Annotated in this window: 52 protein-coding genes (1 of these 52 running past the window's edge); 18 read left to right on the top strand and 34 right to left on the bottom strand. The window is 67.7% G+C overall.

What is annotated here, in order from left to right:
• From LQD00_RS17375 to LQD00_RS17360, 4 genes are all read right to left on the bottom strand, one after another.
• Positions 1 to 70 carry the beginning of a glycerophosphodiester phosphodiesterase gene (locus LQD00_RS17375; protein ID WP_006868046.1) on the bottom strand. The gene continues 740 nt to the left of window position 1, outside the view, so only the first 70 of its 810 coding nucleotides appear in the window; its start codon is at positions 68 to 70; its stop codon lies off the left edge, out of view.
• Positions 67 to 951, bottom strand: a complete 885-nt coding sequence (locus tag LQD00_RS17370) for a DUF4328 domain-containing protein (protein ID WP_232718372.1) — start codon at positions 949 to 951, stop codon at positions 67 to 69. Before LQD00_RS17370 ends, LQD00_RS17375 begins: the two co-directional genes overlap by 4 nt.
• A gap of 110 nt (positions 952 to 1,061) precedes the next feature.
• Positions 1,062 to 1,424, bottom strand: coding sequence for a rhodanese-like domain-containing protein (locus LQD00_RS17365; RefSeq protein WP_232718371.1), 363 nt, complete (start codon positions 1,422 to 1,424; stop codon positions 1,062 to 1,064).
• Positions 1,425 to 1,814: 390 nt separating this feature from the next.
• On the bottom strand, positions 1,815 to 2,678 hold the full coding sequence (locus LQD00_RS17360) for a S49 family peptidase (protein WP_232718370.1): 864 nt from the start codon (positions 2,676 to 2,678) through the stop codon (positions 1,815 to 1,817).
• 99 nt (positions 2,679 to 2,777) lie between these two features.
• Here LQD00_RS17360 and LQD00_RS17355 point away from each other — a divergent pair, with 99 nt between their 5' ends.
• The gene (locus LQD00_RS17355) at positions 2,778 to 3,545 is read left to right on the top strand and encodes a VOC family protein (protein ID WP_232718369.1); all 768 of its coding nucleotides are present in this window, start codon (positions 2,778 to 2,780) and stop codon (positions 3,543 to 3,545) included.
• Here LQD00_RS17355 and LQD00_RS17350 read toward each other — a convergent pair.
• Positions 3,514 to 4,605, bottom strand: coding sequence for a winged helix DNA-binding domain-containing protein (locus LQD00_RS17350; protein ID WP_232718368.1), 1,092 nt, complete (start codon positions 4,603 to 4,605; stop codon positions 3,514 to 3,516). The genes LQD00_RS17355 and LQD00_RS17350 overlap by 32 nt on opposite strands.
• Position 4,606: 1 nt before the next feature.
• Positions 4,607 to 5,320 (bottom strand): peptide-methionine (S)-S-oxide reductase MsrA, encoded by a 714-nt coding sequence (gene msrA / locus LQD00_RS17345; RefSeq protein ID WP_232718367.1) that lies wholly within the window; start codon positions 5,318 to 5,320, stop codon positions 4,607 to 4,609.
• A 483-nt stretch (positions 5,321 to 5,803) separates the two neighbouring features.
• Between msrA and LQD00_RS17340 the strand changes: the two genes are divergently transcribed.
• A complete protein-coding gene (locus tag LQD00_RS17340; RefSeq protein ID WP_232718366.1) occupies positions 5,804 to 6,433 on the top strand; it encodes a superoxide dismutase in 630 nt (209 codons plus the stop codon).
• A 58-nt stretch (positions 6,434 to 6,491) separates the two neighbouring features.
• On the opposite strand, the gene LQD00_RS17335 is transcribed toward LQD00_RS17340, so the two are convergent.
• Positions 6,492 to 7,244: an energy-coupling factor transporter transmembrane component T family protein gene (locus LQD00_RS17335; protein WP_232718365.1), complete on the bottom strand. Its 753-nt coding sequence runs from the start codon at positions 7,242 to 7,244 to the stop codon at positions 6,492 to 6,494.
• Positions 7,241 to 9,361, bottom strand: coding sequence for an ABC transporter ATP-binding protein (locus tag LQD00_RS17330; protein WP_232718364.1), 2,121 nt, complete (start codon positions 9,359 to 9,361; stop codon positions 7,241 to 7,243). Before LQD00_RS17330 ends, LQD00_RS17335 begins: the two co-directional genes overlap by 4 nt.
• Positions 9,362 to 9,539: 178 nt before the next feature.
• Between LQD00_RS17330 and LQD00_RS17325 the strand changes: the two genes are divergently transcribed.
• The 3 genes from LQD00_RS17325 to LQD00_RS17315 all read left to right on the top strand — a co-directional run bounded on the left by LQD00_RS17325 (position 9,540) and on the right by LQD00_RS17315 (position 11,814).
• Complete coding sequence (locus tag LQD00_RS17325) at positions 9,540 to 10,061, top strand: hypothetical protein (protein WP_006868036.1); 522 nt, start codon at positions 9,540 to 9,542, stop codon at positions 10,059 to 10,061.
• Between the two features lie 150 nt (positions 10,062 to 10,211).
• The gene (locus tag LQD00_RS17320) at positions 10,212 to 10,934 is read left to right on the top strand and encodes a TMEM165/GDT1 family protein (protein WP_232718363.1); all 723 of its coding nucleotides are present in this window, start codon (positions 10,212 to 10,214) and stop codon (positions 10,932 to 10,934) included.
• A gap of 118 nt (positions 10,935 to 11,052) precedes the next feature.
• Positions 11,053 to 11,814 carry an SDR family NAD(P)-dependent oxidoreductase gene (locus LQD00_RS17315; protein WP_006358859.1) on the top strand — a complete coding sequence of 254 codons (762 nt, stop codon included), beginning with the start codon at positions 11,053 to 11,055 and terminating at the stop codon, positions 11,812 to 11,814.
• On the opposite strand, the gene LQD00_RS17310 is transcribed toward LQD00_RS17315, so the two are convergent.
• The 3 genes from LQD00_RS17310 to LQD00_RS17300 form a co-directional block, all read right to left on the bottom strand.
• Positions 11,811 to 13,031: an MAB_1171c family putative transporter gene (locus LQD00_RS17310; protein WP_232718362.1), complete on the bottom strand. Its 1,221-nt coding sequence runs from the start codon at positions 13,029 to 13,031 to the stop codon at positions 11,811 to 11,813. The two genes, LQD00_RS17315 and LQD00_RS17310, sit on opposite strands and share 4 nt — an antisense overlap.
• Entirely contained in the window at positions 13,022 to 13,534 is a 513-nt protein-coding gene (locus tag LQD00_RS17305) for a hypothetical protein (protein ID WP_232718361.1), read from the bottom strand. The genes LQD00_RS17310 and LQD00_RS17305 overlap by 10 nt, the downstream gene beginning before the upstream one ends.
• A 183-nt stretch (positions 13,535 to 13,717) precedes the next feature.
• Positions 13,718 to 14,293: an XRE family transcriptional regulator gene (locus tag LQD00_RS17300; protein WP_232718360.1), complete on the bottom strand. Its 576-nt coding sequence runs from the start codon at positions 14,291 to 14,293 to the stop codon at positions 13,718 to 13,720.
• A gap of 346 nt (positions 14,294 to 14,639) precedes the next feature.
• Here LQD00_RS17300 and LQD00_RS22770 point away from each other — a divergent pair, with 346 nt between their 5' ends.
• Positions 14,640 to 15,593 (top strand): hypothetical protein, encoded by a 954-nt coding sequence (locus tag LQD00_RS22770; protein WP_269785141.1) that lies wholly within the window; start codon positions 14,640 to 14,642, stop codon positions 15,591 to 15,593.
• Positions 15,594 to 15,626: 33 nt separating this feature from the next.
• On the opposite strand, the gene LQD00_RS17290 is transcribed toward LQD00_RS22770, so the two are convergent.
• Entirely contained in the window at positions 15,627 to 17,273 is a 1,647-nt protein-coding gene (locus tag LQD00_RS17290) for a TM0106 family RecB-like putative nuclease (protein WP_232718359.1), read from the bottom strand.
• A gap of 116 nt (positions 17,274 to 17,389) precedes the next feature.
• On the opposite strand from LQD00_RS17290, the gene LQD00_RS17285 reads away from it, so the two are divergent.
• A complete protein-coding gene (locus LQD00_RS17285) occupies positions 17,390 to 18,082 on the top strand; it encodes a DUF6474 family protein (protein WP_232718358.1) in 693 nt (230 codons plus the stop codon).
• 98 nt (positions 18,083 to 18,180) lie between these two features.
• Entirely contained in the window at positions 18,181 to 18,771 is a 591-nt protein-coding gene (locus LQD00_RS17280) for a hypothetical protein (protein WP_232718357.1), read from the top strand.
• On the opposite strand, the gene LQD00_RS17275 is transcribed toward LQD00_RS17280, so the two are convergent.
• The 9 genes from LQD00_RS17275 to lysX all read right to left on the bottom strand — a co-directional run bounded on the left by LQD00_RS17275 (position 18,772) and on the right by lysX (position 31,078).
• A complete protein-coding gene (locus tag LQD00_RS17275) occupies positions 18,772 to 20,172 on the bottom strand; it encodes a fatty acid desaturase family protein (protein WP_232718356.1) in 1,401 nt (466 codons plus the stop codon).
• Positions 20,173 to 20,230: 58 nt separating this feature from the next.
• Positions 20,231 to 21,328, bottom strand: a complete 1,098-nt coding sequence (locus tag LQD00_RS17270; RefSeq protein ID WP_232718355.1) for a ferredoxin reductase — start codon at positions 21,326 to 21,328, stop codon at positions 20,231 to 20,233.
• Positions 21,329 to 21,574: 246 nt separating this feature from the next.
• On the bottom strand, positions 21,575 to 22,426 hold the full coding sequence (locus LQD00_RS17265; RefSeq protein ID WP_232718354.1) for an alpha/beta fold hydrolase: 852 nt from the start codon (positions 22,424 to 22,426) through the stop codon (positions 21,575 to 21,577).
• A gap of 19 nt (positions 22,427 to 22,445) precedes the next feature.
• Positions 22,446 to 23,264, bottom strand: a complete 819-nt coding sequence (locus LQD00_RS17260; protein WP_232718353.1) for a cyclase family protein — start codon at positions 23,262 to 23,264, stop codon at positions 22,446 to 22,448.
• A 2-nt stretch (positions 23,265 to 23,266) separates the two neighbouring features.
• Positions 23,267 to 24,478 carry a PQQ-dependent sugar dehydrogenase gene (locus tag LQD00_RS17255; protein ID WP_232718352.1) on the bottom strand — a complete coding sequence of 404 codons (1,212 nt, stop codon included), beginning with the start codon at positions 24,476 to 24,478 and terminating at the stop codon, positions 23,267 to 23,269.
• 58 nt (positions 24,479 to 24,536) lie between these two features.
• The gene (locus LQD00_RS17250; RefSeq protein WP_232718351.1) at positions 24,537 to 26,090 is read right to left on the bottom strand and encodes a succinic semialdehyde dehydrogenase; all 1,554 of its coding nucleotides are present in this window, start codon (positions 26,088 to 26,090) and stop codon (positions 24,537 to 24,539) included.
• A gap of 58 nt (positions 26,091 to 26,148) precedes the next feature.
• Positions 26,149 to 26,637 (bottom strand): ribonuclease E activity regulator RraA, encoded by a 489-nt coding sequence (gene rraA, locus LQD00_RS17245; RefSeq protein ID WP_232718350.1) that lies wholly within the window; start codon positions 26,635 to 26,637, stop codon positions 26,149 to 26,151.
• A 34-nt stretch (positions 26,638 to 26,671) separates the two neighbouring features.
• Positions 26,672 to 27,661 (bottom strand): alpha/beta fold hydrolase, encoded by a 990-nt coding sequence (locus LQD00_RS17240; protein WP_232718349.1) that lies wholly within the window; start codon positions 27,659 to 27,661, stop codon positions 26,672 to 26,674.
• Positions 27,662 to 27,664: 3 nt separating this feature from the next.
• On the bottom strand, positions 27,665 to 31,078 hold the full coding sequence (gene lysX / locus LQD00_RS17235) for a bifunctional lysylphosphatidylglycerol synthetase/lysine--tRNA ligase LysX (RefSeq protein WP_232718348.1): 3,414 nt from the start codon (positions 31,076 to 31,078) through the stop codon (positions 27,665 to 27,667).
• Positions 31,079 to 31,205: 127 nt separating this feature from the next.
• Between lysX and LQD00_RS17230 the strand changes: the two genes are divergently transcribed.
• Positions 31,206 to 31,436, top strand: coding sequence for an RNA-binding S4 domain-containing protein (locus tag LQD00_RS17230; RefSeq protein ID WP_232718347.1), 231 nt, complete (start codon positions 31,206 to 31,208; stop codon positions 31,434 to 31,436).
• Between the two features lie 625 nt (positions 31,437 to 32,061).
• Entirely contained in the window at positions 32,062 to 32,673 is a 612-nt protein-coding gene (locus tag LQD00_RS17225) for a DUF937 domain-containing protein (protein WP_232718346.1), read from the top strand.
• Between the two features lies 1 nt (position 32,674).
• Here LQD00_RS17225 and LQD00_RS17220 read toward each other — a convergent pair whose 3' ends face one another.
• The 3 genes from LQD00_RS17220 to gltB form a co-directional block, all read right to left on the bottom strand.
• Positions 32,675 to 33,562 (bottom strand): cutinase family protein, encoded by an 888-nt coding sequence (locus LQD00_RS17220; protein ID WP_232718345.1) that lies wholly within the window; start codon positions 33,560 to 33,562, stop codon positions 32,675 to 32,677.
• 133 nt (positions 33,563 to 33,695) lie between these two features.
• On the bottom strand, positions 33,696 to 35,150 hold the full coding sequence (locus LQD00_RS17215; RefSeq protein WP_232718344.1) for a glutamate synthase subunit beta: 1,455 nt from the start codon (positions 35,148 to 35,150) through the stop codon (positions 33,696 to 33,698).
• Positions 35,143 to 39,726 (bottom strand): glutamate synthase large subunit, encoded by a 4,584-nt coding sequence (gene gltB / locus LQD00_RS17210; RefSeq protein ID WP_232718343.1) that lies wholly within the window; start codon positions 39,724 to 39,726, stop codon positions 35,143 to 35,145. Before gltB ends, LQD00_RS17215 begins: the two co-directional genes overlap by 8 nt.
• A 563-nt stretch (positions 39,727 to 40,289) precedes the next feature.
• On the opposite strand from gltB, the gene LQD00_RS17205 reads away from it, so the two are divergent.
• The gene (locus tag LQD00_RS17205; protein WP_232718342.1) at positions 40,290 to 41,351 is read left to right on the top strand and encodes an alpha/beta hydrolase; all 1,062 of its coding nucleotides are present in this window, start codon (positions 40,290 to 40,292) and stop codon (positions 41,349 to 41,351) included.
• A 231-nt stretch (positions 41,352 to 41,582) separates the two neighbouring features.
• On the opposite strand, the gene LQD00_RS17200 is transcribed toward LQD00_RS17205, so the two are convergent.
• Genes LQD00_RS17200 through LQD00_RS17180 form a run of 5 tightly spaced genes read right to left on the bottom strand, consistent with a single transcriptional unit; the run spans position 41,583 to position 46,821 of the window.
• Entirely contained in the window at positions 41,583 to 42,245 is a 663-nt protein-coding gene (locus LQD00_RS17200) for an isochorismatase family protein (RefSeq protein WP_232718341.1), read from the bottom strand.
• The gene (locus LQD00_RS17195; protein WP_232718340.1) at positions 42,242 to 43,816 is read right to left on the bottom strand and encodes a sugar ABC transporter ATP-binding protein; all 1,575 of its coding nucleotides are present in this window, start codon (positions 43,814 to 43,816) and stop codon (positions 42,242 to 42,244) included. Before LQD00_RS17195 ends, LQD00_RS17200 begins: the two co-directional genes overlap by 4 nt.
• Positions 43,816 to 44,853 (bottom strand): ABC transporter permease, encoded by a 1,038-nt coding sequence (locus LQD00_RS17190; protein ID WP_006868010.1) that lies wholly within the window; start codon positions 44,851 to 44,853, stop codon positions 43,816 to 43,818. The genes LQD00_RS17195 and LQD00_RS17190 overlap by 1 nt, the downstream gene beginning before the upstream one ends.
• Before the next feature lie 46 nt (positions 44,854 to 44,899).
• Positions 44,900 to 46,027, bottom strand: coding sequence for a substrate-binding domain-containing protein (locus LQD00_RS17185; RefSeq protein WP_269785140.1), 1,128 nt, complete (start codon positions 46,025 to 46,027; stop codon positions 44,900 to 44,902).
• A gap of 50 nt (positions 46,028 to 46,077) precedes the next feature.
• On the bottom strand, positions 46,078 to 46,821 hold the full coding sequence (locus LQD00_RS17180; protein WP_006868008.1) for a maleate cis-trans isomerase family protein: 744 nt from the start codon (positions 46,819 to 46,821) through the stop codon (positions 46,078 to 46,080).
• Positions 46,822 to 47,175: 354 nt separating this feature from the next.
• Between LQD00_RS17180 and LQD00_RS17175 the strand changes: the two genes are divergently transcribed.
• Positions 47,176 to 47,592, top strand: coding sequence for a GlcG/HbpS family heme-binding protein (locus LQD00_RS17175; protein ID WP_232718339.1), 417 nt, complete (start codon positions 47,176 to 47,178; stop codon positions 47,590 to 47,592).
• A gap of 52 nt (positions 47,593 to 47,644) precedes the next feature.
• Positions 47,645 to 48,481, top strand: a complete 837-nt coding sequence (locus tag LQD00_RS17170) for a mycofactocin-coupled SDR family oxidoreductase (protein WP_232718338.1) — start codon at positions 47,645 to 47,647, stop codon at positions 48,479 to 48,481.
• Positions 48,482 to 48,695: 214 nt separating this feature from the next.
• On the opposite strand, the gene LQD00_RS17165 is transcribed toward LQD00_RS17170, so the two are convergent.
• The 4 genes from LQD00_RS17165 to LQD00_RS17150 form a co-directional block, all read right to left on the bottom strand.
• Positions 48,696 to 49,133 carry a cupin domain-containing protein gene (locus tag LQD00_RS17165; RefSeq protein WP_005200781.1) on the bottom strand — a complete coding sequence of 146 codons (438 nt, stop codon included), beginning with the start codon at positions 49,131 to 49,133 and terminating at the stop codon, positions 48,696 to 48,698.
• 71 nt (positions 49,134 to 49,204) lie between these two features.
• Positions 49,205 to 49,987 carry a 2OG-Fe(II)-dependent halogenase WelO5 family protein gene (locus tag LQD00_RS17160; protein ID WP_232718337.1) on the bottom strand — a complete coding sequence of 261 codons (783 nt, stop codon included), beginning with the start codon at positions 49,985 to 49,987 and terminating at the stop codon, positions 49,205 to 49,207.
• Positions 49,988 to 50,117: 130 nt separating this feature from the next.
• Positions 50,118 to 51,350: a CaiB/BaiF CoA transferase family protein gene (locus LQD00_RS17155; protein WP_232718336.1), complete on the bottom strand. Its 1,233-nt coding sequence runs from the start codon at positions 51,348 to 51,350 to the stop codon at positions 50,118 to 50,120.
• 224 nt (positions 51,351 to 51,574) lie between these two features.
• On the bottom strand, positions 51,575 to 52,270 hold the full coding sequence (locus tag LQD00_RS17150) for a GntR family transcriptional regulator (protein WP_006868002.1): 696 nt from the start codon (positions 52,268 to 52,270) through the stop codon (positions 51,575 to 51,577).
• Positions 52,271 to 52,453: 183 nt separating this feature from the next.
• Here LQD00_RS17150 and LQD00_RS17145 point away from each other — a divergent pair, with 183 nt between their 5' ends.
• The 5 genes from LQD00_RS17145 (at position 52,454) to LQD00_RS17125 (ending at position 56,505) form a co-directional block, all read left to right on the top strand.
• On the top strand, positions 52,454 to 53,404 hold the full coding sequence (locus tag LQD00_RS17145) for a hydroxymethylglutaryl-CoA lyase (protein ID WP_232718376.1): 951 nt from the start codon (positions 52,454 to 52,456) through the stop codon (positions 53,402 to 53,404).
• 31 nt (positions 53,405 to 53,435) lie between these two features.
• A complete protein-coding gene (locus LQD00_RS17140; protein WP_232718335.1) occupies positions 53,436 to 53,756 on the top strand; it encodes a DUF4286 family protein in 321 nt (106 codons plus the stop codon).
• A gap of 57 nt (positions 53,757 to 53,813) precedes the next feature.
• Positions 53,814 to 54,452, top strand: coding sequence for a response regulator (locus tag LQD00_RS17135; protein ID WP_232718334.1), 639 nt, complete (start codon positions 53,814 to 53,816; stop codon positions 54,450 to 54,452).
• Between the two features lie 10 nt (positions 54,453 to 54,462).
• Positions 54,463 to 55,752 (top strand): sensor histidine kinase, encoded by a 1,290-nt coding sequence (locus LQD00_RS17130; RefSeq protein ID WP_232718375.1) that lies wholly within the window; start codon positions 54,463 to 54,465, stop codon positions 55,750 to 55,752.
• 288 nt (positions 55,753 to 56,040) lie between these two features.
• The gene (locus tag LQD00_RS17125; RefSeq protein WP_232718333.1) at positions 56,041 to 56,505 is read left to right on the top strand and encodes a hypothetical protein; all 465 of its coding nucleotides are present in this window, start codon (positions 56,041 to 56,043) and stop codon (positions 56,503 to 56,505) included.
• A gap of 285 nt (positions 56,506 to 56,790) precedes the next feature.
• On the opposite strand, the gene LQD00_RS17120 is transcribed toward LQD00_RS17125, so the two are convergent.
• The gene (locus tag LQD00_RS17120; RefSeq protein WP_232718332.1) at positions 56,791 to 57,486 is read right to left on the bottom strand and encodes a hypothetical protein; all 696 of its coding nucleotides are present in this window, start codon (positions 57,484 to 57,486) and stop codon (positions 56,791 to 56,793) included.
• Positions 57,487 to 57,671: the final 185 nt, after the last annotated feature.

Raw genomic sequence — 57,671 nt, 5'->3', positions numbered from 1 at the left:
GCGCGACCACCGCGGGCTTACCCGAACGCGACACCTTCTCGGCCGCGCCCACGTTCACACCTGAGTTCATCCGACCGCCACCCACCTTCTCTTCGGGACCGGGACCGCCGTGGCGGCGTCGAACAGCACCGGCACGCGGCGTGCCATCCAGAAGGCGAAGGCGGCCGAGACGGCCGCACTGAGGATCACCATGGCGAGCGCGTTGGCCCCGGTCTGCACCGAGTCCGACCCCCACGCGACGGCGCGGGCGATCAGCGCCAGCAGAGCTGTGACGGTGACGACCACCCACGCGACCCACAGCCGGCGGACGCGGCGGCCGACACGTTCGGCGTCGAGGGACGGATCGTGGGCCACGCGCAGGGCCACGACCTCGCCGAGCACGAGCGGTGCACCGACCAGGTTCACCAGCGGAACCCCCACCAGCAACCCCACCCACAGCGGACGCCTCGGGTCGAGGAGTCGGGCTTCCTCATAGGTACCGGCCCGCAGGTCCATCACCCAGCGGACGAAGGCGAGGGTCGCCCAGACGTAGGCCAGGAAGGCGGCCACACCCGCGAACACGATCAACCAGTCCGAGACCACGATCAGCGGGTCCGGGAGCGGCTGGGTGCGGTTGACGGCCAGCAGGATGTAGCGGACCAGATGGATGACCGCAGACGCCGCGAGCGCCGTGCCGGCCACGACGAGCGCGAACAGCAGGCGTGCCCGCGAGGAGTCGATCCGGTCGTGCGTCGCGTCGGCGGTCACCGGTTCGTCGTGCAGTCCCCAGGTCGGGATGTAGACGTAGCGCGGGATGAGACGCGGGCCGCGCGGGCCCGACGGTCCACGGCGACTGGGGATGGCCTCGGGAGGCCGCCGCGCGATCCAACGGACGTTGCGACCCCGGTACAGCCGGCCGGTCGGCGCCGTCCGGGGCGGTGCGGGGGTCACGGGGCGCGCGGGTGCGGACATCGCCCGAGCGGCATCGTCGACGACGCTCAGCGGGCCGCCACAGCGAGGGCAGTGCTCGCGCCCGGGGCGGTGCGGCGCCTGGATGCGGCACCGCGGACAGAGGTCGATCATCAGTGGGCGTCGCCCCCGCCGTCCCCGGTGCCGGTCTCGACGGGCTTGCCGTGCTCCTGCCACGCGAGCATTCCGCCGCGCACGCAGATCCCGTCGTACCCGACCTGCGCGAGATACTGCAGCACCCGCATCGAGCGTCCGCTCGAATGACACACCACATAGAGGTCGGCGTCGGGGTCGAGTTCGCCGAGTCGTCCCGGTATCTCGGCCATCGGGATGTGGACGGCGCCGCGGATGTGCCCGTTCGCCCATTCGTCGTCCTCACGGACGTCGAGCATCACCGCGTCGGCCGTCTGAGTGAAGTCGTCCGGCAAATCGGTCACCGGCACCTGCGTGATGTCGCCCATGGTCACGATTTCCATGGTGGCACAGTCGGGGCGCCGTCGGCGTCACGTCACCTCCACGGCCATTTCCGGCAGTGTTGTGAAGCTCACATTCGGAATCGTACAGACCGCCCAACGCGACCTATGCTGATCGTCATAGTTTTATCCACATGCCCCGGGCGGACAACTGTCCACAATCCACACCTCACCGTCAACCTGGGGATGAGGCTGTGGAAACTGTGGAAAAACCCTGGCCAAAGGCCTCGTCGATGTGACTGCGATCACTCGTTTGGACCAATGTGCGCGTAGGAAATTCACCAAACTGCAGTGGTCGCCCGGTGGTGCATTTTCTTTCCAGTGCACACACCTGTGGATAACGTGGGGACAAACCCTTGGGGAAACCCCCCGAACTGGGTCTGGTACTACCCGTCAGTCACGGTGTAAAAACCCGGTCCGCACCGCGGGGGCGCGGTCGATCGCGGCGATCACGCCCGACGTGAGGCTCTCGGCCAGACCGGAGACCGTCATCTGATTGCCCACCAGACGCGCGAGCAACGGTTTGGGTGCCTCGATGACCGTGATCTCTGCGTCGGGATACCGCTCGGCGACCACCGAACGCATGACGCCGATGCCGTCGACCAGGCCGAGTTCGGCCGCCCGACGCCCGACCCAGACGTCGCCGTTGAACAGCTCCTCGTCGGATGCCGTCAGCTTCTTGCCCCGACGCTGCCGGACCCATGCGATGAATGCCTCGTGCAGCTGCCCCTGGAGACCCTTGAGCCATTCGACGTCCTCGGCCACCTCGGGCGAGAAGGTGTCGAGCCGGGCCTTGTTCTCCCCGGTGGCGTACAGACGACGCTGCACGCCGAACCGGTCGAGCAGGGCCGAGAAGCCGAACCCCGAGGACACCACTCCGATGGAACCGACGATCGACGTGTGGGCGGCGAAGATCTCGTCCGCCGCGCACGCGACCCAGTAGCCGCCGGACGCCGCTACGTCCTCACAGAACGCCAGGACCGGTACGCCCTTCTCCGCGGACAGCTGCCGGATGCGCTCGGCGATGTACTCCGACTGCGCCGGCGAACCACCTGGTGAGTTGATCACGACGACGACGGCCTTGAGCCGGTCGGTGGCGAACGCCCGCTTCAGCACCGGCTCGACCGTGTCGGTGGTCAGCCCGTGCTTGCCCATGCCGGCTGCGCCGATCGGGCCGTCGAGTCGGACCACCGCGACGTGCTCGGCACGCGACTTCGCGAACTTCTTGCCCACCGCCGCCAGCGGTCCTGCAGTCATCTGCCCGAGTCTAATGGCGGCCAACCGCTTCCTGTTTCACGTGGGGCACCTGCGCATTCCGCAGCGCACCGGGTGCACTGGCACCGTAGACTCTCCCGCGTGCAGGTCAGGTGGCTCAGCGCATTCCTCGATTTCCCAGCCGACGAGTTCGGTGCCGAAGTGACCTTCTGGCGCGCGATCGCGGGTAGCACTGTGTCGCCGCCCCGCGGCGAACACCGCGAGTTCGCCTCCCTCGAACCGTTCCACGGCGACCCCCACCTCCGGGTGCAACGGGTCGACGACGGTCCGGGCGGCGTCCACCTCGACATCCACACCGACGACCCGCACGCCGCAGCCGAGGAAGCCGTGGGACTGGGCGCGACGCTGAGCAACGACGCCGGCACCCACCTCGTCCTCCGATCCCCCGCCGGTTTCGTGTTCTGCCTTGTTCCGTGGGAGGGCGAGTCCACACGGTCGCGGCCCATCAGGTGGCCCGGCGACGCGATCAGCATCATCGACCAGTTGTGCATCGACATCCCCGCAGCCGACTTCGACGCCGAGGTCGCGTTCTGGACGGCGCTGACCGGATGGCCGCTCAAACCGCCCGGCTCCCGACCCGAACTCGTGGCCCTGCGCCGCGACCCGGCGATCACCATCGGAATCCTGTTGCAGCGCAGGCAATCCGATTCAGACGGCACGATGCCCGACGAGTCGTCACCGGCGACCGGGCACCTCGACCTCGCGACCAACTCGGTCCCCGACGAGGTGGCGCGCCATGAGGGCTGGGGCGCCCGCGCGATCGAGCACCATCCGCACTGGACGACGATGGTCGACCCGGTGGGACGCCCGTACTGCATCACCTCGCGTAATCCGCGGACGGGCGACTGAGAAACTCGCGCAGCCTTTCGACCTCGGCGTCGATCTCCCGCTCCTCGGCTTTCGAGACCTCACGCAGCATCTCGATGCGTACCCCGGCGTCGGCATCGAGATGCCATGTGCCGGCGAGGAATCCGTCGGCGAAGACGAAGCCGGGCGAGCGACCGTTGGGTGTCACGGTCCGCCGGAACAGCTCCGGGTCGGCGACCCGGGCGCGGTCGGCCGAGACGCCGATGACGTGGTCGAACGGCGCCACGAGCCTGGCCGGCGCGGGAGCGTCGGCGTCGGCGAGGCCAAGTCCGTCGAGGTCGTAGAGGATCTCGCCGTTCGGACCGGTCAGCCGGACCAGTTCCCAGTCGGCCTCCATTTTCTCGACGAGCGCCTTGAGTCCGGTCATGCCCGCCCACGTCTGGATGGCCTTGACGGTGGCAGGGCCGAAGCCGCGCAGGTACAGGCGGATCAGGTCTGCTCGCGCATCCTCGCCCTCGACCGCCGGTTCGCCCGGACCGGCCCATTCGTCGAACAACCGGTAGGTGGGCGCCCCGCGGCCCCGCCAGAGTCCGCGCGGCGGCACCTGGACGAGCGGGAGTCCGCAGCGGGCGATCCCGGTGAGCGTCGACGGGTTCTCTGCCGGATGCTGCAGCGCCAGTTGCTTTCCCAGGTCGGCGCCGGAGAGTTCGCGGCCGGCCAGGAGTTCGGCGGCGTCGGCGATCACCCGCGAGGGATCGGCGTCGACCAGCCTCGGGACGTGCGCTTCGGCGATCTCACGCCGGAGGATCGGCTCGGCGAGCGGCCGTATCCACCGGGCGTCCTCGGCGTCGATGAGGAACACCGTGGAACGCAGCAACGCGATCCGCACGACCTCGCGCTCGGTGAGGAGTTCGTCGAGTTCGGCCGGGTCGAATCCTTCGATACGCGACCACAATCCGAAGAACGCCGCACGCGGGTCCTGGGATTGCAGCCCGACACACCGGTCCAGCACCTCGATCGCGTCCTCGTCGACGCGTTCCAACAGGTGCTGGCGGGACAGCAGGGTGCGATTCCACTGCCGCAGGGTGATCGGCTCGGACACCTCAGGCGGGGTAGCTGATCCCGGTCGCCGCGTGGCAGCGGTAACCGTGCGGGTTCTTCGCCAGGTACTGCTGGTGGAGATCCTCGGCGTAGTAGAAGTGTCCGTCACCCGCAGCGGCGAGCGGCTTGATCTCGGTGGCGATCGACCCGACGCCGGCGGCATCGAGCGCGGTCTGGAATTTCGCCGCCGACTCCTCGACGATCGTGGCGTCGTCGTCGGAGAGGGTGTAGACCGCCGACCGGTACTGGGTACCGATGTCGTTGCCCTGACGCATCTCCTGAGTCGGATCGTGCGACTCCCAGAAGATCCTGAGGATTCCCTCGAGGTCGATGACCGCCGGGTCGAAGACGACGAGCGTCGACTCGGTGTGGCCGGTGCGCGCGGTGCAGGTCTCCTCGTAAGTCGGGTTGGGCGTGTGGCCGCCCGCGTAACCGACCGCCGTCGTGTACACACCCGGGACCTGCCAGAAGATCTCCTCGATCCCCCAGAAGCAGCCACCCGCCAGGATCACCGCGGACAGGCCGTCGTCGAAGGTGCCGATTCCGCCGTTGGCGTAGGAGCCGTCGGCCTCCGGCCGTCCACGCATGGGCGTCTCCAGAACCAGATGGACTCCGGGGACCGTGATCTCGGTGTCGCGTCCGGGTAGTGCGGAATCGGCCGCGATGAGTTCCTGCTTGTGCGAACTGGCGGCGAAGAGCTGCTCGAGCCAAGACATGCGCCGAGTCTACGCGCGCCGCCTGGACGTCTCCTGAGTTCCCGAGTTGAGTCAGCCGTCCCAGTCTGTTTATGATGGCGGTCACATCCTGGCATGTGACACCCGTCACGTCCGCCGCCGGCCCTCGGGCCGACGATGCCGGGGTGCCGAGCCGATCCGCTGATGAAAGGCGACAATGGCGACGCACGCGACCGGAGACTATCGAGGTTCCCTCCGGACTCCTCGCGGCGCACCGCGCGCGAACTACGACGTCGCGAGAAGCTGCCGCACCATCGCGTTGAGCATCGTCGCCCTGTTGGCCGTCATCGTCGCGCTCGCATTCATCTAAGCCTGTGATCTTCAACCGCACTTGATATTTCTTCGGGCCTGTTTGTTGCAATCACCCATGGTGTGGGGAAGGCTGGAAACATCCGCGTGGCGCCGACACAATCGGCGGACCCACGTGTGAACAGGGAATACGAAAGCACCTCAGAGAGGAACATCGTGGCTGAATACACCTTGCCGGATCTGGATTACGACTACGCGGCACTGGAGCCGCACATCTCCGGCAGGATCATGGAGCTCCACCACAGCAAGCACCACGCGACCTACGTCAAGGGCGCCAACGACACCCTGGAGAAGCTGGCCGCGGCCCGCGAGGACGAGAGCATCGCCGGAAAGGTCTACGGACTGTCGGCGACCCTGTCCTTCCACCTGGGCGGCCACACCAACCACTCGATCTTCTGGAAGAACCTGTCGCCCAACGGCGGTGGCGAGCCCGAGGGTGATCTCGCGGCAGCGATCACCGAGCAGTTCGGTGGCTTCGACAAGTTCAAGGCCCACTTCACCGCCGCTGCCACCACCCTGCAGGGTTCGGGCTGGGCGATCCTGGGCTACGACACCATCGGTGGCAAGCTGGTCATCCTGCAGCTGACCGACCAGAGCGGCAACATCCCCGCCGCGATCATCCCGGTCGTCATGCTCGACATGTGGGAGCACGCCTTCTACCTCGACTACCAGAACGTCAAGCCGGACTACGTCAAGGCTTGGTGGAACGTGGTCGACTGGGCCGACGCCGGTGAGCGTTACGGTCGCGCGAAGACCCAGGGCAGCGGCCTCATCGTGCCTGCCTGATCTTCCCTTCGCCAGACACCAACGGCGCCGGTCACCTTCGGGTGGCCGGCGCCGTTTGTCAGAAGATCAGCGTCACCGCGACGGCCACACCACAGGCGACGGCGATGGCGATGAGCGCCAGCAGATCTGCGCGTCCCGGCCGGGCCGGATGAGCGGTGAGACGACCGGTGCCGCCGCGGGCGGTGATCGCCTCGGCCATCTCCGCGCTACGACGCAGCGCCGATGACATGGCGGCCGTGATGAGATCCATGATCCCCATCTCCGCCGACGGATGATCGCTGCGCCCCTTTGCCGTCGGCCGCAGCTTGTGCGCGGCGCGCAGCATGCGCAGCTCCTCGATCAGCAGCGGAAGTCCCCTCAGGCACAACGCGATTGCGACGGCCCATTCATCGACGGGCAGACGCAGCCGCCGGAGGGGTCGCATCAACCGTGCGATCGCCGGCGCGACGTCGGCCATCGGGGTGGTCCAGATGACGAGGATCGAACTCGCCACGAGGACGAGCGCGAGGGTCACCGCCCGGAGGAACACCAGTCCGCCGTGCAGACCGGCGAACGAGACGTTGAAGGCGACGCCGATACCGATCAACCCCCAGAACCACCACGGTGGACGGGGGATGGCGCCCAACGGGATCCCGGCGATCAGCGCGGTGACGATGACGATCGCGGCCACCATCCCCAATGCCGGCCACGACGGCAGCACCCAGGTCATGATGCCGAGGATCAGCACGATCACCAGCTTGGTTCCCGCCCACAACCGGTGGACGAAGGAATCGCCGGGGACCTGCCGCAACGGAACCGTGCGCATGGTCATAGGGCTCCTCCGTCCCAGCCGGACGGCTGATCGACGTTCTGATGGGTGTCGGGCAGCAACTGCCCGTCGACGAGCCGGACGCGGCGGGTGCACACCGAGTCCAGCGACTCGAAGTCGTGCGAGATGATCACGATGGTCATGCCCTCGGCACGCAGGCGTGCGAGCAGCGCGACGATCTCCTCTCGGGCCAACGGGTCGAGACCGGCGAGCGGCTCGTCGAGCACCAGCATGTCGGGGTTGCGGGCGATGAGGCCGGCGAGCACGACGCGACGCATCTGGCCGCCCGACAGGGAATCGACCTTGCCGGCCGCCATCTGCCGGGGCAGACCGACCAGTTCGAGAACGCGGGCGACCTCGGCGGTCCCGACCTTCTCGCCGCCGGCCGCCATGATCTCGTCGGCGACGGTGACCTTCTGCAGCTGCAGGCGCGCGTGCTGGAAACCCAGACCGACCGCGCCGACATGCTCGGTGACCGGCTCCCCGGCGTCGTAACCGGCTGCGGGAGTGAACTTTCCGGCGGTGTCGAGTAGGTGACACGTTCCGGTGCGCGGCGACAGGAGGCCCGCCATGATCCAGGCGAGGGTCGTCTTGCCCGACCCGTTGCCGCCGACGATGAGCAACCCCTCGCCGCGATACACGGTGAGCGTGACGTCGGTGAGGGCCACGACCTCCCAGGGCGACCCGGGTAGGTGCGCATATCCCACGTGGTCGAGCACCAGCAGCGGCCCGCCGATGTGCGGCCCCGGTGCCGCGAGGGACGTCGACGATCCGGTCGGCGAAGCATGGTCGAGGTCGAGGTGGGGATCCGGCATCCAGTGCGGCGGATGCGGAACCACCCGGCCGGCCTCGAGGTGGATGACGCGGTCGGCGGCCGCGGCCTCGCTGCCGCGATGGGTGATCAGCACGACCGCGATCCCGCGTCGGGCCGGTAGCGTCGCCAGCAGATGCAGGAGCTGCCCGCGGCCCTCCGGGTCGACCATCGAGGTGACCTCGTCGGCGATGAGGAGCTGTGGATCGCGGGCGAGGGCCGCAGCGACCGCCAAGCGCTGCTGCTGCCCGCCGGACAGATCGGTGGTCTCGCGGTCGCCGAGACCGGTCAGGCCGACCTCGGCGAGGAGCGCCTCCACGTCGACGTCGGCATCCGGCGGCAGACCCCACACCACGTCGTCGGCGACGCGGGAACCGAGCATCTGGATCTCCGGGCGCTGCAGGACGAGCGCGGTGCCGCCGTGTACGCCGAGCCCGGCGAGACCCGGGCGGTGTACGACGCCGGTGGTCGGGGCACGGCCGGCCAGGATCTTCGCGAGTGTCGACTTACCCGAACCGTTGGCGCCGACGACCGCCACGAACTCACCGGGCTCGATGCGCAGATCGATGTCGTGGAGAACCGGTTTCGCGTCCGGGTTGTAGGCAAAGCCGACACGTTCGGCGACGATCGGCAGCGGCGCGACTTCGGTTGCGGTGGACGCCGGCCCGTCGGAGGTGAGTGTGTCCTCGCTGGGCACGTCGCGCAGTCGCGCGATCACACCGCCGAGAATCCACCAGGCGGCGAGCAGCGAGATCGCGGTGCCGACCGTTCCGGAGATCCAGATCCACGCCCACCAGTGGCCGGCGATGCTGCGGCTCATCGAGTCGAGTGCGTCGGCCACGGCATCGGTGGGCCCCCACCCGCGCAGCCACTTCGCGACGCCGTGGAGGGAGTTCGTCATCGCCTCGATGGTCAGCTCACGCAGGGGCACCAGGACCCAGAGGATCAGGACGGAGACCCCACCGAGGAGCGGCGAGGCCACCAGCGTGGCCAGTCCGAGCGCCCCGAGCCCGCGGCGGCGGCGCTTGAGGTCGCCGACGATCCCGCCGATCAGCGCCGAACCGAGCACGGTGGCCATGGCGCCGGTCCCCGCCATCGCGAACGCGACCGCCGTGGTCGCCACCGTGGCGGTGAGCAGTGCACGCGGCCGCGTACGGGCCGCGATGAGGGCAAGAGGAACCGGGGCGAGTAGCCCGGCCGCCTGCGCCAGCGGGATGACCGAGGCGATGACCACCGCGGCGACGGTCAGGCCGCCGAAGATCGCGACGGACGCGAACTCCATCGGACGCAACGGGGGCGAGTTCTTCACCGGTCCAGTGTGCCTGGGTCCCGGAGCCGTCGGTTGATCGCATGTAAACGAACCGTCACAAGAACGTGGTTCGGCTTGTCCGTTTCGTCCCTGCGGTGGATTCTTTTCACACGGGTGATCTTCGGCGGTCCTGGGTCCCAATGACCAGGTCTCCCACCCGGATTGGAGGTAGGACACGATGCAGTCGATTCCGATCGGACTCACCCCGTTCCAGCATGAGGGCACGCTGAACGGAATCCTCATCTCGGGCCGCTGGCCGGAGTCCACTCTCGAGTGGACGCAGACCCTCGTCGGTTCGGTGCGGATCGCGTGCCGGCCCGGCTTCCTCCCGACCACGACGATCTTCGGCGTCGTCGAGCAACGTCCGCCGCACGGCGGCGAGGACACGGTCGGGATGATGGTCGCGATCGGAAACGTCGTCGACGACAGCTTCGTCGAGGCCGGCAAGTTCCTGAACAATCCCCCGGCGCTCGTCATGCTGCATCCGCCGTCGCAGACCCGTCCGTCGCTGCCGGAGTGTTCCGAGGTCGCGTCGGGATGTGTGTTGCTGCCGGGGCTCCCCGAGCTCGGGCTCGAGCACCGGGCCGGCTGGGCCGAGGCGGAGGCCGACGGGACAGTGGTGAACCTCCGCAACGAGGTGGGCATCGACCCCAACGCCGACCCGGACACCGCGGTGCTCGCCATGCTTCTCGCAGCTTAGGGCCCCGAGGTCTCGGCGAAGGCGTTCTCCAGGGTCGCCCACACGTCTGGATCAGGGTCGCCGAACTTTAGGTTTTGTGCCCCCGACCTGCACAGATACGGGTTACTGACGAGTTGCATTCGCCAGTTAGGGCTCACTAACCTGGCGTTCGTGATTGCTGCCCTGCTCCTGAGTTTCGGCGTGATCTTCGTCGCCGAACTGGGCGACAAGTCACAGCTGATGGCGATGACCTACGCCCTGCGGTACCGCTGGTGGGTCGTCCTCCTCGCCATCACCGTCGCCACCACCGCGGTCCACGCCGCCTCGGTGTTCTTCGGTCATTTCCTCGGGATGTCGCTACCGGCCGATCTCATGTCGGTCCTGGCCGGCCTCGCCATGCTCGTCTTCGGCCTGTGGACGATCTACGGCGACCGCCTCGACGACGAGGACCAGAACCGCGCGACGCGAGTCGGCGCCTCGGTGTTCCTCGCCGTGATGTCGGCCTTCTTCCTCGCCGAACTCGGGGACAAGACCATGCTCGCCACCATCACCCTGGCCACCGACCACGACTGGCTCGGCGTGTGGATCGGTTCCACCGTGGGCATGGTGGCCGCCGACGCCCTGGCCATCGGCGTGGGCGTCCTGCTCGGCAAGCACCTTCCCGAGCGTGTCATCGCGATCGGTGCGGCCGTCCTGTTCTTCGGTTTCGCGATGTGGCTCACCGCGACCGGCCTGGCCGGGGCGTCGACCCCGATGATCGCCGCGACCATCACCGCGGCCGTCGTCATCATCGGCGTGGGCACGTTCCTCATCCGTCGCGACCGGCGACTCCGCGCCGACTCCGACTCCGAAGCAGCCGTTCCCGAGCGTTCGCTCGGTGTACACGAGGGCTGAACGCGGACACCCCGCAACAGCTGACTATCGTGAACGTGCACCCCGCGCCGGTGCACGTCGTCCACTACCGGGACACGGGTCCGGCGGCAATCGGTACCGCGAAAGGACTACTTCACCCATGGACGTTTCAGGCGCTTCCGTTCTGGTCACCGGCGGGGCATCGGGCCTCGGCGCAGCCACCGCCCGTCGCTTCGCCGCCGCAGGCGCACAGGTCTTCGGCCTCGACCTGCAGGCCTCGATTGACAAGGCAGCACCCACCGACGGCGTCACCCTGATCGCCGCCGACGTCACCGACGAAGCGCAGGTCCAGGGCGCCATCGACACGATCGCCGAGTCCGGCGCACCGCTGCGTGTCGCCGTCAACTGCGCCGGCGTCGGCTGGGCCGCACGCATCCTCGGCAAGAACGGCCCCCACGAACTCGACCTCTTCCGCAAGGTCATCGACATCAACCTGGTCGGCACCTTCAACGTGATGCGGCTGGCCGCCAACCGCATGTCGGAGGAGTCCACCATCGACGGTGACGGCCAGCGCGGCGTCATCATCAACACCGCTTCGGTGGCCGCATTCGAGGGCCAGATCGGTCAGATCGCGTACGCCGCGTCGAAGGGTGGCGTCCACGCGATGACCATCTCGGCGGCCCGCGACCTCGCCCGGATCGGTGTGCGCGTCTGCACCATCGCCCCCGGCACCATCAGCACCCCGATGCTCGCGGGCGTCACCCCTGAGTTCCAGAAGACCCTGGCCGAGGCCATCCCGTTCCCGCAGCGTCTCGGCGAGCCCGACGAGTACGCACAGCTGGCCGAGTTCATCGTCGAGCACAACTACCTCAACGGCGAGACCATCCGCATGGACGGCGCGATCCGGATGGCACCGCGCTAGAGTCCCGGATCCCGGTCCTCGGCTGAGCGACCGACGGACGCCACCTCGGCACCCTCGGTCGCCAGCAGCTCCTCGGACAACCTGATCAGCGGTGCGGCATCCGCTTCCAGACCCTCGCCGTCGGCGGGGGCGAGGTCGCGGACCGCGCCGCTGATCTTGTCTCCGGACCCGTCGGCCGCCGCCCTCATCTCCGACACCGCGGTGCGCAGCAACCGAACCTGCACGTCGGCCTGGGCGTACTCGAACACCGGCGGCAGATACGGGCTGATCTGGGTCAACGCGTCACGTGTCTCGACCACCCGGCGGTGGAGCTGCGTCGTCGGCGACAGCTGCCCCGTGTCAGGCAGGACGACCTCCGGTACCGCGCCGGTCACCAGGCGCCACAGCGGCAGGAGTTCGGTGTCGAGTCGACGGCGTCGCCGGTTCGCCACGAGGGTCTGAACCCTGGAGTAGACCATCGGATAGCTGATGCCCAGCAGGAACGACACGACGCCGATGATCGCCAGGACCCGGTTGGTGGTCACGAGCCACGGGGACCTCGCGACATTCGTCGCACTGACCGCGACGAACACGATCTGCGCGATCGCGCCGAGCGCCAGGAACCCGAGTCCGGCCATCAGCAGCCCCAGCGACACCCGCAGGTATCCGTCGGCCGTCGCATAGAACTTCCGGACACTGTTGACGCAGGCCAGGAAGCCGTACGTGAGGTAGCCGCTCGCGACCAGCATGAAGAGCGCGAAACCCCAGTTCTGGACGGTCCACTCGCTGATGGTCTCGGTCCGGATCTCCTCGGGGATCACCAGCATGGTGATCTGGAGGCCGATGAGCGACACGACGAGCGGCAGCGCCTCCCAGCCGGCGCGCCGTTCACGGGACACCCGGTCGGGGAAGAAGAACACCACGACCAGCGCGGCCACCCCGATCGCGAGGAGCGCGTAGAACGCCACCCTCGACAGTCCTTCGAATCCCCAGGTGTTGAGCGTGGACGCCACCGCCTCGTTGACCACCACGAAGGCGACGGTCAGCGAGGCGACCGCGACCATCATCGCCAGCGGTTGGAGTCCCCAGCCGGTCCGGCGGATCTGGTCCAGTCGCCAGCAGAACGCGAGCGCGAAGACCACGCCCGCGAGCGCATTGACGATGCCGACCCCCGCCTCGACACCCTGGGCGAGGACGAGGACCGTGGCGGCGTCGCCGGCCGCCCCGGTCACAGCCATCCGCGGTGCCCACCCAGCAATCGCTGGAGGCCCCGTAGCTCGTCGTGCGCGACTGTACTGCCGACGCCGGTGCTGGCGTCTTCGGCCCAGGCGAGGATCATCGACGCCAGCATCTCGGCCTCCCACTCACGGTCATCCGAGTAGCAGGTACGACGTAGTGCCGCGTCGGACGAATCCTGGGTGAGCGCGGCCAGCCCCTCGACGGACACCTCGCCGAGCATCTGATGCCCGGCGATGAGGTGCCCGAACTCGTGGATGACGATCTGGTCGCGATGCAACGGCGAGGTGTTCGCCTGATAGAAGAAGTAGTCCGCGTCGGCGGCCGCCAACCAGATCCCGTTGGGCACACCCGCGGGCAACGGATGGGCCAGCAACCGGATCGGACGACCCCGTCGCTCGCCGTAGCGGTCACACAACTGCGTGACGTCCAGCGGGAGATCGAGATCGAGTCCACGCAACGTGGTGCGACACAGCACCCGCAGAGCACGCTCGGATCGACGCATGTGCACAATCGAACCACGACGCCGCAAGGGCACGCGATTTGTGTCCACCGGGCGCGGAAGAGAACGCCACGAGGCGGTCACCGGTTCGGACTGGTGTTGGGCCGACACCCCACGGCCCATCCTCGTGTCCGACGCCCGGCGACCGGTGCGACGCGGTTCTCGACCGTCAGGCCGAGAACCGGGTCAGCCCTCGCTCGTCTCCCCGACCACACGCAGACGCGAATCAGCCGACGGCTTCTCGTCGCTGAGTCCCGCCGCGATGACGTCCGGCGGATCCTTCGGCAGCCCCTGCTGCTCGCGCAGTACCTTGATCAGTTCGTTCACCACGGTGACCGAATCGCTCGAGAGTCCCGCAAGGCGGAATGCCGCCAACTGCACGTTGGTGTCCGCCTGCAACCGCATCAGATCGATCTCGTCGCGGGTGCGCTGCGCGGCCCGATCCTCGAGGAAGTAATGCACGTCGACCCCGAATGCGGCCGCGATTCCCTCGACGGTTCGGAACGACGGGGACTTGGCTTTCCCCGATCGCAACTGGCTCAGATACGACTCACCCAGACGGAACCCCCGCTCCGTCGACCGCGCCGCAATCGCCTTGGCACTGTATGCCCTCCCGTTCGGACCGGGAACGGTCCGAAAAAGCTCCTCGAGTCGCCGGGCGAACAACCCCGGATCGAGTGCATCCGATTCCTTCGTTCTCGAACGATCGGAGTCGGTGCGTCCGGTGTCGCCCATGGGCTTCTCCGCCCCTTCTGAAGTCATGACCATCTTCTCCGAAATGCGAAACTTGAATTTGCAAACATTAAAGCCCGCTGCACTCGGCCGTTGCAACGACCGGTACGGTCAGAACGTACCGGACCGTCGCACGCCATGCGTATCACCTGTGGTGATGATGTAACGAACGTTAGTGTGGCGTTCTTCACATTTCGGGGGGTAACACGTTGTCGGACTGCTTACGACACATGGTCTGGGGACCTCACTGCGACGCCCGGAGGGCGTCGAGATCCCGTCCCGCCCCCTTGGACCTCACACACAACTGTACGCCCGGAGCCGATCGATGACCCACCGCATTCCGGCGCCTCGCCACAGCCGCCGGCGGCGTCGATCCGTGGCATCTTTCTGTGCCGCCCTGGCGATGATCGCGTTCCTCGCTCTTGCTCCCGGCATCGCCTCGACGGCCCCGATCGGTTCCGGCGACTCCGGACCGGGGAACAGCGGGTCGGGCAATTCCGACTCGGGCGGTTACGGCGCACACAGTGCCGACGACGACTCCGACAATGCTGACGACAGCGACGATGCTGACGACTCCGACGACGACTTCGGGGTCTCCCCGCCGACCGGCACCGGAAACCCGGGGAGCTCCTGGCACCACGGGCACGGGCACGGACACGGACACCACGGGCCCGGCACCCCGTCGGGCCCCGGGACACCGTCGGGAACCACCACGACGAGCAGCCCGGGAACCGGGAGCTCGACGCCGGAATCCTCCGCATCGGAGAGCTCGGGCACTTCGGCGACGTCAGAGACCTCGGCAACCGGGTCGTCGACGGAGCCCTCGACGACCGGGATCGTGATCCCCCCGCCGCCGGTGAACGTCCGGCCGAACCTGCCGTCGGCTCCGCTGCCCCCGAGCGCCGCCACCCCGCCGCGGGACGGAGAGGGAAAGCCTCCGGCCCCTGACGCCGTCCCGACCGTCGCCGCCCCCAGCGGTCCGCCCGCCCCAGCGGCACCGCCGGCAGCACCCGCCGCAAGAGCATCCGCAGGCGCCGGAGCACCCGCAGGCGCCGGAGCATCGGCACCCCGCGTCGGCGAGACCCCGAATGCCGGATCGCCGGAGGGGGATTCGCCCGACTCCGACGAGTCCGCCGCGCCGGTGCCGAACCCCCGAGGACCGTCGGACGGTCCAGCTCAGGCATTGCCGGATTCGTCCCCCGACACGATCCTGACCGGGGTCAAGAAGTTCCTGGTCGGGGTGGCCCCAGGTGGCCTGATGCTGCTCGGCGCCGTCGCCCTGTTCGGCAGCGGATCGTTCCTGGACTCCCTGCGCACCCTGCGTTCCTGACGTCCCCCGGACTCGTCCCACCGACCCGGCAGATCAGTAGTCGGTCCGGGCCAGCAGATCGCGTTCGTGGGGGACGTCGTCGACGGCGCTCCCGGAGATCCACTCCCGCAACACCTTTGTGGCCCGCACGTCGTCCTCGTTGTACTCCAGCAGGCGCTCGCGCTGACCGAGATCGGGGCGTCCACCGCCCAGCGCGACCGCGGCGCGGTACCACTCCATCGACGCCTCGCCGCTCGCGTCGTCATCGCGCCAGGCGAACCCGGCGACCGGCGCGACCCGCTTCAGACCCTTGCCGCGGGGGCAGATGAAGTTCTCGCCGACGGCCTCGTAGATGTCGACCCACTCGTCGGAGGCGATGAACGCCTCCACCTCGCGGCGCGTCGGGATACCGGGTTCGCCGGCGAACCGGTCGGCCGAACCCAGCAGCCAACGGTTCTCGGCCTGTTGTGAGTAGCAGTACGCCGCGAAGGTCTTCCCGCTCTGCCGGGCGGCGAGCCGTTCGGCCGTCAGCCAGGCCCAGAACTCGGCGAACGACCTCGCCTCGTCGCGCGTGGGCAACGGGTCCCAGGTGACGAACGGCCGGTACACGACCGGCTCGTCGGGCGCGGTGGTGTCGGTGCGCAGCGTGCCCCACAGGTAGGCACCGTGCTCGCCGTAGCTCTCCATGTCGACGTCGACCTCGACGTCGGCGCGGTACACCCGCGGGGTGTCCAGGCGCCGGACGAGTTCGGTTCCGGTCAGCCAGGCGATCGCACCGATCACCGCATCGTCGAATCGCGCACTGCCCGGCCAGTTCTCCGGCGGATCCCCGCGGTGCGCGGCGAGCTGGTCGATCGTCGTGATGCCCGCCTCGATGAGTGCGGTGCCCTGGTTCCCGGTGGCGACGAGCGACACGTCGCGGACGGCCTCCAGTTCCGGGCCGCACTTCACCCACCACGGGCACGACCGGCATTCGGCGACGCGCCGCGGTTCGGTCGGCACCTGCTGGCTTGCGATCGCCCGGCGCCGGTCCAGGACCTCGTTGTAGTCGTCGAGCATGGCGCCGGTGTCGTGCACCACGATGCAATCGGCGTCGACGCCGATCACGCCGCCGCGCAGGTCACCGCTCTCCGACGACGGGGCGCGACCGATCTCGACCAGCATCGCGGTGAGCTGGGCGAGGCGTAGGGCGTCGCGCCGGTTGGGCCGGGCGGTGCGATACGGGTCGGGCGTGGGCGCCCAACCCCAGAGCGGGCTGGTGACCAGCGTCGGCGGACGGCTCGGATCCGGGGCGGTCTTCGCGGGTTGGGTTATCCGGTGATTGACGACGATGACCGGGACGTAACCGTCGCCCACCCTCACCAGGAGTTCGGCGTGGCCGCGACGCCCGTGCTCGACATCGGTGGGCAGCGCCGCATTCCAGATCCACGCGACACCCTCGTCGCAGGCCTTCATGGTGGCGGCGACCCGGTCCACGGCCCGGGACTCCGGATCGATGGCGACGAACGCACCCGGCTGATCGCTGTGGATACCGCGGAGCAGATCACGGACCGCGGCCCGATGGTCGGCCGCGGCCTCCTTGCGTCGCTGGACGCCGGGCGGGTCGGGTTCGGTACCGGGACGCCCCTCGTGACCGAAGTCGAGAGCGACCCGGTGCTCGCAACCCGCCAGATCGCGCGGCGACAACACCACAGAGGCCACGCCATCCCTTTCTCGGCTCGAGCAGTCGGACGCGTGGCCCCACCGGGCCACGTGTCATGCTTGTACTTGTTACCACGCCCGCAGCGGTCCACTCGGCAGCAGCGAAAGGTCATTCGATGGGTTTGTTGTCCTCCGACGGTAGGTCTCGCGCTCAGCGCCGCGCAGAGGCCAAGGCTCTCAAGACGAAAGCCAAGCTCGAGGCGAAGTTCGACGCCAAGCACCGGCGGAAGGAACAGAAGGCTCGTCGCAAGACCGAGCACAAGTACCTCCAGAAGGATCTGAAGGCCGAGCGCAAGACCGCCAAGCAGCTGGCGAAGGCCCAGGAGAAGGTGGTCAAGGCCGAGACCAAGAAGGTCGGTGCCGAGGCGAAGGCGGCCGCCGACGCCAAGGTGTTCAGCCCGGCCAGCGTCAAGCGCTACCTCACCGTCGCCCGCCTCGTGGCTCCCATCGCCGTCCCGATCGCCTACCGGGCCGCGGTCGCCGGTCGCGCTCAGCTCTCGGCACTGCAGGCCAGTCGTGCAGGTGTGTCGCCAGAAGTGTTGCGCCAGTTCAGCGGCCACGGTGCCGCCCTGTCCGCGCGGATCGCCACGACGCGCACCGCCCTGGACAAGGTCGTCGCGCAGGACACCAGCGCCGACGCCAAGGACTTCGTCGCGGCGATGACCCAGCGTCTGGACAATCTCGACGTCGCGGTCGGCGCGGCCGAGACCATGTCCGCCGCACAGCGCCGGACGGCTCACCAGTCGATCGACGACGAACTCGTCGCCATCGACGCCGACATTCTCGCGAGGCTCGGCGTCCGATCCTGAACCTCTAAGATGGGTTCCACGCGTCGCGTCGGGGGTCTCCCCTGCGCGCACACCCCGGAGACACACGCACGACCGGGACACACGCAAGGGAGCGCCGTATGACCGAGCAGGAGCCGAACGTCACGCCGTCCGACGGCGGTGCGGACAACGACGAACCGACCCTGTTCCCCATCACTCCCCCGGAGTCGGCTGCGGCCGATCCCGCGCCGGCTCCCGATCAGCCTGCACCGAAAAAGACCCCGGCCAAGAAGGCGCCTACCAAGAAGGCCGCGGCGGAATCCGGCGGCGACAAGTTGCCGGCCAAGAAGGCCGCGAAGAAGGCACCCGCGAAAAAGGCCGCCCAGAAGAAGGCGCCGGCGAAGAAGGCCGCGAGCGCTGCGCCCGCCAAGAAGGCCCCCGCGAAGAAGGCGCCGCCGAAGTCGGCGCCTCCCGTCACCGAGGCCCCCGCCGCCGAGACTCCCACTCCCGCGCCCGCGGCCCCGGCGCCGGCGACTCCCACGCCGACACCGACGCATCCGCCGGTTGACGTCGTCGCCGAATCCGATGCCGCGCGAGCCACTTTCGCGCAGTTGCGGTCCGGCGCACCCACCGAACCGCCGACGACCAACCTCACCCCCGCTTACGCGGGGCTGGCGGCGGTCGTGGCGATGCTGGTGTTCGTGGTGCTGCGGCGCATCCTGCGCCGGTAACTACCGCGGCGGGGGTGAGACCTCGACGCCGCCCGACTCGTGTTCGGGTCCGGCGTTCGGGTGTTCGGCGGGTAGCCGTCCACGGAAACGTGCGGCTTCGCTCGGACCCGGTTCCTCGCCCCGCGAGTGCGGCGGCCGGTGGTACGGTCCCGGCTTCGGGCGGGCCTTGCCGCCGGGGAATGCCAGGCGTGCGATGGTGCGGTGGACCTGTCCCCACTGCTGTCCGAAAGGCCCGGTGTTGTAGGGCAATCCGTAGCGCTCGCAGATGTCCTTCACCTTGGGTGCGACCTCCGAGTACCGGGTGCTGGGCATGTCGGGATACAGGTGGTGCTCCACCTGGTAGCCGAGGTTGCCGCTGATGATGTGGAACAGCGGGCTGCCCTCGATGTTCGCCGCACCCACGAGCTGGCGGACGTACCAGCCGCCGCGGGTCTCGTTCTCGGTCTCTTCCTTGCTGAATGTGTATGTCTGGTCTGGGAAATGGCCGCAGAAGATGATGGCGTGCGCCCAGACGTTCCGGATGATGTTGGCGGTGAAGTTCGCGGTCAGCGTGCGGAGGAAGGTGCTCTCCGCACCGGGCAGGACCTGATCGGCGAACTTCGCCGCGGCCTTCCCCCGTCGCCCGCCGCGTCGTCGGATCGCGTTGCCGATCCGCGAGGTCGACGGCTGACGGATCGCACCGCCGGTCGCGGCCTGGCTCAACAGGAATGCGCCCGCACTGATCGCCGGCCAGCCGATGTAGTCCTTCACGACCTGGCGACGCATCTTGCCCGCGATGCCCTTGAGATCCCTGGTCAGCTCCGAGATCGGCTTCTCGCCGCGTCGGATCGCCTCGAGGTCGAGATCGTGTAGCGCGACACCCCATTCGAAGAACGCGGTGAGCAGGACGTTGTAGAACGGCTGGAGCAGGTAGACCGGATGCCACTTCTGGTTCGGGTCGATCCGCATGATCTCGTAGCCGAGATCCTTGTCCTTACCGCGGATGTTGGTGAACGTGTGATGGATGTAGTTGTGGGAGTGCTTCCACGCCTCGGCGGTGGAGGCGGTGTCCCAGTCCCACACCGAGGAATGGATGTAGGGATCGTTCATCCAATCCCACTGTCCATGCATCACGTTGTGGCCGATCTCCATGTTCTCCAGGATCTTGGCCATACCGAGGCACGCCGTACCGGCGACCCAGGCTCCCCGCGAACGCGAGTTGAGCAACACGATGCGCCCCAGCGCGGCGAGTTGCCGCTGGGTGGCGATGACGGTCTTGATGTAGCGCCGGTCGCGGTCGCCGAGGTCCCCGTAGACCTCATCGTGGATCGCGTCGAACTCCTCGGCGAGCTTGTCGATCGTCTCCTGATCGAGGTGCGCCAACGGATTGGTCACGCGCTGTCCGGAATCGGTGGTTGTCATGTTCTGGTCCTTCCGGTCGTGTCCGACCTTCGGTCGGTGGTCTCGGTCTGACCCTGGGTCAGAGTTCGACGTCGACGTCTCCCTCTGCGGTGTTCACACAGATGCGGATGCTCGATCCCTCCGGCGAGCTGACCTCGCCGGTCCGCAGATCCCGGATGCTCCCCTGCTTGAGAACCCCGGTGCAGGTGTGGCAGATACCGATGCGGCAGCCGAACTTCAGCTGCATGCCGTTCTCCTCGCCTGCGACGAGGATCGGCTGGCCCGGCTCGCAGGTCACCTCGGTGTCACTGCGCGTGAACCGGACGGTGCCCCCCTCTCCCTCACCCGCGTTCCCGCCGATGATCGGCTGGAAACGTTCGAGATGGATCCGGTCGCCGACGCCTTCGGACTCGAAATGCTCGACGAGACTGTCGAGGAGTTCACGGGGTCCGGAACACATGACCTGCCGTTCACGCCAGTCCGGACACAGTTCGTCGAGGTCGGTCGCCTTGATCCGGCCGTCCCGGCCTGTGATGCGCAACGTCAGATCGAATCCGCCGTGCCGCTCGTCCATCGACTCGAGATCGGACTTGAACATCACCTGCTCGTCGCTGTGCGCCGAGTGGATCGCGACCACGTCATCGACCCGATCGCGATGGTCGAGGTCGCGGAGCATGCTCATGATCGGGGTGATGCCGCTGCCCGCACTGATGAACAGCATCTTCTCCGGCAGCGGATCGGGCAGCGTGAACACGCCTTCGATCTCACCGAGCCGCACGATCTCCCCCGGGCGGATGCCGCGGACGAGGTAGGGCGAGACCTTGCCTTCCTCCACCAGCTTCGGCGTCACGCTGATCAGACCGTCACGAGGGTGGGGGTCGGAGGTCAACGAGTAAGCGCGCCAATGGAACACCCCGTCGATGACCACTCCGAGACGCACATATTGTCCCGGTTGGTGGCCCGGCCACTCGTAGCCCGGTTGGATCCACACCGTTGCCGCATCCGCACCCTCGGGTCGTACTTCGACGACCCGCCCGCGCAGCTCCCGAGTGGTCCAGAGCGGGTTGATCAGCTCCAGGTAGTCGTCGGGGTGCAGGGGGTTGAACAGGTGCCGGATCGCGCCGAGGAAACCTCGACGCAGCGGGGAGACCTTGGGTGTTGCGCCGCGTTCAGCCACGGAAAAGCCTTTGTTGCAATTCGATTCGTGTCACGAGACCTCGCAAGCGGTCGTCGGTTGCCTCTTCGTTCCCACGAGCTGCTCCATGGGTACCCTCCGAGCGATCTGGGTCCGACCCTACGACCTCAGGGGCCTCGGGGTGGGTCACTCGATCAGATCGGTTCACATCGGCCGGATTACCTACGCGATCAGGATCTAAACGCTGGTCGAGGCATCAATCCGGCTACGTTCTCCGACAAGTGGGACCTATCGGACAGCCGACGACTCGATGCGCCTGTAGATCGCCGCCGCCACCTCGTCAGGCCGGGATTCCGGGAGCCAGTGATCGGCACCCGGCAGGACGACGAAGTCGTAGGGTGCGTCGACCCACCCCGACGACAGTTGTGCACCGACCCGGCCGAGGGCGATGTCGCGGTCGCCCCAGAGGTATGACGTGGGCACCTTCACCCGGGCCGGCGTCGACCGCTTGTCGGGGATGGGCATCGCCCGGTACCAGGCGAGCGCTCCGGGCAGCGCCCCGTACTCGGCGATGTCGGGAACCACGCGGGAGGCGAACGGTTCCGGAAGCCCCATCCGCACACCGAAATCCGGTCGAGTGCTCATCAGCCGCCCGAGCAACTTCTCGGGCAGCGCGGGGATCTGGAACACGAGCATGTACCAGGACCGGACGAACTGTCCACGGGGCATCGCCTGCAGGAACGCACCGGGGTGCGGAACCGACAGTGCGGTCAACGTCCGCACCCGGTCGGAGTGATGGGCCGCGAGTGTCCACGCCACCGCCGCACCCCAGTCGTGTCCGACGACGTGCGCATCGTCGACCCCCGCGGCGTCGAGCAGCGCCAGCACGTCCGCCACCAACTCTCCCTGGACATAGTCCCGGCGTCGGGTGGGTCGCGCCCCGGGCGAGTAGCCGCGCTGGTCCGGGGCGATCGTGCGGAACCCCTTGTCGTGCAGCAGAGGAACGACGAGATCCCACGAGCTCGCCCGCTGCGGGAATCCGTGCAACAACACGATCGGTTCCCCGTCGCGCGGACCGGCGTCGAGCACGTCGAAGGTGTACGGACCGCGTCGGAATGTGGTCAGCGTTTCGGGCGTCACCGGTCTCCCGCCATCGCCGTCACACCATGGCCAGGACGCGGGCGGGGCCTCCGGTCCCGTTGGCGAACTTCGGCGCCCCGACCATCACCGTGGCGCCGAGGGGTGGGACGGCCTCGAGCTCGGCCATGGCCTCGACCGCATATCTTCCGGCCCCGAGAATCGCGGTGTGGGCTGCGGTCTCGTCGAAGATGTCGATGCTGAGGGTGTCGGTTCCGATGGCCACGATCTGGCGCTCGGCGACGAGCATGTCGACCACGTCACCGGAGAAACCGGCCGCATGCGCGCCACCCGTTCGCGGCTCCCAGCCGGTGTGCAAGGCGACCAGCGCACCCCGCGGAATCCGGCCGTGGCTCTTCTCCCAGTCCGCGACGTCACGTTCGCTCAGTCTCGCGCGCGGGTTCCTGCGCGCGTGCCCCGCGATGCTGATGACCGCAAGCGGCGCCACCAGGTTGCGCGGGTCGATCCGGTCGACGGTGATGCCGTTCCCGATCTTGTGCGCGGGCGCATCGACGTGGGTGCCGCTGTGCTCGGCGAAGGACATCCAGTTGGTGGCGAACCCCGAATTGCCCGGGCCGACCCGGGAGGTCGGAACCGTCACGACGGGCGGCTCGCCGGGCCACAGCGGGAACGACGAGGACAGCGTGTGGGTCAGGTCGACGACCCGACGACCTGCCCCCGTACCGGGCGCCGCATGGGCCATGGCCGTCACCCCGACCCCGGCGGCCACCGCCGCCGCCGACACACCCGTCGCCACGCCCGCGGCGACCCGGATCGCCTTGCGCCGCGACATCCGCTGGGCCTCCTCGTGTGCGTGACGCACGATCGTCTCGTCGCACACGGTCAGTCCTCCCAGCGCACCCGCAGGATGCGATCGGTTCTGTCACCATCGCTTGTGGTCAGCACCAGCGATCCGTCAGGTGCCACGGCGGCACTCCGCAGACGGCCGTGCTTCTGTTCGAGGGCCTCGGTCTTCGACACGACGCGGCGCCCGTCGTCGGAGAGCTTCAGGAAGACCAGTCGCTTCCCCTTCAGTGCGGTCAGCACGAGTCCTCCGCTGTAGGGTCCCCACCCGGTGTCGGGCAGGAAGGCGATGCCCGGCGTCGCGATCGTGGAGTTCCCCGACGACCACACCGGCCCGATCGCGCCCGGCACCCGCTGGGTGTCGGTCATCGGTACCGACTCGTCGTAGATCAGCGGGGCGCGGTCCGGCTTGTAACCGTAGTTGCCGCCGGCAACGATCAGGTTCAGCTCGTCGTCGCGGCTCGTGCCCTGTTCGGCCACGTACACGCGGCCGGAGCCGGGGGCGACGGCGACTCCCTGGATGTTGCGATGGCCGAGGCTGTACACCGGGCTGCGCGAGTCCGGATTGCCCGGCGCCGGGGTGCCATCGAGGCGAATGTGCAACACCTTGCCGCCCAGCGACTTCCGGTCCTGGGGAACCGACGGGGTGGCGGAGTCACCGGTGCCGACCCAGATACTGTCGGCGGTGGCGGCCAGACCGCATCCGGCGTGTCGGCCGGCGGAGGTGACCGGGATGCCGCTGAGCAGAGTGCGTTCCCGGGCCATCTGGGTCCAGTCCGCGTTGACCCGCCAGGACACCACCTTGATGGTCTGGCCGGTCTGCGGCGCCGGGATCGGGAGGTCGGCGACCGATCCGGGCAGCGTGAACGCTCCCGGCACGGTGTATTCCGCCTGACACGAATACACCCGTCGGGTGTCGGAGAAGCGCGGGTCGATGGCGAGACCCATCAGCCCGGCTTCCTTGACCGCGAAGATCTTCGACAGGTCTGCCGCGACGTTCACCCGTTTCCCGTCGGGGCGCACGGCGAGGAACTTCCCCGAGCGTTCCCCGGTCAACACCGTGCCGTCCGGTGCGACGACGACGCCCCACGGGATGGTCAGCCCACCCGCGACCGTCGAGACCTGCAGTGGCTCCTGAGCCTGAGCCACCGGGGCGACGACGAACATCCCGGCGATGGCAGCCGTGAAGGCCGCGAGCCCGCGAGCCGTCGAGCGGATGCGCTTCCTGCGTTCACGAGGTGTCGGGGTCACAGAAGTCACGGTAGCCAGGCCGTGCTACCCAGTTGGGGCGAAATGGCGAGATCGAGATCTAGCGGCCGGGCAGGTACTTCAGTGCGCGAACCGCGGTCGGCGTGATGGCCCGGTAGACGCTCTTGGGGACCAGCGGGGCCCGGTCGATGCCGATGAAGCGCTGCTCGGCGATGGTCTGTGCCTCGGTGTACTTGAGGAGGCCCTCTTCGCCGTGGCGTCGGCCCACACCGGAGATACCCATGCCGCCCATCGGCGCGGCGGTCGACGCCCACGCGGCGGCGTATCCCTCGTTGATGTTCACGGTGCCGGCCCGCAGCCGCTCGGCGACAGCCTGTGCCTCGGCGCTGCTGCCGGCGAAAACGCTTGCGTTGAGCCCGTATTCGGTGTCGTTGGCGAGCTTGATGGCCTCATCCGTCGAGTCGACCGGGTAGATCGAGACGACCGGCCCGAAGGTCTCGTTGCCGTAGCAGACCATGTCGTCGGTGACGTCCGTCAGCACCGTCGGCTCGAAGAAGAACGGGCCGAGGTCGGGACGCCGCTTGCCGCCGGCGAGGACCTTGGCGCCCTTGGCGACCGCATCCTGGACGTGTGCCTCCGCGGTGTCGATCTGCGCGGCCGACGCCAGCGAACCCATGTCGGCGGTGAAATCGTATGTGCCCGAAAGCTTCATCATCGAGACAAAAGCCGCGAAACGCTCGGCGAACTCATCGGCGATCCGCTTGTCGACGTAGATCCGCTCGATCGAGATGCACAGCTGACCGGAGTTGGAGAACGCGGCGCGCGCAGCACCCTGCACGGCGTTGGCGATGTCGGCGTTCGCGGTGACGACCATCGGGTTCTTGCCGCCCAGCTCGGCCGAGAAACCGATGAGCCGACGACCCGCCTGCTCGGCGAGGGTGGCACCGGTTTCCGACGAGCCGGTGAACATCACGTAGTCGGTCGAGGCCATGATCGCCTGACCCACGACGCCACCCGGTCCCGGGACCACGGCGTAGAGCTCACGCGGGAGGCCGGCCTCGTAGAGCAGCTCCGCGAGAGCGAGAGCGCAGTACGGGGTCTGGCTGTCGGGCTTGGTCACCACGCCGTTGCCGGCGACGAGCGCGGCGACAGCATCGGACACGGCCAGCGTCAGCGGATAGTTCCACGGGCTGATGACGCCGATGACGCCCTTGGGCAGGTGACGCACCCGGACACTGGTCGCGCCGGGCAGCATGCCCTTGACCTTGCGGTCGGCGAGCAGCTTGGGTCCGGCGGTCGCATAGTGACGCGCGGTGATCGCGACGTCGATGACCTCTTCCTGCGCGTAGATCCGGGCCTTGCCGGTCTCGGCCTGCGCGATGTCCATCAACGACTCGGCGTTGCGGAAGACGAGGTCGGAGAACTTGTCGATGACCTGGGCGCGTTCGGCCGGGGTCCGGGCGGCCCACCCCTGCTGTGCCTGCCGCGCGCGGGCGACCGCGGTCTCGAGGTCCTCGGCCGTCGCGACCGGGATGGTGGCCATCTCGGTGCCGCTGAAGGCCTCGAGCACCGACCGGGTGGGACGGCTCGCGGCGTCGTCGATTGCGACGAGGGCCCCGAGACGGGCGAAATATTCGGAGGTGGGCTTCGGCATTTCGGGTCTCCTCAGTGCAGGCTCGGGGCGTTGCGATGGACGGTCGAAGACCGGGCGATCAGCTCTCGGGACTGACGAGCACGATGCCGTCGTCGTCGGAGTAGACGATGTCGCCCGGGTTGAAGGTCTCGCCACCGATCGTCAGCGGCACGTCGCGGTCGCCGGCGCCGGTCTTGGTGGACTTGCGCGGGTTGGTGCCCAGCGCCTTGACGCCGATCGTCATCCCGCCGATGGCCTTGGCGTCGCGGATGGCGCCGTTGACGATGATCCCCACCCAGCCGTTGGACCGGCCGAGTTCGGCGATGATGTCGCCGACCAGCGCGGTGTGCACCGAGGCGTCGCCGTCGATGACCAGCACGCCGCCGGGGTTGGACTCGCTCAGGATGGACTTCAGCAGCGCGTTGTCCTGGAAGCACTTGACCGTGGTCACGCGGCCGACGAACTCGCGGTTCCCGCCGTACTGGTTGAACTGGGTGTCGCAACTACGGACGTCGGCCCCGATCTCGTCGACGAGATCAGCCGTCGGGGTGAAGGTCAGGTCACTCATGCGGACCAGTTTAGGTGTTACCGCAAGTTCCGGGTTACTCCCGGGTAGGTTCGGGCTGCCGTTCTCCAACGAGACCGTCGATGATCCCCGCGACCTCGTCGGGCCGCTCGGAGACCAGGAAGTGCTTGGCCTGCGGAAGGACCACGATCTCATCGGCGCCGAGGATGTCCGAATAGCGCCGTTGCTTCCACTCCCAGAACACCCGCCATCCGCGCAGCGTCGACGAGGCGACCACCACGACGACCGGTACTCGGGGCATCGGGGCGGTGCGACGCAGGCCGCGCAGGGTCTTGTTCATCGCACCGAAGGCGGCGTTCTCGACGAGCATCGCCAGCAGGAACGGCGGCTGCCCGAAGATGCGGGCTCCCCAACGGCGTTGTTGTTCACCGCGGCCCTCGGGAGGCGCCGGTACGACCCGCTTCCACACCTGCAGGCTCGGCCACCGCTGGATGCCGACGCGACTCGTCACCGCACGGGCCACACCCATGAGCCGGTGTGCGTTCCCGACCCGGAACGACAGCGGCACCAGGCGCCACGGCACGAGCACATAGGAGCCGTCGAGCACGACCACGCCCGCCGTCCGGCCGGGGTACTGCCGGGCGAAGGCCTCCACATAGAGCGAGGCCAGCGAATGTCCGACCACGACGACGGGTTCGGTCACACCGCGGGCCTCGAGGACCGCGACCATCCGTTCGACCTCGCCGAGCAGGGTCGGGAGGTGCTGCCGCCCGACCGGGCTCGACAACCCGTACCCCGGACGGTCGTAGCGGATCACCCGCCACGACGTCGACAGCCGGGCCACCAGCGGATCGAGGTCGAACCAGTTGCTTCCCAACGCCGCCATCAGCAGCAGCGGCGGACCCGAACCCTCGTCGAGCACGTGCAGCCGGTGCTCCCCGACGGTGACGAAGTCACCCGGCGCCGATTCGTGACCGACAGTGACGAAGTCACCCGGCGCCGATTCGTGACCGACGGTGACGAAGTCGCCCGGCGCTGCGGGTCCGTCGCCGTCGGTGGGAGCCATGCGTCAGGCGTCCTGCGGTTTGGCCAGCGGGAACGCCAGCGATTCGCGGATCGACTGACCGGTGATGAGCATGACCACTCGGTCGACGCCCACACCCAGACCACCCGTGGGTGGCATCGCGTACTCGAGTGCCTGCAGGAAGTCCTCGTCGAGCTCCATCGCCTCCGGGTCGCCGCCGGCGGCCAGGATCGACTGCTCGGTCAGACGCTTGCGCTGCTCCACCGGGTCGGTGAGCTCGGTGTAGGCGGTACCGAGCTCCACACCCCACGCCACGAGGTCCCAGCGCTCGGCGACGCCGGGCTTGCTGCGATGCGCGCGGGTCAGCGGCGACGTCGACGTCGGGAAGTCGGTGTAGAACGTCGGGAAGGTCGTGCGGTCCTCGCCGAGGTGTTCGTAGAGTTCCAGCACGATCTGGCCGGCATCCCAGTCCGGGCGGTGGTTGATCTCGAGACGATCGCAGACCGCGCGGAGCTGCTCGACGGAGGTCTCGGGGGTGATCTCCTCCCCCGCACCCTCGGACACCACCTCGTGGACGGTCTTGACCGGCCACTCGCCCGAGATGTCCACGCGCACTTCGTTTCCGTCGGCGTCGGTCCGGATGATCACCGGTTCGCCGTAGGCCGCTGTCGCCGCGTGCTGGATCATCTCGCGGGTGAGGTCCAGCATCTTGAGGTAATCGCTGTGCGCCTCATAGGCTTCCAGGCTCGTGAACTCCGGGTTGTGACTGAAGTCGACACCCTCGTTGCGGAAGTTGCGGCCGATCTCGAAGACCTTCTCCACGCCGCCGACGCACAGGCGCTTCAGGTAGAGCTCCGGCGCGATCCGCAGGTAGAGGTCGAGGTTGTAGGCGTTGATGTGCGTCTGGAACGGTGTCGCGTTGGCGCCGCCGTGGATCTGCTGCAGGATCGGAGTCTCGACCTCCAGGAAGCCGCGCGCGGCGAGGAAGTCGCGCAACGACTTCACCACCAGGCTGCGGATCGCGAGGTTCTTCCGGCTCTCCTCGTTGATCGCGAGGTCGACGTAGCGCTGGCGCACCCGGGCCTCGGGATCGGTGAGGCCCGCCCACTTGTCCGGCAGGGGGCGCAGGCACTTGCCGTTGATCCGCCAGGCGTCGATCAGGATCGACAGTTCACCCTTGCGGCTGGTGCCGACGACACCGCGCGCCTGGATGAGGTCGCCGAGGTCGACGTCGGTACCGAAGTCGGGAGTGCCCGGGATGACCCGCGAGTCCTCGACGAGGATCTGCACCTCACCCGACCAGTCGTGCATGTCGGCGAACACCACCTTGCCGAAGTCACGCAGACGCGTGACGCGGCCGGCGACGGTGACGACGGTGCCCTCCGGTTCGGACCGTGCCTGCGCGATGGTGTGGGTCGGCTGGTCGGCGGGCGGATACGGATCGAAGCCACGCTCGACGAGCCGGTCCATCTTGTCCAGACGGACTCGCACCTGCTCGGGACGGTGCACGACGGCCACCTCGGGAGTCGCTGCCTCCGCTTCGAGTTCGGCGATCAGCGCCGGCGCGTCGACGCCGGCCGGGATCGACGGCTGGCCCTCGGAGTAGTGCCTGGCCCGCCCGAACGTGGGCAGGGTGATGAACCCTTCGGTGACGATCGCGGCAAGGCCGACGCGCGGCAGGATGCGGTTGTCCTCGAAGCACAGGTAGCGCGACTGCCAGTCCGGCAGGTACTTCGCGTTCGACTTGTACAGCGACTCCATCTGGAAGAACCGCGAGCCGAACATCAGGACGGAGTAGCCGGCGCGCATGACCGGGCCGGCACCGATCTGCGGCCCCTGCTCGAAGAAGGCGCGGAAGGCGGCGAAGTTGAGGGAGACCTCGGTGATGCCGAACTGTTCGGAGTTGCGGCACAATTCGGCGACCATCGTCTCGACGACGCCGTTCGGGCCCTGGCGATCGCGTCGCATCAGGTCCAGGGAGGCGCCGCGACGGCCCCACGGGACGAAGGAGAGCATGCCGACGACCTTCTCGTCGGGGGTGCCCTCGCCGACGACGGCCTCGACCAGCAGGCAGTCGTCGTCGGCGCGATCGCCGATGCGCGACAACGCCATCGCGAAACCGCGTTCCTCGTCGGTGTCGCGCCAGTCGTCGGCGCGCGCGACGACCTTGGCCATCTCGGCGTCACCGATCTCCCGATGACGCCGGATACGCACTGTCACACCGGCTCGTCGGGTGCGGGTGACGGCCTGGCGCACGGCCTTCATCGCCGGGCCGCTGAGGCTGAACTCACGGGTGTGCAGGATGGCCTCGTCGCCGATGTTCAGCGAGATGAAACCGGCGGCGTCGTAGGCCGCGGCGCCGCGTGCGCTCGACCCGATCGAGGCCGGGTGCCAGCCGTACTTCTCACAGAGCGTGAGGAATTCGGCGATCGCGTCGGGCCAGGATTCCGGATCGCCGATGGGGTCACCGCCGGCCATGCCGACGCCGACCTCGACCCGGTAGGTGATGGCGGCGCGGCCGTCCGGCGAGAACACGACCGCCTTGTCCCGGCGGGTGGAGAAGTAGGCGAGCGAATCGTCGTCGTTGAAGCGGGTGATGAGCGCGCGGATCAGCGACTCGTCCTCCGCGGTGATCAGCCAGCGCAGGCGCTGCGACCGGAACAGCACGACCGCCGCGGCGATCAGCGCCAGCGCGCCGAACAGACCGAGCAGACCGTTGACGAAGACGTGCGTGTGGCGGCCGTCGAAGGAGGCGTCCTGGTCGATCGCGCCGAAGGCGACCACGCGGTTGAACGCGTACGGCAACCGATCTGCGCGGGTCAGCGTGTGGGGGAAGGCCCAGACGAGCGCCCAGCCGAGCAGCGTCGCGATGCCGAGACCGACGACGAGAGTGGCGAACGACGCGGGGATCGCCCCGCGCCGGACCCGGGTGTGGAACTGCCGATAGGTGGCCAGCAGGAAGATCAGCGCGGCGAGGTCGATGACCAGGCCGATGTAGATGTTGGTGCGGTCCCAGGCCGTGACGTCGAGGTCGTCCTCGAGCGACGGGATCAGGTACAGCACGTTGCCGACCATGAACAGCACGAGGTAGATCACGCTGATCCACCAGGCGATCCGCTTGCGTGCCGACAGCGCGACGGCGATCAGCGCCAGGACGAACGCCCACGCGAAGCTCGTGTCGGGCAGGGTGATGATGTAGTCGTCGACGTAGCGCCGCGGGTCGTGGATCAGCCGCCGGAATGCCGGGATGAGGCTGGACAGCAACGCGATCGTCGCCAGGACGCCGACGACGGTGCCCGCGACGTGCGGGGCGTTGCGACCGAATCCGGTAGGGCGCCTGATCTTGTCGAGGAGGACGAGCGAGCGTCGATCAGCCGCGGTGGGAGTCCGCCGGAGTGCCTCGGGATGTTCGTCGGGGCTGGACGGGTCGACCGGCGCAAGGGGTGTGTCGGTGGCCATGCGTCGACGGTAGTCGTCCGCGGAGGCGCGCTCCGGCACTCCACGCTGATTCGAGCATGCGGCGGCACATATCTGCGTCGATACCGGTGCGCTCGTGCCGGTGTGGCCGACTCCGCGGACACGGGGCATGATCGGGACCGTGTACGACGTGACGATCCGCGACGACTCCATCCGCCTCGGCCAGTTCTTGAAACTGGCCAACCTCATCGAATCCGGCGCCGAGGCCAAAGAGGTCATCGCCGACGGTCTGGTGACAGTCAACGGTGAGGTCGAGACCAGGCGGGGTCGTCAGCTCACGCTCGGCGATGTGGTCGAGGTGGGCGGAATGAGTGTGCGGGTCGCCCGCGAAGAGGCGTGAGCCCCCCGGACACCCGAAACCCCCGGTGTTGATCCCCCGTGTTTGATCCCCCCGGATCAGGAACGGACGCCGAGTCGCCTGAGTTCGGCGGGCGTGATGAGGCGTTCTGCTTCCGCGGGGAACGGCGATGAACTGATTCGACGGACGCCGAGTCGCCCCCCGGTGAGCGAATTCAGCAATGAGCCCCGGCGGGGCGAGTGAAATGTGTCAGCCAACTTCATGACCAATCACTTCCTGGTGCATTCACATTCGTTACAACGGACTCTGACTTTGACCTACTGTAGCGACACTACTCATCGCTGTCTCCAGGAATTTTCGTGGTTTGCACCACTCACCCCGAGCCCCGTCGACATGTGAGATCCACGTCCCCCGGTGTCCCGGAATCGTGGCTGTCGCATCTGCCGACTAGATCGATCATGGCATGCAGAGCGTTACGGTCCGGGTAGCGACGCGGCATCTACCAGCACCAATGCTACGCAGCGAACCCGGCGGCGTATGCCATCCATCCGGACGAATTCGCCCATCGCGTCGGGACCCGCCGGGGACATCGGGCTCTGGTGGGTGGAAGCCGGATCCAGTAGGTTCACGTGGACCTTCACTGTTCTTGACCGAAAGTAGCGCCGACATGTCCGATATCGACGACCTCCTGTCCCGCCTCCCCTACGACTCACTGGCCCAACAGCTCGGCGTCGACGAGGACTCCGCTCGCGCTGCTGCCGGACAGGCGATCCCTGCTCTGCTCGCCGGTCTGCAGGCGCAGACCGCGAACGAGGCGTCGGCACAAAAACTCGTCGGCGCGCTCGCACAACACGACAACGACCTCGCGGCCGGGGAGATCCGCGTCGACGACGTCGACACCGCCGACGGCTCGAAGATCGTCGCCCACATCTTCGGCGACAAGACCCCGGAAGTCGCGGGCGCCGTCAGCAACCAGGTACCGGCCGCCGCCGTCGACCAGGGCCTGGTCCAGAAACTGCTCCCGATCCTCGCCCCGATCGTGTTGAGCTACATCACCAAGAAGGTGCTGGGCGGAGGTGGCGGTGCCCAGGCCGGCACCGGTGGCCTGGGCGATCTGATCGGCAGTGTGCTCGGTGGCGGCAACAGCGGCGGTGCTGCCGGAGGACTCGGCGACCTGCTCGGCGGGATGCTCGGTGGCGCAGCCGGCGGCAGTGCCAAGCAGGGCGGCGGCGATCTCCTCGGCGGCATCCTCGGATCGATCCTGGGCGGCCGGAAGTAGATCAGGCCAGGCCGGCGAGGAACCGGTTGGCCCAGGTGACGGCGCTGACGCCGGGCTTGACCTGGAAGTCGCCGTAGGTGCCGTGCGATCCCGACTGCAGGAACCGGTTGAACGAGATGATCTGCTCGCGCGCCCGCTTGTTGCCGAGTTCCTGAACGATCGCGCCGGGGCCACCGAGCGTCAACAGCTCGCGCACGATCACCGCCGCCTCCGCCTGGTACTGGAGGATCTGGCTCGGCGTCGGGTCGCTGGTCTCGGCCAGGTAGCCGGCGATGCGGGTGATGTAGAAGTCGCGCGGCGTGTTGCAGTACATGTCCGACGGCTCGCAGAGAGTGAACGCGCGGGGCAGGACCCAGCCCATGCCGTCGAGGCGGGGCCCGCCGCTGCCCTCACCGCGCAGGGCCGGGCCCACGACGTTGTCCTTGCGGGAGCGTCGGGGATCGGAGATCAGCACGACGCCGGCGACCTGACCGGGGCGGATCATGGCGCGGCCGGTGCCGATCTCCGACGCGAGGTCGCCCGCGGCGTCGGCGCCCTGGCTGTACCCGACCAGAGCGATCCGGGTGCCCGGGCATCGCGCCAGCATCTGCAGGGCGAGGCCGCGGGTGTTGGCGACGGCCTGCGCCTTCGACTTCCCGTAGATCGCCTTCTCCCACGGGAACGCGGTCGCGTCGTAGCCGACGTACTGGACCTTGGTCTCCGGCCCCAGACCGGAGGTGACCGCACCCAGGACGCCCGGGCTGACGCCGTTGGACCAGGTTCCCGGAACGGCGAGGACGTAGATCTTCGGGCAACCGGCCGGCGCCGCGTCCGCACGCGGCGTGCTCAACCCGAACCCTCCCAAGACCGCACACAGCAGAGTGCACATGATGGCGAGGATTCGACGCATGGGCTGCCCCTTCGATGGATGGATTGCGATAGCCCGAGTGTATGGCCGCGCCCCCCGGGCGTGTAGCCGAGAGAACGAAACTCCCGCCCACCTTTTCGGTGAGCGGGAGTTCTCGTTCGTGGTGGCCGTCAGGTCAGCGCTGGGCGACCTGGGTCGGCACGATCGGGGCCGGCAGATCCGACGCACCGGTGAGGTACGCGTCGGCGGCCGCGGCGGCCGAACGACCCTCGGCGATCGCCCAGACGATCAGCGACTGGCCACGACCGGCGTCACCGGCGACGAACACGCCCGGCTGGCCGACTGCGGCGAAGTTGTTGTCGCGCTTGACGTTGCCGCGGGCGTCGTAGTCGACACCCATCTTGTCGAGGAGATCCTCGCGCTCCGGGCCGACGAAGCCCATCGCCAGCAGGACCAGATCGGCCTCGAGCTCGAAGTCCGAGCCCTCGACCTTCTCGAAGCGTCCGTCACGCATGACGACCTCGTGGGCCTTCAGGCCGGTGACCTTGCCGTTCTCACCGAGGAACTGCTCGGTGTTGACCGAGAAGACGCGCTCGCCGCCCTCTTCGTGCGCCGACGACACGCGGTACATCAGCGGGTAGGTCGGCCACGGGGTCGACTCGGCCCGCTCGATCGGCGGCTTCGGCATGATCTCGAACTGGTGGACGATCTCGGCGCCCTGACGCAGCGAGGTGCCCAGGCAGTCGGCGCCGGTGTCGCCACCGCCGATGATGATGACCTTCTTGCCCTTGGCCGTGATCTGGCCCTCGACGGTGTCGCCGAGCTGAACCCGGTTGGCCTGGGGCAGGAACTCCATCGCCTGGTGGATGCCGTCGAGCTCGCGGCCCGGGATCGGCAGGTCGCGACCGATGGTCGAACCGTTGGCGAGGATGACCGCGTCGAAGTCGGCACGCAGCTGCTCGACGGTGATGTCGACGCCCACGTTGACGCCGGTGCGGAAGACGGTGCCCTCGGCCTCCATCTGCGCCAGACGGCGGTCGATGTGGCGCTTCTCCATCTTGAACTCGGGGATGCCGTAGCGCAGCAGACCGCCGATGCGGTCGGCCCGCTCGAACAGCGTCACGTCGTGTCCGGCACGCGTGAGCTGCTGTGCGGCAGCGAGTCCGGCCGGGCCCGAGCCGACGACGGCCACCGACTTGCCGGTCTTCTCCGACGGCAGGACCGGGGTGACCCAGCCGTTGTCGAAGGCGTTGTCGATGATCTCGACCTCGACCTGCTTGATGGTCACCGGCGGCTGGTTGATGCCGAGCACGCACGACGCCTCACAGGGTGCCGGGCACAGGCGACCGGTGAACTCCGGGAAGTTGTTGGTCGCGTGCAGACGCTCGATGCCGTCGCGCCACTGGTCCTTGTAGACCAGGTCGTTCCACTCGGGGATCAGGTTCCCCAGCGGGCAACCGTTGTGGCAGAACGGGATACCGCAGTCCATGCAGCGGCTCGCCTGCGTCTTCAGGTGATCCTTGTCGAAGTCGGTGTAGACCTCTTTCCAGTCGAGCAGTCGCAGCTCGACCGGACGACGGTCGGGCAGCTCCCGCTCGGGGTGCTTGAGGAATCCTCTGGGGTCAGCCACGTGCGGCCTCCATGATCGCTTCGTTCACGTCTCGCCCGGTCTTCTCCGCTTCGGAGATGGCCAGCAGCACGCGCTTGTAGTCCCGCGGCATGACCTTGGCGAACTTGGTCTGGGCAGTGTCCCAATCGGCGAGCAGCGCTGCGGCGACCGGGGATTCGGTCTCGGCGCGGTGTTCGTCGATGATGGCGGCGAGGAACTCGATGTCCTCGGCCTCGAGCGGCTCGAGGTCGACGAGCTCGGTGTTGAGGTTGTCGGCCAGCTTGGCGTCCGGGTCGTAGACGAACGCCATACCGCCCGACATACCCGCCGCGAAGTTGCGGCCGGTCTCGCCGAGCACCACGACGCGTCCACCGGTCATGTACTCACAGCCGTGGTCGCCCACACCCTCGACGACCGCTGTCGCACCCGAGTTACGGACGCAGAAGCGCTCGCCGACGATGCCGCGCAGGAAGATCTTGCCCGCGGTGGCACCGAAGCCGATCACGTTGCCGGCGATGATGTTGTCCTCGGCGACGAAGTCGGCCGGCGCGTTGCGCGCCGGACGGACCACCAGGCGGCCGCCCGAGAGGCCCTTGCCGACGAAGTCGTTGGCGTCGCCCTCGAGGCGCAGCGTGATGCCCTTGGGGACGAAGGCACCGAAGCTGTTGCCCGCGGAACCGGTGAAGTCGACGATGATCGTGCCGTCCGGCAGACCCTGTGCACCATAGGTCTTGGTGACCTCGTGGCCCAGCATGGTGCCGACGGTGCGGTTCACGTTGGTGATCTTCGACGTGAACGACACGCGGGTGCCGTGGTCGATCGCGTCGCGGCTCTGCGCGATGAGCTGCTGGTCGAGCGCCTTCTCCAGCGAATGATCCTGGACGCCTGAGCAGTACAGGTCCTGGTTCATGAACGGCGATTCCGGCATGGTCAGGATCGACGTCAGGTCGAGCTTGCCCGCCTTCTCCGACTTCCAGTGCGCCAGCGCCTTGGTGGTGTCGAGGGCCTCGACGTGACCCACGGCCTCCTGGAGGGTACGGAAGCCGAGGCGTGCCAGCAGCTCCCGGACCTCTTCGGCGATGAACAGGAAGAAGTTCTCGACGAACTCCGGCTTGCCGGCGAAACGCTCACGCAGAAGTGGGTTCTGGGTGGCGATGCCGACCGGGCAGGTGTCGAGGTGGCAGACGCGCATCATGACGCAGCCCGAGACGACGAGCGGTGCGGTCGCGAAACCGAACTCCTCGCCACCGAGCAGCGCGGCGATCACGACGTCGCGGCCGGTCTTCATCTGACCGTCGACCTGGACCACGATGCGGTCGCGAAGACCGTTGAGCAGCAGGGTCTGCTGGGTCTCGGCGAGACCGATCTCCCACGGCGCACCGGCGTGCTTGAGCGACGTCAGCGGCGACGCACCGGTACCACCGTCGTGACCCGAGATGAGCACGACGTCCGCGTGTGCCTTCGACACACCGGCGGCGACGGTGCCCACGCCGACCTCGCTGACGAGCTTCACGTGGATGCGCGCCTTGGGGTTGGCGTTCTTCAGGTCGTGGATCAGCTGGGCGAGATCCTCGATCGAGTAGATGTCGTGGTGCGGCGGCGGCGAGATGAGGCCGACGCCGGGCGTCGAACCACGGACCTCGGCGACCCACGGGTACACCTTGTGCGGCGGGAGCTGGCCGCCCTCACCGGGCTTGGCGCCCTGCGCCATCTTGATCTGGATGTCGGTGCAGTTCGACAGGTAGTGCGAGGTGACGCCGAAACGTCCCGACGCGACCTGCTTGATCGCACTGCGGCGCCAGTCGCCGTTCTCGTCGTGATGGAAACGACGCGGATCCTCGCCGCCCTCACCGGAGTTCGAGCGACCGCCGAGACGGTTCATGGCGATGGCCAGGGTCTCGTGGGCCTCGGCCGAGATCGAGCCGAAGCTCATCGCGCCGGTCGAGAACCGCTTGACGATCTCGCTGGCCGGCTCGACCTTCTCGATCGGGATCGGATCGCGGTCACCGAAGTTGAAGTCGAAGAGGCCGCGCAGCGTGCCCAGACGGGTCGACTGGTCGTCGACCATCTTCGTGTACTCCTTGAACACCCCGTACTGGCCGGTGCGCGTGGAGTGCTGCAGCTTGAACACCGTGTCCGGGTTGAACAGGTGGTACTCGCCCTCACGGCGCCACTGGTACTCACCGCCGACCTCGAGCTCGCGGTGCGCGCGCTCCGAGGGCCGGTCGCTGAACGCCAGTGCGTGGCGGGCGGCGACGTCGGCGGCGATCTCGTCGAGACCGATGCCGTCGAGCTGGCTGATGAGTCCGGTGAAGAACTCGTCGACCGTCGCCTGCGATAGGCCGATGACCTGGAAGAGCTGTGCGCCGGTGTACGAGGCGATGGTCGAGATGCCCATCTTGCTCATCACCTTGAGCACGCCCTTGCTCGCGGCCTTGATGTAGTTCTTCTTCGCGGTGGCGAAGTCGACGTCGCCGAGCACGCCGCGCTCGACCATGTCCTCGATGGACTCGAAGGCCATGTACGGGTTGACCGCTGCCGCACCGAAGCCGATGAGCGTGGCCACGTGGTGGACCTCGCGGCAGTCACCGGACTCGACGATGAGGCCGGCGCGGGTGCGCTTGCGCTCGCGCACCAGGTGGTGGTGCACCGCGGCGGTCAGCAGCAGCGACGGGATCGGCGCGAGGTTCTCGTCGGACTCGCGGTCGGACAGCACGATCAGGTTGGCGCCGTCCTCGATGGCGGCGCTGGCCTTCGCGCGGATCTCGTCGAGTGCCTTGCGGAGCCCGGCACCACCCTCGGCCACCGGGTAGAGGCCGTGGATGTGGACGCTGCGGAAGTCCGGCAGCGACTCGTTGTCGTTGATCTGCACCAGCTTCGCCAGTGTGTCGTTGTCGATGACCGGCTGCGGCAGCTCGATCTGGCGGCACGACACGGGGCTCGGGTTGAGCAGGTCGGCCTCGGAGCCGATGGTCGAACCGACGCTGGTGACGACCTCCTCGCGGATGGCGTCGAGCGGCGGGTTGGTGACCTGCGCGAACATCTGCTGGAAGTAGTCGAACAGCATGCGCGGGCGCTTGGACAGCACGGCGATGGGCGTGTCGGTGCCCATCGAACCGAGTGCCTCGGCGCCGGTCTTGGCCATCGGCGCGACGAGGAGGTTCAGCTCCTCGCTGGTGTAACCGAAGACCTGCTGGCGCAAGGTGACCCGGTCGTGCGGCATGTGCACGTGCGGCTGCGCCTCGATGTCGTCGACGGCGACCATGCCCTTGTCGAGCCACTCCGCGTACGGGTGCTCGGCGGCCAGCTCGTCCTTGATCTCCTCGTCGTCGACGATGCGACCGGCGGCGGTGTCGACGAGGAACATACGGCCGGGCTGCAGACGCATCTTCTGCACGACGTCGGCGTGGTCGATGTCGAGGACGCCGACCTCGGAGGCCATCACGACGAGGCCGTCCTTGGTGACCCAGATGCGGCTGGGGCGCAGACCGTTTCGGTCGAGCACGGCGCCGACGACGGTGCCGTCGGTGAAGCACACCGACGCCGGGCCGTCCCACGGCTCCATGAGCGCCGAGTGGTAGCGGTAGAACGCGCGGTGCTCGGGCTTCATCGACTCGTGACGCTCCCAGGCCTCCGGGATCATCATCAGGACCGCGTGCGGCAGGCTGCGGCCGCCGAGGTGAAGCAGCTCGAGCACCTCGTCGAAACGAGCGGTGTCGGAGGCACCCGGGGTGCAGATCGGGAAGATCTTCGACGCGGCGTCGGCACCGAAGGCCTCGGTGTCGATGAGCGACTCGCGGGCCCGCATCCAGTTCTCGTTGCCGGTGACGGTGTTGATCTCACCGTTGTGGGCGACGCGGCGGAACGGGTGTGCGAGCGGCCACGACGGGAAGGTGTTGGTGGAGAAGCGCGAGTGGACGAGGCCCAGCGAGCTCTCGACGCGCGAATCCTGCAGGTCGACGTAGAACTCCCGCAGCTGCGGGGTCGTCAGCATGCCCTTGTAGACGAAGGTGCGGCCGGACAGGGACGGGAAGTAGACGGTCTCGCGGCCGGGGCCGTCGGCGCCGGCACCCTTGTTGCCGAGCTCGTACTGCACGCGCTTGCGCACGACGTACGCGCGGCGCTCGAGCTCCATGCCCTCGGCGCCGCCGATGAAGACCTGACGGAACGTGGGCATCGCGTCGCGGGCGAGCGCACCGAGCGAGTTCTCGTTGGTGGGCACCTCGCGCCAGCCGAGCAGGGTCAGCCCCTCGGACTCGATGACCTTCTCGACGCCCTCGCAGGCGAGGCGAGCGTCTTCGGAGCCCTGTGGGAGGAAGGCGATACCGGTCGCGTAGCTGCCCTCGGCGGGAAGCTCGAAGTCAACCGTCTCCCGCAGGAAGCGGTCGGGAACCTGGATCATGATCCCGGCACCGTCACCGGTGTTCGGTTCGGCACCCGCGGCACCGCGGTGCTCGAGGTTGACCAGGGCCATGATCGCCTTGTCGACGATGTCGCGACTGCGTCGTCCGTGCATGTCTACGACGAACGCCACGCCGCACGAATCGTGCTCGTTGCGTGGGTCGTAGAGACCGACCGGTCCCGGAGCCTGCTTCATATTCGCCTCACTTTGCGTGCGAAGGGGTGCACGCACTAACCGTCGTCAATGTTTGGGGGCCACCCCCGCCTGTCTCACCGGCTCCGTTGCCGGCCTGATCGCCTAGCGGACCTCGCTGTCCCCCACAGCTTCGTCTTCTGCCGCCCCTGGGGGCTGACCCGGGGCAGAGCGGACAATCACATGGCGGTGGGCCCCGTCAGCGCCGTTGCTGACGGATTCCTCCGGGCCGCATCGTCGGGGCCCGAACACCCTGCTCATCTCGGCTTTGAGCGCAGCACTTCAGAGGGCGCCCGCGGGCTGCCGCATGAGCATTGTGTGTCATTTTTCCACGTGGGGTGCCCACTATCGAAATCCGGCTACCACAACGACCGCCCTACTGCACGTCAGAGGAGAAATCGGCGTGTACCGACATCACCGCGAGGCACCTGCCGTGTGAGCCGCCTGCCCCGTACGTAACGACACGGAACCATCGTGGCAGCCACTCGGTCGCGGCCGGGTCGCGGTCCGGTGACACCCCCCGCGATTGCCGCGCTTCGGACACCCGGCGCCGATACCGTCGGGTGATGAGCGTCACCTCAGTGCCGGGCGGTGCCCCGTCCCCGTCCACGTACGACGAGAACCCCTTCGGCCACCTCGGTGTGGACCCGCACGGTTCCCGTCGGTCACGTGCCGTCAACGCCTACCTCGCCCGCGTGACCTGGCCGATGATGCTCGCCGCGCGGCGCAGCCATCCGCGGGTGACGGCGCAGATGATCCAGCGGGCCCGCCCCGGGCTCAACCTGACCATCGAACGGCTCAGCCCGCCGCCGTCGGGAACGAGGGTCGGGCCTGTTCGCGAGACGTTCCGCGGAGGCCAGATCCGCGGTGAATGGGTGACGGGGCGTCGTGCCGCGGAGCCGCGGCCGGGCACCCGGGTCATCTACTACCTCCACGGCAGCGGGTATGTGGTGTGTTCTCCACGGACACACCGCGGGCTCGTTGCGCGGCTGGGCAACCTGACGGAACTGTCGGCGTTCAGCCTCGACTACCGGCTCGGTCCCGAACATCCGTGGCCCTGTGCGGGAAACGATGCGATCCGGGGTTACCGATGGCTTCTCGCGCAGGGTTATCGGGCCGAGGACATCGTGATCGCCGGCGACTCCGCGGGCGGACACCTCGCGCTCGACATCCTCGCCGTCAACCACGCGACCCGCACGCCGCAGCCCGGTTCGATGGTGCTCTTCTCCCCGCTCTACGACCCGACTTTCGATCTGGCGGTGGACAATCAGCGCAGCGGAGTCCACGACCCGATCATCAACGCGGTCACCGCGCGCAAGATCCTCCGTCTCTACACGCGGACCGCCGATCCCGACCACCCGCGCATGCGCATCCGGCTGACCCCGGAGATGACGCTCCCCAAGACCCTCATCCAATACGGGGCGCTCGAGGTCATGGGTGCCGATGCCCGGGCCACCCACGCCGAGATCGTCGGTGCCGGTGGCGTTTCGGTGATCCAGGCGTGGCCCGACCAGGGCCACGTCTTCCAGTTGATGCCGCGGTTGTCCTCCGAGGCCCGCCAGGCCGTGGAGACCGCCGCCCGGTTCATCACGGTGACGGCACCCACCCGCACCGACACCGCGAGCTGAGGCGCCGAGCCCGGAAACGACACAACGGCCGGTGACGACATTGGGAGATCGTCACCGGCCGTGCCGTGTCCATCCGGACGAGGACCCACGAGGATCGCCTCCACCACCGGGGATGGTGGACACGGTATGGAGTGATCCTCGACCCGTCGGCGTGATGGACACGCCCGGCGGCGCCGTCGCGCTACGTGGGGGGCATCGCGCGCGGCGGCGCCGTCCGGGGCGCCTGGAAGGTCAGTCCGTGAACGCCATTCGCGCGCAAGCCGTGTCGAGGTCGATGACGTCGGCGTACTTGGCGTCGAGGTCGAACAGATTGGCGTCGTGCACCGCGGGGTTGCGATCGCCACAGGCATCGGCGACGACCTTCGGGATGAACCCGTGCTGCATGGCATCGGTGGCACTCGCACGCACACACCCCGAGGTCGAGACGCCGGCGACGAACACCGAGTCGACTCCGTTGGCGACCAGTGTTGACGCGACCGATGTGCCGAAGAACGCCGAAGCGTACTGCTTGACCACGACGACCTCACCCGCTTGCGGACGCAGCGGCTCGACGAACTCACCCAGACCGTCCGGATGACCGGCCTCGAGGACACCCAGCGCGGGTACCTTGCGGACGAAGACACCGCCGTCGGCCAGACCGGGCGTGTACTCCACCCGGGTGTGGACGATCAGGATGCCGGCGCGGCGAGCGGCCTCCAGGAGCGTGGCGCACCGGTCGACGACCTTTGGATCGGGAAGGCAGAACGGCGATCCCGGCCGGAAGTACGCCTCGATCATGTCGATCATCAGCAACGCGGGCCGGGAACCCCAGCCCAGTGCGCCGCCGAATCCCGCCTTCGCGTAGTCGGCGGCGATGCCGTCCGAGTCGGTGACCGTGTTCCCGGGATCGCTCACGCGACCACCTCCACCTTCTGTTCGCACGCCTCCAGCAGGGCCTGCTCGCTCAGTTCGGTCCGCGGCAGTTCCGCCACGACCTCTCCATGGTGCAGGACGAGGACGCGGTGGCAGATCGCCGCGAGTTGCTCGTGATCACCGGAGAACACCAGGACCGACGCACCGTCGGCGGCGAGGTCGGCGACCCGGTCCAGCAGCTGACGTGACGCGCCGGCGTCGACGCCCTGGGTGGGCTCGTCGAGCAGGAGCACGGTCGGATCGAGGTGCAGCCACTTGGACAACACGATCTTCTGCTGGTTGCCACCGCTGAACTGGCGGATCGGCCAATGTGGTTGCGCCGGAACGGCACCGGACTCCTCGACGAGATCGACCGCGGTGGACCGCTCCTTGCGCCAGTTGGTCGCGACACCGAACTTGGTGAACGAGCCCAGGCTCGGCAGCGTGACGTTCTCGGCGGCCGAGGCGTCGAGCCAGACCCCGTCGCGATGACGGTTGCCCGGAACCAACGCCAGGCCGGCGGCGATGGCGGCCCGGGGTCGGTTCGGTTCGACGGTGGTGCCGTCGACGGTGACCGTGCCACCGGTGCGCGGCAGCTTGCCGGCCAGGACCAGCGGCAGTTCTTCGTGACCCATTCCGGCCAGGCCGGTGAACCCGACGATCTCGCCTTTCTCGACGGTGACCGAGAGATCCTTGACCACACCGCCACTCACGTTCTCCAACACGAGTTGCGCAGGTGTGGCGCCGGTGCGCTCCGGCGGATCCGGGTAGTAGTCCGTCAGCCGCCGACCGAGGATGTCGGCGACCAGGTCCGAGCGGGTGAGTCCCGCGGTGGACCGCGTGAGAACCCGCTTGCCGTCCCGCAACACGGTGACCGAGTCGCAGTCGTCGAGCACCTCGCTGAGCCGGTGGCTGACGAAGATCACGCTCGATCCCAGTTCGGCGACGCTGCGCATCATGGAGGTGACCTGGGCCGCCTCGCTGTGCGACAGCGACGCCGTCGGCTCGTCGAGGATGAACAGGTGACCTTCGTGCCCGTCACCGAGCGCGCGGACCGCTCGGACCAGACCGACGAGCGCACGCTGCGCCGGGCTGAGGTCGGCGACCAAGGTGTTCAGCGGCAGCTCGATGCCGAGACGTTCGGCGATCTCGCGGCAGGCCTTGGCCTCCTGGCGATCACGCACCCAGCCGAAGCCACGGGTGCCGTAACCGGTTGCGACGCCGATGTTCTCGAGCACCGTCATCTCCGGGGCGAGACCCAGGTCCTGATGGATGACGGCGATACCGTGCTCGGCCGGGTTGCGCACCGGCAGGTCGAGCTCGCGACCGAACAGACGCACCCGACCGCTGTCCGGCCGGTAATAGCCGGCCAGGCACTTGATCATCGTCGACTTGCCACTGCCGTTCTGTCCGCACAGGGCGTGTACCTCGCCGCGCTTCACCTCCCAGTCGAGCGGGTGCAGCGCGTAGTTGCCGTCGAACTGCTTCGAGAGACCCTCGATCTGCAGTGCGGGACCCGCGGTACCGCCCCCTCCCCGACCCGGGAGGGTGGCGGCCGCCGACTCCGGCGTCATCACGCGGCTCCGCGACGCTTGCCGACGAGCTTGGCGAGGGCGACGGCGATCATCAGTGCCAGACCGTTGAACAGCGGGCTGACCCACGATGCCGCACCGGCCAACTGGAGGCCGGTGATGCCGACGACCAGGAGGTAGACCGCGACGAGGGTGCCGATCGCGTTGAAGCGGCCGACGGTGATCGCGGTGGCACCGAGGAACGTCGCGGCGAACGGGGCCAGGAGGTACTGGCTGCCGATGCCGGGATCGATCGCGCCGAGGTTGCCCACCAGGATGATCCCGATGAGGGCGCCGGCCACACCCGAGACCACGTAGGTGATCGTGCGGATACGTGCCACCGAGATACCCGCCAGCAGAGCGGCATCGCGGTTGCCGCCGATGAACAGCATGTAGCGGCCCATCGGGGTGCGCTGGTACACGAACCACAGCACGGCGACGAGCAGCCAGCCGTACCAGGTGGTCATCGGCAGGCCCAGCAGCTTCGCCCGCGAGAGCTCCACGTAGAAGTCCGGGACGCCGGTGACGATCTTGGAACCCGTGATGGCGTACCCGATGCCCGAGAGGGCGGTGAACATACCGAGGGTCGTAATGAACGAGTCCACCCCGACCTTCACGACCAGAAGGGCGTTGATCAGGCCGACGATGAGCCCGACCGCCAGGGCAGCCGGGATCACCGCGGCCGGCGAGTACCCGTTGGTCGACATGACCGCGACCACACACGCACTGGTGACCATGACGCCCGGGATGGCGAGGTCGAAGTCACCGGTCCGCAGAGCCAGGGTCGCGGCCAGCGCGAGGAGCAGGATGATCGCCTGCGAGTTGACCATCGCCGAGACGATGCCCGTGGACCGGAACTCGGGCAGGAAGACGGCGCACAGCGCGAACGCGAGCACCAGGAGTCCAACCAGCGCATAGCGTTCCACGAACGAGGTGCTCTGGCGGGCTTTCGTGGAGCCGGCCACCGACTCGGTCGGTGACTTCTGGATCGCCGGTGGGCGTGAGGGGGGCGCCGCAACGGTGCCGAGGTCATTGCTCATGATGTCTCCGTGTGTGTGCCGCGGGCATGCTCAGCCCGCGCGCCGATCAGTTCTTGGACCAGGCCTCTTTGAAAGACTTCTGGAAATCCTTGTAGTTGGGGTTGACCTCGGCGTTCGACCCGCCGATGTTGGTCTCGTCCACCAGACGGGTGGGGATGACGATGCCCGAGGGCTGGGCGCCGGTGACCGAGCGCACCGCGTTGTCGACCATCACCCAGCCGAGCCACGCCTCCGGCGGGGCTGCCATGGTGACGTCCTGGCCTTTGCCCGAACGGATCGAGTCGAGGCTGGTGGCGATGCCGTCGCGGCCGAGAATCTTGGCGTCGGGGTTGGTCATGGCGACGGTCGGCTCGACGAAGGTGACGCCCGAGTCCCAGTTGGTCATCACGTAGGTGGTGTCCGGGTTGCGCTTCATCGCCGTCTCGACCTTCTGCGGCAGGTCGGTCGCGGCGTTGGCCAGGTCGATCTCCTGGATGTCCAGCGAGCAGTCGTCCGGGCAGTTCTCGCGGTAGACCTTCTCGGCTCCGTTGGCCATGTTCTGGTAGATCTCGATGGCGGTCGGCTGCGCGAAGAACGTCGACGCCGAGCAATTGGAGTCGACCAGCGTCCATGCGGCGAGGGAGGCGCCGTCGGCGGTGTAGTCGGCGCTCACGTTCGCGAAGACTCCGTTGGCCAGCGGAGCCGATGCGTCACCCGATAGGGCGTTGATGACCGGGATGCCCGCGCGCGCAGCGTCGTTGAGCGAACCGGACAGCATGGCCGGCTCGATGCCCAGCAGGACGATCGCGTCGGCCTTCTGTGCGATGGCCTGCGCCATGCCCTCGTTGAACTTGTTCGTCTGGCCCTGGCCGTCGTACACGGTGGCCTTGACGCCGGCGGCGGCCGCGGCCTCGTTGAAGCCCTCGGCGGCAGCGGAGGTGAACTGGTTGGTGACAACCATGATCATCCAGATGTTCTTGCCCTTGGCGGCGGCGAGATCGAGCGGAGCCTCGGGCACGATCAGCGGGGTGGCCTCGCGGGCCTTGTCGACGATGGCGCCGGCGGCCTGGGTGCAGGCGTTGCTGACCTTCTCACCGGAGGCGCTCGAGCCGTTGTCGGCGGTTGCGCTGGTACAGCCCGCGAGCAGGGCGCCGGCGGCGACCGTCGTGAGCATCCAGGATGCTGTCTTCTTCATCGGTTCTCCTCGAAAAATGTTGTGCAGAGTGCGGTTCGGGGCTGCCGGGATCAGTGCTCGCGCAGCAGGGTGCCGAACCCGTGAATCTGGTCGGTGACGCCGTTGGAACGCAGTGCGTGCCACCAGGTGGCCGCGTTGATGGCGATGACCGGCTTGCCCAGCCAGCGCTCGGCCTCGTCGGCGAGGCCGACCATGGACAGGTTGGTGCCGACCTGGACGATGGCGTCGACGTCGGGGCCGTTGACCTCCAGGATCGCCTGCCGCAGTTCGTCTTCGCTGACCCGGGCGATGTCCACCGCGGAGGGGCAGCGCAGTCCCTTGAGGTTGACCACGTCGTAACCGGCCTCGGAGAGGAAGAGACGCACGTTCTCGTCGGCGATCGGCTGGTACGGGGTGACCACGCCGAGGCGCTTGGCACCGAAGAGGTCGAGCCCGCGGCGCACGGCGTCGGCACCGGTGGCGACCTTCAGGCCGGAGAAGCTCTCGAGCTGTTCGGTGAACTGCCGGTTGCCTTCGACACCGCCCCAGAAGGTCTCGGCGGACATTCCCATCACGAGGTAGTCGGGGTCGCAGGTCAGCACGCGCTCGCATGCGGCATTGATCTCGGCGCGAATCTGCTCGAGCAGACCCTCGAAGTCCTCGTTGCTGGTCAGGGTTTGGTCGCGGATGTGGATGCGGCCGACGTGAGGCGTCACGCCGGGCACCGTCATCCGGTAGTAGTCCGGCTCGACGACCGTGTTCGTAGAGGGGGCGAGCACGCCAAAGACGTTGCGGTAGCCAAGAACGTCAACCATGGATCTCCTTCGGGGGAAACTGCACACAATCCGGGGTTCTCGGGGTCATTTGTGTACATGGGGGTCGTGGCAGATCACTGCTTCGCGTCAAACCATATGGCAGGACCACGGGCAAAGAGTAGCCCAGATCGCGTCGATTAACAGGGTATTTACCAACGAGTTGGGCCCAGATTCGGCGTCGGAGAGCCCTAAAACGCTGTTTAGCAGCGTTAAGAGAACTTGGACGGTTGTATACATGTCCATTGCGAACACGGCTGTGGGCGGTCATACTGAGCGAGCAGCCCAACGAGGAACATCCGGCTGCGCCCCCGAGCCGGGAAACAACCGGTGGGGCAAGCAGACAGAGGAGTAGCCATGGCCAGTCAACGAACCGTCCTCACGCTGGACGACGCCGAGACCGTGATCGCGGCGGCGCGTGCGAAGGCAGCCGAGATCTCGGTGCCGATGGCGCTCGTCGTCGTCGATCACGCCGGACAGCAGATCGCCTCGCAGCGGATGGACGACAGCCCACTGATGGGGCTGAGCATGGCCGGCGGAAAGGCCTACACCGCAGTCGGTATGGGCCAACCGACCTCCATGTGGGAAGAGGCGGGCTCCGCCAACGCCTCGTTCGCCGGATCGATCACCAGCGTCCCGGGATTCACCCCCTTCGGCGGCGGCGTCCCGCTGCACATCGACGGTGTGCTGGTCGGTGCTCTCGGCGTCAGCGGCGGATCGACGGAGCAGGACGTCACGGTGGCCGACGCAGGCGCCACCGCCCTCGGTCGCTGACGCGGCCCCCAGAACTTCAGTGTCAAACATCAACGGAAAGAGGAACTCTGACATGGGTACTTTCGACGGGCAGATCGCCTTCATCACCGGTGGCGCACGCGGCCAGGGCCGCTCGCACGCCGTCCACCTCGCCAGCCTGGGCGCCGACATCGTCATCGTCGACTCCGTCAAGGACAACGTGACGACCCCCTACGGGATGGCCACGCAGGCCGACCTGGACGAGACCGTCCGCCTCATCGAGGCAGAGGGCCGCAAGGCGTACGCACGCGTCGTCGACGTCCGTGACCTGGACGGTCTCATCGCCTTCGCCGACGAGGTCGTCGAGCGTTTCGGCAAGATCGACATCCTCCTGGCCAACGCCGGCATCATGACCGCCGTCCCGATCGCCGAGATGAGCGGCGAGGTGTGGGCCGAGACCGTCGACATCAACCTGACCGGCGTCTTCAACTCGTTCCGCGCCGTTCTGCCCCACATGGTCAAGGCCGGCTACGGACGCGTCGTCGCCACCTCGTCGGGCGGCGGCCACATCGGCTTCAACAACCTGGCCCACTACTGCGCCGCCAAGTGGGGCGTCATCGGTCTGGTCAAGTCGGCAGCCCTCGAGGTCGCCCAGAGCGGCGTCACCGTCAACGCCGTCACCCCGACCAACGTCAACACCGACATGATCCGCAACGACGCGTGCGAGGCACTCTTCCTGCCGGGCATCGAGAACCCGACCCAGGAGCAGATCGAAGAGGCCTACGTCATCAACCCGATGGGTGTCCCGTGGATCGAGCCCATCGACGTCTCGCGCACCATCGCCTTCCTCGTCTCCCCCGAGTCGAAGTTCATCACCGGTGAGACCATCGGCCCCCTGGCCGGGTCGGGTGCCACCAACGGCGCTGCCTGACATCTCCTTTCACGCACAGAGCCCCTCGAGCGATCCGCTCGAGGGGCTCTGTCGTATACGGACCGGACGTGTTGTCTCGCAACCGGAGCGCCCACCGGATACGTTGCGCGCCTGGTGGATCTGACTTCTCGCCCCGCAGACACGACGACGCCCCGGCGGGTGGCCGGGGCGTCGTCGTCGGGTGCTGCTGCCGCCGGAAGGGGGGCGGCAGTGGTCAGTTCGCGGGCTGACGCTTCGCGCGCTCGGCGAGCTCGGCGTCGGTGTACCAGGTCTTGCGCGGCGGGGACTTGATCTCGAGCTGGATCGAGTCCTCGAGGGCCTCGCTCATGTGCGGCACGCCGCGCGGGTGCAGCCAGACGTCGCCGGCCTCGGCGATGAACTCCTCATCGCCGATGACGACGCGCATCTTGCCGCGCAGCAGGTAGCCGATCGACTCGTGATCGTCGTGCTGGTGGGTGGGATCGATCATTCCCTTGCCCTTGAACGCCTCGACGAAGATCATCTCCTCGCCGACCATCAGCGCACGGACGGTCAGCTCGCCGTCCTCGACGGTGTCCTCGATCAGGCTCACCGGATCGGCCGGGATGTCCGAGTTCTTGGTGAACAGGCGCCCGCTGGGCTTGATCATCCGGTCTTCTGGGTCAATCGCCATGTCTATCTCCTTGCGTCAGTGGTTCAGTGGTTCAGTGGTTCAGTGGTTCAGGGGAAGTCGGGTCCGGATGGTCAGGACCACATCCACAGGTCGGCGCCCTTGGTTCCGAGGAAGGAGCCGATGGACACGCGTCCCTCGCCTTCCGTGGCGCCGGCAGCGATCTTGTGGGGGTTGCGGGGGTTGAACAGCACCACTTCACCGACCTTGGGTGCGAAGGTGAAGCTCTCGATCGACTCGTCGGTCTCCACCGAGCCGTCGGGGAGGCCGCGTGCGGGGTCCTCACCTTCGGCGGGCACCCACGGCTTGTTGTAGACGGTGGTCTCGCCGCCCACGGACGGGCACTGCGTGTAGAGGTTCCAGGTGATCTGGTCCTCGATGCCCCCGATGGCCCAGTCCGGGGAGTTGTACGGTGCGTAGTCGGCGTGCAGGTGGACGCCGTTGGACGCGATGCGGACGACCACCGGGCAGTAGTCCCCGTAGTCGGGCTCGGAGGGGACGAGGACGTCACCCGGGTGGTGCGCGCCGATCAGGTCGCGGAAGCGCTGGGGAACGTCGAACGACTGCTTGTACAGCTTCTCCTGCGCCGCAACGGCTTCGGGGACCGCATCGAAGAACTCCTGCTTGCGCCCACCGTCCTGGCGGTACTCGTACATGACCAGGCCGAGGTAGTGGGTCGGGGTGGCGACGCTGTACGACTTCAGGTCGGGTGAGTCGTACACCGCCTTGGTGAAGGCGGCGCACTCCTCGGCATCGGCGAAGTTCTCGATGCGGATGGCGGGGATCTCGTTGCGGATCAGGGCCGCGAGCGACTCGGGGCTCAGCTCGGCGGCAGTGCTCTGCTTCCATGCAGACATTGGACGTTCCTTTCTAGCGCTCTATTGCATACTTTCGTCCGCAGACAGGTCCGGGAACGGCGCAGATCCTTAGCATTGCATACAACTGCCGGTCCGTGGTTGCTTCTGCGTTACGTCTTGTCCCGGATTGTCAGATGACGCCCGACGTCCGGAGTTCGTCGATGTCGGAGGGGGTCCGAGAGAGGACGTCGCCGAGGACCTCGGCGGTGTGCTCACCGAGCTCCGGTCCCAGCCAGCGGATCGTGCCCGGCGTCGACGACAGCTTCGGGGCCACGTTCTGGACCGGGAAGTCGCCGAAGACCTTGTGCTGCAGCGTGACGATGGCCTCACGTGCGGCGAAGTGCGGATCTGAGAGCATGTCCTTGGCCTGGTAGATCCGGCCGGCCGGCACGCCCTTGTCCTCCAGCAGGGCCAGGAGATCGTCGGACTGCTGGCGGCGGGTCCACTCGGCGATGTAGTCGTCGAGTTCGACCTGGTTCGCACCGCGTTCAGCATGGTTGACGTACCGCGGGTCGTCGGCGAGTTCCGGCTCGCCCATCGCCTCCGCGAGGCGGCGGAACACGGTGTCCTGGTTCGCCGCGATCAAGATGCTCGAGTCGTCGGCGGTGGGATAGACGTTGCTGGGTGCGACATTCGGCAGGATCGAGCCGGTGCGCTCCCGCTGGTAACCGGTCAGCTGGTACTCCGGCACGGTCGATTCCATCAGGGACAGGACTGCCTCGTAGATGGCCGAGTCGACGATCTGGCCACGACCGGTCCGGCGCACCCCGTGGAGTGCGGTCAGTGCACCGATGGTCGCGAAGACGGCTGCGAGCGAGTCGCCGATGGAGATGCCGGTCCGGCTCGGAAGGCTGTCGGGATCGCCGGTGATGTAACGCAATCCACCCATCGCCTCGCCGATCGAACCGTAACCGGCCCGCGGCGCATACGGCCCCGTCTGGCCGTAACCGGTAACCCGCACCATGATCAGCTTCGGGTTGAGGGCACTGAGCTCCTCGTAGCTCAGACCCCACCGCTCCAGCGTGCCCGGACGGAAGTTCTCGATGAGGATGTCGGCGGTCGCGATCAGGCCGCGGGCGATCTGCTGGCCTTCCGGGGTCCGCAGGTTGCAGGTGACCGACTTCTTGTTGCGGCCGACGACCGGCCACCAGAGTGACTGTCCCTGAGCGCTTTTGCGGCCCCACTGACGCATCGGGTCACCGCGGCCCGGATCCTCCAGCTTGATGACCTCGGCGCCGAAATCGGCGAGCAGCTGGCCGCAGAACGGTCCGGCCAGGAGCTGGCCCATCTCGACGACGCGCAGATCGGACAGCGGTCCGACCTGGTCGTGCTCGGGGGCGGTGTGGATCGTGTCGTTGCTCATCTCGTACTTCCTGTTCGTTGGGAGCCCGATGCGGCCGGGCCGGATGGATGCAGGCGTCATCGCCGCCTCGCACAGGGATTTGCGCGGGCGCTCTGGATGAAGAAGGGGGTACCGGGCCGTCGACGGGCCCGTTGTTCACAAGCGGTATGTGTTCTGTCGGAGTCGGTTTCGGATGTTGTTCGTTCGGTCCGTGTTGTCGATGGGTCTGTTACGTCGGTGGGGCGTCAGGCGAGGATGGCGCCGATTCCGTCACGGGTGTTGTCTGCACCGATGGTCGGGTTGCTCATCGCCCCCAGCATCGCGGTGCGGGCGTTGTGCAAGTGGCAGCGCATGACCGCCTCCACCCAGTCGGAGTTGCCGGCCCGAACCGCCGCGACGATCTCGAAATGGTGAGAAAGGCTGCGGGACAGGCTGTCTTCGGTGAAGTGCTGGTAGTTGCGGGTCGCCAGCGAGATGTGCCGGACCGACGTCAGGGTCGCCTCGAGCTGCAGGCTCTCGGCCTTCTCGATCAACGTCGCATGGAACTTGCGGTTCAACCGGGCGATCTCGCTGAAGTCACGATCTCCACCGGGGCGGCCGTGCTCGTGCATACGAACGGCGAGTTCTTCGAGTTCGTCGATCTCGTCGTCGTTCAGCCGGCCCACCGCTTTACCGGTGGCAACCGGTTCGAGAAGCAGACGGAGATCGAAGATCTCGTTCAGCCGGGCCTCCGACCAGGTCGCCACGCGGGCACCCTTGTTCGGGGACATCTCGACCAGACCTTCGACGGCCAATCGCGACAGCGCTTCTCGCACCGGCGTACGACTGACCTCGAGGATCTCGGCCAGTTCGACCTCGGCGAGCCGATCACCCGGTTTCCATCGACCTTCGAGGATCTTCGCGCGGAGGAGATCCGTGGCGCGCTGTGATGCCTGAGACACTCTTACCTCCTAGATTGCATACATGTTAGCCCGGTGACAGTCGGCCTACAACCGAAAACTCGTTAATTACTGGAACTTCTTACGTAATGGACACATGACGTCCGTCCACTTGCATACATTCTGCGGCTGGGGGAACATCCGGGCATGGCAAACAACACGGCGTCCGAGCAGCCGGACACAGTCATGCCCCACACCCCGTCCTCCGTAACCTCCTCGTCGATCACCCCCGAGTCGGTCACCATCGTCGAGGTATCGCCCCGCGACGGCCTGCAGAACGAGGCGACGCTCCTGCCGACCGAGACCAAACTCGAACTCATCGATCATCTGGTGGCAGCGGGCCTCCGTCGAATCGAGGCGACGAGTTTCGTCCATCCCAAGCGGGTCCCGCAGATGGCCGATGCCGAAGCGGTCTCCGCCGCCCTGCCGCGCGGCGAGGTCTCCTGGATCGGATTGGTTCTGAACGAGCGCGGACTCGATCGCGCCATCGCGGCCGGTCTCGACGAGGTCAACATCGTGGTCGTCGCGTCGGACACCTTCAGCCGACGCAACCAGGGAACCAGCACCGACGAGGGCGTTGACCTGTGGAACCGTCTCGCCAAGCGGGCGTCGGATGCCGGCCTGAAGACGACGGTGACCATCGCCGCGGCCTTCGGTTGCCCGTTCGAGGGCGAGGTCCCCGTCGAGCGGGTGGCCGACCTCCTCCGGCGATGCAGCGATGCGCAACCCGATGAGATCGCCCTGGCCGACACGATCGGTGTCGGAGTTCCCGCACAGGTCGTCGCACTCGCCGACGCAGCCCGCCGGGAAGCCCCCGGGATGCCGCTGCGCTGGCACTTCCACAACACACGGAACACCGGCTACGCCAACGCCCTCACCGCGCTGCAACTCGGGGCATCGGCCCTCGATGCGAGCCTCGGCGGTATCGGCGGTTGCCCGTTCGCCCCGGCCGCGACGGGCAACATCGCCACCGAGGACCTCTGGTACCTCCTCGACCGCAGCGGATGCGACACCGGCGTCGACCCGTCCGTACTCCTCGACGGCACACGCCGGCTCGGCGAGATGCTCGGGACGACGGTGCCGGGTCAGCTGTCCCGCGCGGGCCTGTTTCCCCCGGCCGAACTCCCGTCCGCCTGATCCGATCCCGGTCCGAGAAAGAGGAGCAACAATGGCACGAGGCCTCTACATCGCCTTCACTCATCCACGCGACGATGCCGTCGAGGACGAGTTCAACGAGTGGTACACCACGCATCACCTCCCGGAGATCCTTGCGACGGAGGGCGTCACGAGCGCGGTGCGATACAAGTCGGCCGATCCCGAGGCCACCCACCGGTACATGGCGGCCTACACGCTCGATGGTGATCTCCCCGAGATCGTCGCCCGGATCCACGCCGACGCAGGCAACCGGACGCCGACCACCGCCTCGCGCACCGACCCGGGGTCGGAGTTCCGTCTGTTCGAGTTCATCGAGGAGCAGCACGCCGAGTAGGGCCCCGAAACCCGTGTAACCGGGTGAAACGCGTTGTATGCACCGTATTCTGGGGCGATGGAAACCCTCGTGACCGCGGTCGTCGTCGACGATCACCCGTTCTTCCGAGACGGGGTGTCGCGGGGTCTCACGCAGAGCGGCCGGGTACGGGTGGTCGGCGAGGCCGCTGACGGGGCCGCCGGCCTCGAACTCATCCGGCGCGAGAACCCCGACGTCGCCGTCGTCGACCATCAGATGCCGGGGATGACCGACGTGGAACTGGCCCACGCGGTCACCCGCGACAAGCTGCCGACGCGTGTCCTCCTGCTGTCCGCGGTCACCGAGGGACCCATCGTCTTCCGGGCGCTGCAGGAGGGCGCCGCCGGCTACCTGTCGAAGGATGCCGACCGCGACGAGATCGTCGGCGCGGTGACCAGGGTCGCGAAAGGCGAGACCGTGGTACCCCCGGCGCTCGCGGCCGGCCTCGCCGGGGAGATTAGAGCCCAGACCCAGCGGGACGCACCGGCTCTCAGTGAACGCGAGCGGCAGGTCCTCGCCGGTTTCGCACGCGGGCAGTCGATTCCGCAGGTCGCCGCCGAGTTGTACATCGGGGCCGCGACCGTGAAGACCCACACCCAGCGTCTCTACGAGAAGCTCGGGGTCTCCGACCGTGCCGCCGCAGTGGCCGAGGCGATGCGTCGTGGCCTTCTCGAGTAACCGGCACGTGATGCGCAACTCCGACGTCGAGATCGCCGGTCTGACGGTCTATCTCGGATTCGGCGAGTTCGCCGACGAGCCGCGCATCCACCGAATCCTCGTCGACCACGCGATCCGCGGAATCCGGATCCAGGTTCTCCTGCGACTCTTCCTGGCACTCTTCGTGCTCCTGACGGTCTGTCTGGATCCTCCCGACCATGCGGCCGTGTTCAGCGTCGTCACCGCCGTTCTCTATGCGGCGTGGTGTGTCGCCGGAGCCGTCGTGGCCCGGAGCCACCAGTTCTGGATGGTCCGCTACTCGTGGATCGCGTTGCCGATCGACCTTCTGCTGCTGACGATCCTGGCCGTCGTCGCCGGTATGTCCAACGAGGTCAGTTGGACCACCGACGCGCTGATCGCCGGCTTCGCCCTGGTCCCGATGATCGCGGCCATCTCGCTGCAGCCGCGCCTGTGCGCGATGGTCGTGGCGTCGACCGTGGTGGTCTATGCGGTCGCCAACATCCTCGCCCGGGACTCGAACGGCGAACCGTGGTCGATCATCGTGCTGCGCATCCTCGTGGTCGCGGCTCTCGCGGTCGGAGCGGTCCTGTTGTCCCGACTCCAACGATCCCGGGTGACGACCATCGGATCGCTTGCCGCCGAACGCGCCCGGCTCCTCGACGCGACGATGGAGATCGAGGAGCGCGAACGGCGCGACCTCGCCGACAACCTCCACGACGGCGCACTCCAATATGTGCTCGCCGCACGGCAAGAGCTCGCGACACTGCGGGGTTCGGCCGATGCCGTGACCCTGGACCGGGTCGACGGCGCCCTGCGCGACTCGGCTCGGTTGCTCCGCTCGACGCTGAGCGAATTACACCCCGCGGTCCTCGAGCAGGCCGGACTCGCCGTCGCGCTGACCGACCTCGCGTCGTCGTACGGCAGCCGAGCCGGTGCACCGTCGATCTCGGTGGACACCGCCGCCTGGCCGACCGAGCTCCGCACCACCGCCGACTCGCTGCTGTTCGCCGCGGCACGCGAACTCCTCACCAACGTGGTCAAGCACGCCGACGCCGACACCGCGGAGGTCACGGTCGAGTTCGACGACGGGGTCGCGCGGCTGGTCGTCGTCGACGACGGTGTCGGACTCCCCGACGAGATCGAGGTCGAGGAACTGATGCGGCGCCGCCAGGCCGCCGGCCACATCGGCCTGGCCTCGCGGCGAGTACGCGTCGAGGGGATCGGCGGTGCGTTCTCCCTGCGGAACCGCCCCAGCGGCGGGACCGCCGTCGTGGTCGAGGTGCCCGCGCGCGAGGTCTGACCCCGCCCCGCTGAAAAGCGCCCCCAGAATCCGCCCTGTGCAGCGGCTCCGCTGACGTGGTGTCGTCGGCCGGGCTGTAGAGGGTGCCTTTCGGGGGCGGATCCCAGGGGCGGTTTTCGACGCAGGTCCCCGCCAGTGTCCACCGATCGGTGGATGCAGCAATCCACCGGTGGATCACCCGGTCGGCGGAATCCGGGCGGGGTGTTCTCGGAGGAAAGTCATTGGTGTCACCGGGACAGCCCGGAACAACCACACACAGCAAACCCCACCAGAGACTCGGAGAACCCCATGAAGATCGCGTCCCGCATCGCAGCCGGAACCCTCGGACTCGCCGCAGCCGCCGGCATCGCACTCGGTGCCACCGGCGCAGCCCACGCCGGCACCATGCCGATCACCCGCCCGGGAGAGCCGACGGTCGCGATGACGATCACCAACCACACCGACAAGCCCGAGTACCTGATCGGCAGCAACGCCGACGGCGGCCAGTGGGTCAACGCACCGAAGCAGGTCCTCAACCCCGGTGCCACCGAAACCATCACAGCCGTCGCCCCGTTCAACAATCACCTCGACGTCAACGCGATGTACCGCATCGGCCTCTTCGGCCCCACCGCCAACTACCAGCTCACCAACCACAAGTTCAACGTGAACACCGACATGAGCGGTATCTGGGGCCCCCGGTCGCAGCAGTACTGGATGAACAACCACATCGACACCGGCTTCCCACAAGCCAATGTCGGATTCGACCAGTGGTGAGTGGAGGACGCCTGCTGATCACTGGAAACACCACAGGCCCCGCGACCGAAATGGTCGCGGGGCCTGCGGTGGTTTCGACGAGCTCAACCAGCGAGCGGGATAGCGCTCAACCCGCGAGCGGAATGACGCTCAACCAGCGAGCGGGATAGCGCTCAACCCGAGAGCGGAATGACGCTCAACCAGCGAACGGGATAACGCTCAACCAGCGAGTGGGAGAATGCTCGGCCGGCGGGAGAAAACGCTCAGCAAGCGAAGAACCGCTGGGGATGAGCTCGGCTCAACGCATCACGGGAAGAGATTCTCCAGCGAACCGAAGCCACCGGCGTCATCCGTGGCCTTGAAGTTCGTGGTGCAGCCGTTGAACGAGACGTTGTCGACATTCACGGTCCCGGTGTTGCCCGCGGGCTGGCTCGAGATGCCGTAGTGGTTGACGACGGCCTTTTCACCAGCGGCTTCGATGATCTTGTCCAGGGTCGCGTTCGAGAACTTGGGGATACCGGGGAGGTCCCTGGTCGCATACCACTGGTTCGAGCCGGCCGGGTCAGCCTGCACCTTGCCCTCCGGGGCGGTCCACACCAACGTCGCGAAACCGTCCTCGGACCCGGTCTCCGCACCGGTCACGCGGATCTGCCAGTTCGCCTGGCCCTCGGACTTGTGGAATGTCAGCGGCTGTTTCGCCACGTCAGCGAGGGGCAACTGACCGGCGGAGTGGTAGGACGCCTGACGAGGCGTAGTCGCGGTGGTCTCAAACCGCAGTGAACCGTCCTCGTCGTTGACGTTGACGTTGACGTCGGAATACTTGCCGGCCTGGCCCTGCTCATCCGAGAAGGTATTTCCCCAACCGGCGGGGTTGCCCGGCGTCGAGACCTTTGCGCAATTGTTCTCGTCCACCGGTGCGGCAATTGCCCCGGCAGGTGCGATGAGTCCCGCGACTCCGAGAGCCGCACCGACAGTGGTTGCACGAATGAGATTACGTTTCATGCGTTTTCCCGACCTCCATTTATTTCGATTTATGGACATCGGCGAATGTAACAAAAGAAAACAGGGGCTACCACCCCCTTTGAGGAACACATCACACAATTGAAATTGGTGAATCGGCGATCGAACAACATCGATACGCGACAACCCGGACAGAGCGCCCGACCCTCACTTTGTTCTTATGTGGG

Origin of the sequence: Gordonia metallireducens, assembly GCF_021245825.1 — a bacterium.
GTDB classification, from domain to species: Bacteria; Actinomycetota; Actinomycetes; order Mycobacteriales; family Mycobacteriaceae; genus Gordonia; species Gordonia namibiensis.
The sequence above is the reverse complement of the archived record's forward strand: the minus strand, read 5'-3'. Positions and strand labels throughout refer to the sequence as shown.

Coding starts and splice junctions, on each gene's coding strand:
- LQD00_RS17185 (WP_269785140.1), bottom strand. CDS start 46,027: ATGAAGAAGACAGCATCCTGGATGCTCACGACGGTCGCCGCCGGCGCC.
- LQD00_RS17250 (WP_232718351.1), bottom strand. CDS start 26,090: ATGCCGAAGCCCACCTCCGAATATTTCGCCCGTCTCGGGGCCCTCGTC.
- LQD00_RS17315 (WP_006358859.1), top strand. CDS start 11,053: ATGGACGTTTCAGGCGCTTCCGTTCTGGTCACCGGCGGGGCATCGGGC.
- LQD00_RS17135 (WP_232718334.1), top strand. CDS start 53,814: ATGGAAACCCTCGTGACCGCGGTCGTCGTCGACGATCACCCGTTCTTC.
- LQD00_RS17190 (WP_006868010.1), bottom strand. CDS start 44,853: ATGAGCAATGACCTCGGCACCGTTGCGGCGCCCCCCTCACGCCCACCG.
- LQD00_RS17195 (WP_232718340.1), bottom strand. CDS start 43,816: ATGACGCCGGAGTCGGCGGCCGCCACCCTCCCGGGTCGGGGAGGGGGC.
- LQD00_RS17165 (WP_005200781.1), bottom strand. CDS start 49,133: ATGGCGATTGACCCAGAAGACCGGATGATCAAGCCCAGCGGGCGCCTG.
- rraA (WP_232718350.1), bottom strand. CDS start 26,637: ATGAGTGACCTGACCTTCACCCCGACGGCTGATCTCGTCGACGAGATC.
- LQD00_RS17220 (WP_232718345.1), bottom strand. CDS start 33,562: ATGCGTCGAATCCTCGCCATCATGTGCACTCTGCTGTGTGCGGTCTTG.
- LQD00_RS17335 (WP_232718365.1), bottom strand. CDS start 7,244: ATGACCATGCGCACGGTTCCGTTGCGGCAGGTCCCCGGCGATTCCTTC.
- LQD00_RS17175 (WP_232718339.1), top strand. CDS start 47,176: ATGGCCAGTCAACGAACCGTCCTCACGCTGGACGACGCCGAGACCGTG.
- lysX (WP_232718348.1), bottom strand. CDS start 31,078: ATGGCCACCGACACACCCCTTGCGCCGGTCGACCCGTCCAGCCCCGAC.
- LQD00_RS17160 (WP_232718337.1), bottom strand. CDS start 49,987: ATGTCTGCATGGAAGCAGAGCACTGCCGCCGAGCTGAGCCCCGAGTCG.
- LQD00_RS17230 (WP_232718347.1), top strand. CDS start 31,206: ATGATCGGGACCGTGTACGACGTGACGATCCGCGACGACTCCATCCGC.
- LQD00_RS17275 (WP_232718356.1), bottom strand. CDS start 20,172: ATGACAACCACCGATTCCGGACAGCGCGTGACCAATCCGTTGGCGCAC.
- LQD00_RS17205 (WP_232718342.1), top strand. CDS start 40,290: ATGAGCGTCACCTCAGTGCCGGGCGGTGCCCCGTCCCCGTCCACGTAC.
- LQD00_RS17170 (WP_232718338.1), top strand. CDS start 47,645: ATGGGTACTTTCGACGGGCAGATCGCCTTCATCACCGGTGGCGCACGC.
- LQD00_RS17280 (WP_232718357.1), top strand. CDS start 18,181: ATGACCGAGCAGGAGCCGAACGTCACGCCGTCCGACGGCGGTGCGGAC.
- msrA (WP_232718367.1), bottom strand. CDS start 5,320: ATGTCTTGGCTCGAGCAGCTCTTCGCCGCCAGTTCGCACAAGCAGGAA.
- LQD00_RS17155 (WP_232718336.1), bottom strand. CDS start 51,350: ATGAGCAACGACACGATCCACACCGCCCCCGAGCACGACCAGGTCGGA.
- LQD00_RS17370 (WP_232718372.1), bottom strand. CDS start 951: ATGTCCGCACCCGCGCGCCCCGTGACCCCCGCACCGCCCCGGACGGCG.
- LQD00_RS17305 (WP_232718361.1), bottom strand. CDS start 13,534: ATGCGTCGATCCGAGCGTGCTCTGCGGGTGCTGTGTCGCACCACGTTG.
- LQD00_RS17325 (WP_006868036.1), top strand. CDS start 9,540: ATGCAGTCGATTCCGATCGGACTCACCCCGTTCCAGCATGAGGGCACG.
- LQD00_RS17300 (WP_232718360.1), bottom strand. CDS start 14,293: ATGACTTCAGAAGGGGCGGAGAAGCCCATGGGCGACACCGGACGCACC.
- LQD00_RS17225 (WP_232718346.1), top strand. CDS start 32,062: ATGTCCGATATCGACGACCTCCTGTCCCGCCTCCCCTACGACTCACTG.
- LQD00_RS17130 (WP_232718375.1), top strand. CDS start 54,463: ATGCGCAACTCCGACGTCGAGATCGCCGGTCTGACGGTCTATCTCGGA.
- LQD00_RS17360 (WP_232718370.1), bottom strand. CDS start 2,678: ATGACTGCAGGACCGCTGGCGGCGGTGGGCAAGAAGTTCGCGAAGTCG.
- LQD00_RS17145 (WP_232718376.1), top strand. CDS start 52,454: ATGCCCCACACCCCGTCCTCCGTAACCTCCTCGTCGATCACCCCCGAG.
- LQD00_RS17140 (WP_232718335.1), top strand. CDS start 53,436: ATGGCACGAGGCCTCTACATCGCCTTCACTCATCCACGCGACGATGCC.
- LQD00_RS17310 (WP_232718362.1), bottom strand. CDS start 13,031: ATGGCTGTGACCGGGGCGGCCGGCGACGCCGCCACGGTCCTCGTCCTC.
- LQD00_RS17240 (WP_232718349.1), bottom strand. CDS start 27,661: ATGGCTCCCACCGACGGCGACGGACCCGCAGCGCCGGGCGACTTCGTC.
- gltB (WP_232718343.1), bottom strand. CDS start 39,726: ATGAAGCAGGCTCCGGGACCGGTCGGTCTCTACGACCCACGCAACGAG.
- LQD00_RS17125 (WP_232718333.1), top strand. CDS start 56,041: ATGAAGATCGCGTCCCGCATCGCAGCCGGAACCCTCGGACTCGCCGCA.
- LQD00_RS17120 (WP_232718332.1), bottom strand. CDS start 57,486: ATGAAACGTAATCTCATTCGTGCAACCACTGTCGGTGCGGCTCTCGGA.
- LQD00_RS17285 (WP_232718358.1), top strand. CDS start 17,390: ATGGGTTTGTTGTCCTCCGACGGTAGGTCTCGCGCTCAGCGCCGCGCA.
- LQD00_RS17180 (WP_006868008.1), bottom strand. CDS start 46,821: ATGGTTGACGTTCTTGGCTACCGCAACGTCTTTGGCGTGCTCGCCCCC.
- LQD00_RS17365 (WP_232718371.1), bottom strand. CDS start 1,424: ATGGAAATCGTGACCATGGGCGACATCACGCAGGTGCCGGTGACCGAT.